This is a genomic window from Cellulomonas sp. P2_F12 (assembly GCF_056403775.1).
This window is the reverse complement of sequence record NZ_JBFUEV010000002.1, coordinates 172,597-228,891: the sequence shown is the minus strand read 5'-3', so window position 1 is coordinate 228,891 and position 56,295 is coordinate 172,597. Positions and strand designations below refer to the sequence as shown.

The 56,295-nt window shown below is 73.0% G+C and carries 52 protein-coding genes (1 of these 52 only partly in view); 29 read left to right on the top strand and 23 right to left on the bottom strand.

Annotation, left to right across the window (positions count from 1 at the left end; translation table 11 throughout):
* A protein-coding gene (locus tag AC1DWH_RS05895) for an MFS transporter (RefSeq protein WP_477092891.1) crosses the window boundary here: on the top strand, positions 1 to 1,132 show its 3' portion. 107 nt of this gene lie to the left of the window's left edge; the window shows 1,132 of its 1,239 coding nt (coding positions 108-1,239); its start codon lies off the left edge, out of view; the stop codon is at positions 1,130 to 1,132.
* A gap of 88 nt (positions 1,133 to 1,220) precedes the next feature.
* Here AC1DWH_RS05895 and AC1DWH_RS05890 read toward each other — a convergent pair whose 3' ends face one another.
* Positions 1,221 to 2,090, bottom strand: coding sequence for an ABC-2 transporter permease (locus AC1DWH_RS05890; protein WP_456844531.1), 870 nt, complete (start codon positions 2,088 to 2,090; stop codon positions 1,221 to 1,223).
* Complete coding sequence (locus AC1DWH_RS05885; RefSeq protein ID WP_477092890.1) at positions 2,087 to 3,076, bottom strand: ABC transporter ATP-binding protein; 990 nt, start codon at positions 3,074 to 3,076, stop codon at positions 2,087 to 2,089. The genes AC1DWH_RS05890 and AC1DWH_RS05885 overlap by 4 nt, the downstream gene beginning before the upstream one ends.
* 196 nt (positions 3,077 to 3,272) lie before the next feature.
* On the opposite strand from AC1DWH_RS05885, the gene AC1DWH_RS05880 reads away from it, so the two are divergent.
* The 3 genes from AC1DWH_RS05880 to AC1DWH_RS05870 all read left to right on the top strand — a co-directional run bounded on the left by AC1DWH_RS05880 (position 3,273) and on the right by AC1DWH_RS05870 (position 6,754).
* The gene (locus AC1DWH_RS05880) at positions 3,273 to 4,133 is read left to right on the top strand and encodes a Bax inhibitor-1/YccA family protein (RefSeq protein ID WP_456844533.1); all 861 of its coding nucleotides are present in this window, start codon (positions 3,273 to 3,275) and stop codon (positions 4,131 to 4,133) included.
* Positions 4,134 to 4,234: 101 nt separating this feature from the next.
* Positions 4,235 to 5,620 carry a cystathionine beta-synthase gene (locus AC1DWH_RS05875; protein ID WP_477092889.1) on the top strand — a complete coding sequence of 462 codons (1,386 nt, stop codon included), beginning with the start codon at positions 4,235 to 4,237 and terminating at the stop codon, positions 5,618 to 5,620.
* 111 nt (positions 5,621 to 5,731) lie between these two features.
* Entirely contained in the window at positions 5,732 to 6,754 is a 1,023-nt protein-coding gene (locus tag AC1DWH_RS05870) for an acetylxylan esterase (protein ID WP_477092888.1), read from the top strand.
* A gap of 9 nt (positions 6,755 to 6,763) precedes the next feature.
* Here the strand turns inward: AC1DWH_RS05870 and AC1DWH_RS05865 are convergent, their stop codons facing one another.
* The 3 genes from AC1DWH_RS05865 to AC1DWH_RS05855 all read right to left on the bottom strand — a co-directional run bounded on the left by AC1DWH_RS05865 (position 6,764) and on the right by AC1DWH_RS05855 (position 8,844).
* Complete coding sequence (locus AC1DWH_RS05865; protein ID WP_477092887.1) at positions 6,764 to 7,225, bottom strand: hypothetical protein; 462 nt, start codon at positions 7,223 to 7,225, stop codon at positions 6,764 to 6,766.
* Between the two features lie 169 nt (positions 7,226 to 7,394).
* On the bottom strand, positions 7,395 to 7,982 hold the full coding sequence (locus AC1DWH_RS05860) for a TetR/AcrR family transcriptional regulator (protein ID WP_477092886.1): 588 nt from the start codon (positions 7,980 to 7,982) through the stop codon (positions 7,395 to 7,397).
* The gene (locus AC1DWH_RS05855; RefSeq protein ID WP_477092885.1) at positions 7,975 to 8,844 is read right to left on the bottom strand and encodes an alpha/beta fold hydrolase; all 870 of its coding nucleotides are present in this window, start codon (positions 8,842 to 8,844) and stop codon (positions 7,975 to 7,977) included. The genes AC1DWH_RS05860 and AC1DWH_RS05855 overlap by 8 nt, the downstream gene beginning before the upstream one ends.
* Before the next feature lie 628 nt (positions 8,845 to 9,472).
* Here AC1DWH_RS05855 and AC1DWH_RS05850 point away from each other — a divergent pair.
* Genes AC1DWH_RS05850 through AC1DWH_RS05840 form a run of 3 tightly spaced genes read left to right on the top strand, consistent with a single transcriptional unit; the run spans position 9,473 to position 11,717 of the window.
* Positions 9,473 to 9,880, top strand: coding sequence for an FKBP-type peptidyl-prolyl cis-trans isomerase (locus tag AC1DWH_RS05850; protein WP_456846754.1), 408 nt, complete (start codon positions 9,473 to 9,475; stop codon positions 9,878 to 9,880).
* Between the two features lie 58 nt (positions 9,881 to 9,938).
* Positions 9,939 to 10,769 (top strand): MerR family transcriptional regulator, encoded by an 831-nt coding sequence (locus tag AC1DWH_RS05845; protein ID WP_477092884.1) that lies wholly within the window; start codon positions 9,939 to 9,941, stop codon positions 10,767 to 10,769.
* A gap of 33 nt (positions 10,770 to 10,802) precedes the next feature.
* Positions 10,803 to 11,717: a transglutaminase-like domain-containing protein gene (locus AC1DWH_RS05840; protein WP_477092883.1), complete on the top strand. Its 915-nt coding sequence runs from the start codon at positions 10,803 to 10,805 to the stop codon at positions 11,715 to 11,717.
* Positions 11,718 to 11,852: 135 nt separating this feature from the next.
* On the opposite strand, the gene AC1DWH_RS05835 is transcribed toward AC1DWH_RS05840, so the two are convergent.
* The 3 genes from AC1DWH_RS05835 to msrA form a co-directional block, all read right to left on the bottom strand.
* Entirely contained in the window at positions 11,853 to 13,097 is a 1,245-nt protein-coding gene (locus AC1DWH_RS05835) for a D-arabinono-1,4-lactone oxidase (protein WP_477092882.1), read from the bottom strand.
* A gap of 9 nt (positions 13,098 to 13,106) precedes the next feature.
* Positions 13,107 to 13,943, bottom strand: a complete 837-nt coding sequence (locus AC1DWH_RS05830) for a CPBP family glutamic-type intramembrane protease (protein WP_477092881.1) — start codon at positions 13,941 to 13,943, stop codon at positions 13,107 to 13,109.
* Between the two features lie 411 nt (positions 13,944 to 14,354).
* Entirely contained in the window at positions 14,355 to 15,023 is a 669-nt protein-coding gene (msrA, locus tag AC1DWH_RS05825) for a peptide-methionine (S)-S-oxide reductase MsrA (RefSeq protein WP_477092880.1), read from the bottom strand.
* Between the two features lie 229 nt (positions 15,024 to 15,252).
* Between msrA and AC1DWH_RS05820 the strand changes: the two genes are divergently transcribed.
* Genes AC1DWH_RS05820 through ilvA form a run of 3 tightly spaced genes read left to right on the top strand, consistent with a single transcriptional unit; the run spans position 15,253 to position 18,937 of the window.
* Positions 15,253 to 16,485, top strand: a complete 1,233-nt coding sequence (locus AC1DWH_RS05820; protein WP_477092879.1) for a cystathionine gamma-synthase — start codon at positions 15,253 to 15,255, stop codon at positions 16,483 to 16,485.
* Positions 16,482 to 17,738 carry an AI-2E family transporter gene (locus AC1DWH_RS05815; RefSeq protein ID WP_477092878.1) on the top strand — a complete coding sequence of 419 codons (1,257 nt, stop codon included), beginning with the start codon at positions 16,482 to 16,484 and terminating at the stop codon, positions 17,736 to 17,738. The genes AC1DWH_RS05820 and AC1DWH_RS05815 overlap by 4 nt, the downstream gene beginning before the upstream one ends.
* Positions 17,735 to 18,937 carry a threonine ammonia-lyase gene (gene ilvA, locus AC1DWH_RS05810; protein ID WP_477092877.1) on the top strand — a complete coding sequence of 401 codons (1,203 nt, stop codon included), beginning with the start codon at positions 17,735 to 17,737 and terminating at the stop codon, positions 18,935 to 18,937. Before AC1DWH_RS05815 ends, ilvA begins: the two co-directional genes overlap by 4 nt.
* A 52-nt stretch (positions 18,938 to 18,989) precedes the next feature.
* Here ilvA and greA read toward each other — a convergent pair whose 3' ends face one another.
* Complete coding sequence (gene greA / locus AC1DWH_RS05805) at positions 18,990 to 19,475, bottom strand: transcription elongation factor GreA (RefSeq protein WP_456847412.1); 486 nt, start codon at positions 19,473 to 19,475, stop codon at positions 18,990 to 18,992.
* 246 nt (positions 19,476 to 19,721) lie between these two features.
* Positions 19,722 to 20,147: a DUF4307 domain-containing protein gene (locus AC1DWH_RS05800; RefSeq protein ID WP_477092876.1), complete on the bottom strand. Its 426-nt coding sequence runs from the start codon at positions 20,145 to 20,147 to the stop codon at positions 19,722 to 19,724.
* Positions 20,148 to 20,256: 109 nt separating this feature from the next.
* Between AC1DWH_RS05800 and mca the strand changes: the two genes are divergently transcribed.
* The 3 genes from mca to AC1DWH_RS05785 are packed head-to-tail and all read left to right on the top strand — an operon-like array spanning position 20,257 to position 22,339.
* Complete coding sequence (gene mca, locus AC1DWH_RS05795; protein ID WP_456847410.1) at positions 20,257 to 21,129, top strand: mycothiol conjugate amidase Mca; 873 nt, start codon at positions 20,257 to 20,259, stop codon at positions 21,127 to 21,129.
* Positions 21,126 to 21,509 (top strand): hypothetical protein, encoded by a 384-nt coding sequence (locus AC1DWH_RS05790; protein WP_477092875.1) that lies wholly within the window; start codon positions 21,126 to 21,128, stop codon positions 21,507 to 21,509. The genes mca and AC1DWH_RS05790 overlap by 4 nt, the downstream gene beginning before the upstream one ends.
* Positions 21,506 to 22,339 carry a carbon-nitrogen hydrolase family protein gene (locus AC1DWH_RS05785; protein ID WP_477092874.1) on the top strand — a complete coding sequence of 278 codons (834 nt, stop codon included), beginning with the start codon at positions 21,506 to 21,508 and terminating at the stop codon, positions 22,337 to 22,339. The genes AC1DWH_RS05790 and AC1DWH_RS05785 overlap by 4 nt, the downstream gene beginning before the upstream one ends.
* A gap of 6 nt (positions 22,340 to 22,345) precedes the next feature.
* Here the strand turns inward: AC1DWH_RS05785 and trhA are convergent, their stop codons facing one another.
* Entirely contained in the window at positions 22,346 to 23,089 is a 744-nt protein-coding gene (gene trhA / locus AC1DWH_RS05780) for a PAQR family membrane homeostasis protein TrhA (protein ID WP_477092873.1), read from the bottom strand.
* A gap of 251 nt (positions 23,090 to 23,340) precedes the next feature.
* On the opposite strand from trhA, the gene AC1DWH_RS05775 reads away from it, so the two are divergent.
* From AC1DWH_RS05775 to AC1DWH_RS05765, 3 genes are all read left to right on the top strand, one after another.
* A complete protein-coding gene (locus AC1DWH_RS05775; protein WP_477092872.1) occupies positions 23,341 to 24,102 on the top strand; it encodes an isoprenyl transferase in 762 nt (253 codons plus the stop codon).
* A gap of 386 nt (positions 24,103 to 24,488) precedes the next feature.
* Positions 24,489 to 25,868: a PhoH family protein gene (locus AC1DWH_RS05770; protein WP_477092871.1), complete on the top strand. Its 1,380-nt coding sequence runs from the start codon at positions 24,489 to 24,491 to the stop codon at positions 25,866 to 25,868.
* Between the two features lie 221 nt (positions 25,869 to 26,089).
* Positions 26,090 to 26,335: a TM2 domain-containing protein gene (locus AC1DWH_RS05765; protein ID WP_477092870.1), complete on the top strand. Its 246-nt coding sequence runs from the start codon at positions 26,090 to 26,092 to the stop codon at positions 26,333 to 26,335.
* 74 nt (positions 26,336 to 26,409) lie between these two features.
* Here AC1DWH_RS05765 and AC1DWH_RS05760 read toward each other — a convergent pair whose 3' ends face one another.
* Positions 26,410 to 26,877: a MarR family winged helix-turn-helix transcriptional regulator gene (locus AC1DWH_RS05760; RefSeq protein WP_477092869.1), complete on the bottom strand. Its 468-nt coding sequence runs from the start codon at positions 26,875 to 26,877 to the stop codon at positions 26,410 to 26,412.
* A 57-nt stretch (positions 26,878 to 26,934) separates the two neighbouring features.
* Here AC1DWH_RS05760 and AC1DWH_RS05755 point away from each other — a divergent pair, with 57 nt between their 5' ends.
* Complete coding sequence (locus AC1DWH_RS05755) at positions 26,935 to 27,516, top strand: class I SAM-dependent methyltransferase (protein WP_477092868.1); 582 nt, start codon at positions 26,935 to 26,937, stop codon at positions 27,514 to 27,516.
* 6 nt (positions 27,517 to 27,522) lie between these two features.
* Here AC1DWH_RS05755 and AC1DWH_RS05750 read toward each other — a convergent pair whose 3' ends face one another.
* From AC1DWH_RS05750 to AC1DWH_RS05735, 4 genes are read right to left on the bottom strand one after another with little or no spacing between them, the layout of a single operon-like run.
* Positions 27,523 to 28,245, bottom strand: a complete 723-nt coding sequence (locus tag AC1DWH_RS05750; protein WP_477092867.1) for an ABC transporter ATP-binding protein — start codon at positions 28,243 to 28,245, stop codon at positions 27,523 to 27,525.
* A complete protein-coding gene (locus tag AC1DWH_RS05745; protein ID WP_477092866.1) occupies positions 28,242 to 29,306 on the bottom strand; it encodes an ABC transporter ATP-binding protein in 1,065 nt (354 codons plus the stop codon). The genes AC1DWH_RS05750 and AC1DWH_RS05745 overlap by 4 nt, the downstream gene beginning before the upstream one ends.
* Positions 29,307 to 29,344: 38 nt before the next feature.
* On the bottom strand, positions 29,345 to 32,137 hold the full coding sequence (locus AC1DWH_RS05740; RefSeq protein WP_477092865.1) for an FtsX-like permease family protein: 2,793 nt from the start codon (positions 32,135 to 32,137) through the stop codon (positions 29,345 to 29,347).
* Entirely contained in the window at positions 32,134 to 35,430 is a 3,297-nt protein-coding gene (locus AC1DWH_RS05735) for an FtsX-like permease family protein (protein ID WP_477092864.1), read from the bottom strand. The genes AC1DWH_RS05740 and AC1DWH_RS05735 overlap by 4 nt, the downstream gene beginning before the upstream one ends.
* 159 nt (positions 35,431 to 35,589) lie before the next feature.
* On the opposite strand from AC1DWH_RS05735, the gene AC1DWH_RS05730 reads away from it, so the two are divergent.
* Positions 35,590 to 36,255: a PadR family transcriptional regulator gene (locus tag AC1DWH_RS05730; RefSeq protein ID WP_477092863.1), complete on the top strand. Its 666-nt coding sequence runs from the start codon at positions 35,590 to 35,592 to the stop codon at positions 36,253 to 36,255.
* Positions 36,252 to 37,892, top strand: coding sequence for a DHA2 family efflux MFS transporter permease subunit (locus tag AC1DWH_RS05725; RefSeq protein WP_477092862.1), 1,641 nt, complete (start codon positions 36,252 to 36,254; stop codon positions 37,890 to 37,892). The genes AC1DWH_RS05730 and AC1DWH_RS05725 overlap by 4 nt, the downstream gene beginning before the upstream one ends.
* A 57-nt stretch (positions 37,893 to 37,949) precedes the next feature.
* Here the strand turns inward: AC1DWH_RS05725 and AC1DWH_RS05720 are convergent, their stop codons facing one another.
* A complete protein-coding gene (locus AC1DWH_RS05720) occupies positions 37,950 to 39,356 on the bottom strand; it encodes a class II fumarate hydratase (protein WP_477092861.1) in 1,407 nt (468 codons plus the stop codon).
* Positions 39,357 to 39,439: 83 nt separating this feature from the next.
* Here AC1DWH_RS05720 and AC1DWH_RS05715 point away from each other — a divergent pair, with 83 nt between their 5' ends.
* Entirely contained in the window at positions 39,440 to 39,757 is a 318-nt protein-coding gene (locus tag AC1DWH_RS05715) for a DUF2087 domain-containing protein (RefSeq protein ID WP_477092860.1), read from the top strand.
* Between the two features lie 2 nt (positions 39,758 to 39,759).
* Here AC1DWH_RS05715 and AC1DWH_RS05710 read toward each other — a convergent pair whose 3' ends face one another.
* Positions 39,760 to 40,395 carry a carbonic anhydrase gene (locus AC1DWH_RS05710; protein WP_477092859.1) on the bottom strand — a complete coding sequence of 212 codons (636 nt, stop codon included), beginning with the start codon at positions 40,393 to 40,395 and terminating at the stop codon, positions 39,760 to 39,762.
* A gap of 140 nt (positions 40,396 to 40,535) precedes the next feature.
* Between AC1DWH_RS05710 and AC1DWH_RS05705 the strand changes: the two genes are divergently transcribed.
* The 4 genes from AC1DWH_RS05705 to AC1DWH_RS05690 are packed head-to-tail and all read left to right on the top strand — an operon-like array spanning position 40,536 to position 44,947.
* A complete protein-coding gene (locus AC1DWH_RS05705; RefSeq protein WP_477092858.1) occupies positions 40,536 to 41,831 on the top strand; it encodes a sugar ABC transporter substrate-binding protein in 1,296 nt (431 codons plus the stop codon).
* Positions 41,828 to 42,805, top strand: a complete 978-nt coding sequence (locus tag AC1DWH_RS05700; RefSeq protein ID WP_477092857.1) for a carbohydrate ABC transporter permease — start codon at positions 41,828 to 41,830, stop codon at positions 42,803 to 42,805. Before AC1DWH_RS05705 ends, AC1DWH_RS05700 begins: the two co-directional genes overlap by 4 nt.
* The gene (locus AC1DWH_RS05695) at positions 42,805 to 43,653 is read left to right on the top strand and encodes a carbohydrate ABC transporter permease (protein WP_477092856.1); all 849 of its coding nucleotides are present in this window, start codon (positions 42,805 to 42,807) and stop codon (positions 43,651 to 43,653) included. Before AC1DWH_RS05700 ends, AC1DWH_RS05695 begins: the two co-directional genes overlap by 1 nt.
* Positions 43,654 to 43,690: 37 nt before the next feature.
* A complete protein-coding gene (locus AC1DWH_RS05690) occupies positions 43,691 to 44,947 on the top strand; it encodes an ABC transporter ATP-binding protein (RefSeq protein ID WP_477092855.1) in 1,257 nt (418 codons plus the stop codon).
* Positions 44,948 to 44,956: 9 nt separating this feature from the next.
* Here the strand turns inward: AC1DWH_RS05690 and AC1DWH_RS05685 are convergent, their stop codons facing one another.
* From AC1DWH_RS05685 to xseA, 3 genes are all read right to left on the bottom strand, one after another.
* Positions 44,957 to 45,889, bottom strand: coding sequence for a carbohydrate kinase family protein (locus tag AC1DWH_RS05685; protein WP_477092854.1), 933 nt, complete (start codon positions 45,887 to 45,889; stop codon positions 44,957 to 44,959).
* Complete coding sequence (locus tag AC1DWH_RS05680; RefSeq protein ID WP_477092853.1) at positions 45,889 to 46,170, bottom strand: exodeoxyribonuclease VII small subunit; 282 nt, start codon at positions 46,168 to 46,170, stop codon at positions 45,889 to 45,891. The genes AC1DWH_RS05685 and AC1DWH_RS05680 overlap by 1 nt, the downstream gene beginning before the upstream one ends.
* A 247-nt stretch (positions 46,171 to 46,417) precedes the next feature.
* Complete coding sequence (gene xseA, locus AC1DWH_RS05675; RefSeq protein ID WP_477092852.1) at positions 46,418 to 47,689, bottom strand: exodeoxyribonuclease VII large subunit; 1,272 nt, start codon at positions 47,687 to 47,689, stop codon at positions 46,418 to 46,420.
* A 148-nt stretch (positions 47,690 to 47,837) separates the two neighbouring features.
* Between xseA and AC1DWH_RS05670 the strand changes: the two genes are divergently transcribed.
* Positions 47,838 to 48,899, top strand: a complete 1,062-nt coding sequence (locus tag AC1DWH_RS05670) for a 4-hydroxy-3-methylbut-2-enyl diphosphate reductase (RefSeq protein WP_477092851.1) — start codon at positions 47,838 to 47,840, stop codon at positions 48,897 to 48,899.
* 1 nt (position 48,900) lies between these two features.
* On the opposite strand, the gene AC1DWH_RS05665 is transcribed toward AC1DWH_RS05670, so the two are convergent.
* Entirely contained in the window at positions 48,901 to 50,238 is a 1,338-nt protein-coding gene (locus AC1DWH_RS05665; protein ID WP_477092850.1) for a DNA recombination protein RmuC, read from the bottom strand.
* 78 nt (positions 50,239 to 50,316) lie between these two features.
* Here AC1DWH_RS05665 and AC1DWH_RS05660 point away from each other — a divergent pair, with 78 nt between their 5' ends.
* From AC1DWH_RS05660 to ychF, 4 genes are all read left to right on the top strand, one after another.
* Positions 50,317 to 51,096 (top strand): ABC transporter ATP-binding protein, encoded by a 780-nt coding sequence (locus tag AC1DWH_RS05660; protein ID WP_477092849.1) that lies wholly within the window; start codon positions 50,317 to 50,319, stop codon positions 51,094 to 51,096.
* Entirely contained in the window at positions 51,072 to 52,631 is a 1,560-nt protein-coding gene (locus tag AC1DWH_RS05655) for a hypothetical protein (RefSeq protein WP_477092848.1), read from the top strand. Before AC1DWH_RS05660 ends, AC1DWH_RS05655 begins: the two co-directional genes overlap by 25 nt.
* 275 nt (positions 52,632 to 52,906) lie before the next feature.
* Entirely contained in the window at positions 52,907 to 54,616 is a 1,710-nt protein-coding gene (locus AC1DWH_RS05650) for a hypothetical protein (protein WP_477092847.1), read from the top strand.
* Positions 54,617 to 54,754: 138 nt separating this feature from the next.
* Complete coding sequence (ychF, locus tag AC1DWH_RS05645) at positions 54,755 to 55,828, top strand: redox-regulated ATPase YchF (RefSeq protein WP_477092846.1); 1,074 nt, start codon at positions 54,755 to 54,757, stop codon at positions 55,826 to 55,828.
* An 84-nt stretch (positions 55,829 to 55,912) separates the two neighbouring features.
* Here the strand turns inward: ychF and AC1DWH_RS05640 are convergent, their stop codons facing one another.
* Positions 55,913 to 56,206: a DUF6924 domain-containing protein gene (locus AC1DWH_RS05640; RefSeq protein WP_477092845.1), complete on the bottom strand. Its 294-nt coding sequence runs from the start codon at positions 56,204 to 56,206 to the stop codon at positions 55,913 to 55,915.
* Positions 56,207 to 56,295: the final 89 nt, after the last annotated feature.

Genomic DNA, 56,295 nt, shown 5'->3' with positions numbered 1-56,295 from the left:
CATCGGCGCCGCCATCGGCGCGACCACGTGGCAGATCGAGCTGCTGTTCACCGCGTACATCGCTGTCATGGCGGTCGGCATGATCCCCGCCGTCATGGCCACCGGGAAGTTCGGTTACAAGAAGGTCCTGGCCACGGGCGTGAGCACGGTCGCCGTCGCCGCCATCCTCGCGTCCCTCTCCAACGGGATCGTGTCGCTGGCGCTCCTGCGCGGCCTGTGGGGCCTGGGCAACGCGATGTTCTTCGCCACCGCCATGGTGCTGCTGGTGTCGCTGGCCAACGACAAGAAGTGGGTTGTCGAGCTGTTCGAGACCTGCGTCGGGCTCGGGTTCGCCATCGGCCCCCTGATCGGTGGCCTGCTCGGGCAGATCAGCTGGCGCGTGCCGTTCTTCCTGTGCGGGCTGTTCATGATCGCGGCGCTGATCATCTCGCTCACGCGGCTCAAGGACCCCGAGGAGATGCCGGCGCCGCTGCGGCTCGGTCAGGTGTTCCACCCGTTCCGCCGGCCGGCGTTCGTCGCGCTCTGCGTGATCACCGCGACCTACAACTTCGTGTTCTTCATCGTGCTGGGCTTCACGCCGATCTTCCTGGGTCTCGACGTGGTGCCGCTCGGGCTCGTGTTCACCGCGTGGGGCGCCGGTCTCGCGTTCGGCATCCTGGTCGTGGGGCACCGCCTCGCGCACCGGTTCGGCGCGGTGCAGACCGTCGGGTTCGCGCTGATGGTCCTCATGCTCACCCTGATCGGCCTGGCCACCTCGCACAGCACCGCGCAGTCCGTGGTCGTGCTGATCATCGCGGGCGTCTGCATGGGTATCTGCAACGCCAACCTCACGGACCTCGCGCTGGCCACCGGCTCGCCCGACCGCCGCGTCACCACCGGGGCGTTCAACCTGGTCCGCTGGGGCTTCGCGGCTCCCGCGCCGGTCGTCGCCGGGCTGCTGGCCGAGCACGTCGGCATGAGCGCGCCGTTCTGGGTCGCGGTCGCCGTGCTCGCCGTCGGCATCCTGACGTTCCTGGTGTTCGGTCACATGCTCGCCCGCACCGTGGGGGAGCGGGTCCTCTGGTCGCGCTGGAACCGCGAGGCCGAGGCGCTCGAGGGCACGCCCGAGGAGGCGCTCGGCCAGGTCGTCTGACCCGTGCGGCGGGCGTGACGCAGAACGCCCGCAAGACGACGAAGGGGGCGGCCCGGGATCCGGACCGCCCCCTTCGGTGTGCCTGAGGTCAGGCGTCGCGCTTCTTGAGCAGCACCGCGGCGACCCCGAGGACGATCGCCACCCACAGCAGCAGCACGCCGTAGCCCTGCCACGCGGTCAGGTCGGCGCCGATGGGCGACGCCGCCGCGGCCGCCTCCAGCTGCGCATCCGTCTGCGTCAGCTGCTGGCCCGCGACCCCCGGGAGGAACGGGAACATGTACGTCAGCGGCTTCCACGGGATGGCACCGAAGATGATCGGTGCCACCAGCAGCAGGCCCAGGACGGTCGCCAGCGCGGCCGCCGAGTGCCGCATGAGCGCGCCCAGGGCGTAGGCGAACAGCGCGATCGTCGCCAGGTACACGGCGGTGCCGACGAGCGGCCGGATCAGGTCCGGGTCCGTCACGTCGATGCTCAGGTCCTTGCTGTCGAAGAACAGCCACTGCAGCGCGGCGGCGACCGCGACCGCGATCAGCGAGGCCGCGAACACCGCCACCACGAGCACGATCGCCTTGGACCAGAGCATCGGCAGCCGCTTGGGCACCGCGGTCAGGCTCGAGCGGATCATGCCGGTGGAGTACTCGCTGGTGATGGTGAGCGCACCGAGGACGGCGAGCGCCAGCTGGGCGAGCGTGACGGCGACGCTGAACGGGCCGAGGGCGTCGCTGGCCTGCGCGGCCGTCGGGCCGCCCTGGTCAGGGCTGGGCGCGTTGACGAAGGCCAGGCTGATCAGCACGACCAGGCCGACCGTGGCGACCAGGAAGATCGACAGGGTCCAGGTGGTCGAGCGGACCGACCAGAACTTGATCCACTCGCCGCGCAGCAGGTGGCCGAAGCCGAGCTTGTAGCTCTGCGGGGCCGTGGCGTGGCGGTGCGGCTCGGTGGCGACGGCGGCGCTCATCGGGCGTCCTCTCCGGTGGTGGTGGCGGGGGCGGCGGTCGCGGCGTGCGCTCCGTGCGGCGCGGACGTCTCGCCCGGCAGCGCGGCGGAGTGGTACTCGACCGAGTCCGAGGTCAGCGACATGTACGCCTCCTCCAGCGAGCCCGACACGGGCGTGAGCTCGTGGAGCACGAAGCCGTGCTTGGCCGCGATCTCGCCGACCTCGGCCGCCGTCGCGCCGTGGATCTCGAGGAGACCGTCGGGCGACGGGGTCACCGTCACGGCCGGCCCGGTGAGGCGGGCCGCGAGGTCGGGGGCCTGCGGGGACCGGACGCGGACGGTCGCCCGCGTGGCCTGGGCGATCACCGAGTCGACGGGACCGTCGGCGATGATCCTGCCCTTGCCGATGACGATCAGGTGGTCCGCGGTCACGGCCATCTCGCTCATCAGGTGCGACGAGAGGAAGACGGTCCGGCCTTCGGAGGCCGCCAGGTACTTGACCAGGTTGCGCACCCAGAGGACGCCCTCGGGGTCGAGGCCGTTCACGGGCTCGTCCAGGATCAGCGTCTGCGGGTCGCCGACCAGGGCGGCCGCGATGCCCAGCCGCTGCCCCATGCCGAGCGAGAAGCCGCCGACCCGCCGCTTGGCGACGGTGTCGAGGCCGGTCATCGAGATGACCTCGTTGACGCGCTTGTCGCCGATGCCGTGCGTGGCGGCGATGGCGCGGAGGTGGTTGCGGGCGCTGCGGCCCGTGTGGACCGCCTTGGCCTCGAGCAGCGCGCCCACCTGCGTGAGCGGCGAGTGGTGCTCGGCGTACCGCTTGCCGTTGACGGTCACGGTGCCGTGCGTGGGCTTGTCGAGCCCGACGATCATCCGCATCGTCGTCGACTTGCCTGCGCCGTTGGGTCCCAGGAAGCCGGTGACCCTTCCTGGCTGGACGGTGAACGAGATGCCGTCCACCGCCAGCTTGGTGCCGTATCTCTTCGTGAGTTCGTGGGCCTCGATCATCGGGTGTCCTCGTCGTCGGGTGTGGTGCCGTGTCGACCCTAGGGCGCTGCCGCAGGCCCAGGCATCGGACCACAGGCGGAGCGCCGAACCGGCCGAACGGCCGAGGTGCAGAATGTCGGGAACGAACGTGTCCCTGTCCACGTTCGCTACGGTGACAGCCTTGTCTGACAGCGCCCGATCCGTCCAGGAGGACGCCATGGCCAATCCCGTGTTCAACAACAGTCCGGTCTTCCAGGATCCCGTCCAGCGCCGGGGCCAGAAGGCGCCCACGTCGACGGTCTCCTACGGCACCGCCGGTGCGCAGACGGCCGACGCCGCGACGCTCGACACCCTCTACAACGCTCCGTCCGCGACCACACGCGACACCGGGCGGCTGACGTACGACGACGTCATCATCCGCACCGGCGGCCTGCTTGCGCTGCTGGTCGTCGTCGCCGCGGGGTCCTGGTACGTCACGCCGACCGCTCCGTGGATCCTCTGGGTCGGCATGATCGCGGGCCTGGTCCTCGGCCTGGTCAACGCGTTCCGCAAGGAGCCGAGCCCGCCGCTGATCATCCTGTACACGGCGGCGCAGGGGCTCTTCCTCGGCGGCATCAGCTACCTGTTCCAGAACTACGCGGTGGAGGGCACGTCGACGGGCACCGCGGCGCCGATCGTCACGCAGGCCGTCATCGCGACCCTGGCGACGTTCGCCGGCGCGCTCGTGCTGTTCCGCTCCGGCAAGATCCGGGTCACGCCGCGGTTCACGCGCTGGCTGCTGATCGGCCTGGTCGGTTACCTGATCTTCTCGGTGGCCAACCTCGTGGCGTCGTTCTTCCTGGCGAGCGACGGCTTCGGTCCGTTCCGCAACGGCATCTGGGGCGTGCTCGCCGGCCTGGTGGGCGTCGGGCTCGCCGCCGCCAGCCTGATCGTGGACTTCGACGCCATCAAGCGCGGCGTCGAGAAGGGCGCCCCGGCCAAGTTCGCGTGGTCGGCCGCCTTCGGCCTCATCGTCACGCTGGTCTGGCTGTACCTCGAGTTCCTGCGCCTGTTCGCGATCCTGCAGGGTCGCAACTGACGGGCTGAGCACGGCCTCTCGTCGGCCCGGATGCGATGATCGATGCGCATCCGGGCCGACGTGCGTCCGCCCGCCCCAACACCCCTGGGAGCAGCAGCACCGTGAAGTACGCGAAGCACATCTCGGAGCTCGTCGGCGGCACCCCGCTCGTCCAGCTCACGTCCGTGACCGCAGGCCTGACGGCGACGATCCTCGCCAAGGTCGAGTACATGAACCCCGGCGGCTCCGTGAAGGACCGCATCGCCCTGAAGATGATCGAGGCCGCGGAGGCGAGCGGCGAGCTGCAGCCCGGCGGCACGATCGTCGAGCCGACCAGCGGCAACACCGGCGTCGGCCTGGCCCTCGTGGCGCAGCGCAAGGGCTACCGCTGCGTGTTCGTCTGCCCCGACAAGGTCAGCCAGGACAAGCGCGACGTGCTGCGGGCCTACGGCGCCGAGGTCGTCGTGACCCCCACCGCCGTCGCGCCGGACCACCCCAACTCGTACTACTCGGTGTCGGACCGCCTGGCGCGCGAGACGCCCGGCGGCTGGAAGCCCAACCAGTACGCCAACCCGAACGGGCCGGCCAGCCACTACGAGTCGACCGGCCCGGAGATCTGGGCCGACACCGACGGGCGCGTCACGCACCTGGTCGCGGGGGTCGGCACCGGCGGCACGATCACCGGGACCGGGCGCTACCTGCACGACGTCTCCGACGGGCGGGTGGTCGTCATCGGCGCCGACCCCGCGGGCTCGGTGTACTCCGGCGGCGACGGGCGGCCCTACCTGGTCGAGGGCGTGGGCGAGGACTTCTGGCCGACGGCGTACGACCCGACCGTGCCCGACGAGATCATCGCCGTCTCCGACGCCGACTCGTTCTCGATGACCCGGCGGCTGGCCCGCGAGGAGGGGCTGCTGGTCGGCGGCTCGTGCGGCATGGCGGTTGAGGCGACGCTGCGGTACGCGCGGCGGCTGCAGGAGGACGACCCCGCGGCGGCGGCCGAGGCCGTCATCGTCGTGCTCCTGCCCGACAGCGGGCGCGGGTACCTGTCCAAGATCTTCAACGACTCGTGGATGCGGTCGTACGGGTTCCTGGCCGCCGACGAGGGCGCGACCGTGGCCGACGTGCTGCGCACCAAGACCGGCGCGCTGCCCGACCTGGTCCACACGCACCCGAACGAGACCGTGCGCGACGCCATCGAGATCCTGCACGAGTACGGCGTCTCGCAGATGCCCGTCGTGGGGGCCGAGCCGCCGGTGAAGATCGGCGAGGTGGCCGGCGCGGTGAGCGAGCGCGAGCTGCTCGACGCGGTGTTCTCGGGCGAGGCGGAGCTGTCCGACCGGGTGGACCGGCACATGTCGTCCGCGCTACCGCTCATCGGCTCCGGCGAGAGCGTCGAGTCGGCGCGGTCGGCGCTGCAGAAGGCCGACGCGCTCATGGTGGTCGACGACGGGTCGCCCGTCGGTGTCCTCACGCGTCACGACCTGCTGGGGTTCCTGGCGCGGTAGGTTCTGCCGGGAAACGCTGTCCGCCTGCTTGTCCTCTGTCCGTCTACTGTCCTGTGCTCTGTCCGTCCTCTGTCCGTCCTCTGTCCGTCCTCTGTCGTCCGAAGGAGCACGATGGCCCTGTTCGACCTGCCCCTGCCCGAGCTCGAGCGCTACCTGCCCGAGCTGGACGAGCCGGGGGACTTCGACGAGTTCTGGTCGTCGACCCTGGCCGACGCGCGGCGGTTCGAGCTCGGCCTCACGGTGGAGGCGGTGGACACCGGGCTCACCGCCATCGACGCGTTCGACGTGACGTTCGCGGGGTTCGGCGGGCACCCGATCAAGGCGTGGCTGACCCGGCCGGCCGGTGCCGTGGGCGACCTGCCGGCGGTCGTCGAGCTCCTCGGGTACGGCGGCGGGCGGGGGTTCGCGCACGAACGGCTCGCCTGGGCCGCCGCCGGGTACGTGCACCTGGTGATGGACACCCGCGGGCAGGGCTCGACCTGGGGGAACGGCGGGCACACGCCCGACCCGGCCGGGTCCGGTCCGGCGTCGCCGGGCGTGATGACGCGCGGGATCCTCGACCCCCACGACCACTACTACCGGCGCCTGATCACCGACGGTGTCCGCGCGGTCGACGCCGTCCGGGCGCTGCCGTGGGTCGACGCCTCCCGGGTGGCCGTGACCGGGATCAGTCAGGGCGGCGGGCTGGCGCTCGCGGTCGGCGGGCTGGCGGACGGGCTGGTCGCAGTCATGCCGGACGTCCCGTTTCTGTGCCACTACCCGCGGGCGCTCGAGATCACCGACGCGTTCCCGTACGGCGAGCTCGTGCAGTACCTCGCCGTGCACCGCGACGAGGAGGCCGTCGCCATGCGCACGATGTCGTACCTGGACGGCGTGCACTTCGCGCGGCGGGCGTCGGCGCCCGCGCTGTTCTCGGTCGCGCTGCGCGACCAGACGTGCCCGCCGTCGACCGTGTTCGCGGCGTACAACCACTACGCGGGACTGTCGTCGGCGTCGCCCGCGACGGAGATCGAGGTCTACGCGTACAACCAGCACGAGGGCGGCCAGGCGTTCCAGGTGGACCGCCAGCTGCACTGGCTGGGCGCGCTGCTCGCGGGGCGGCAGGCGCCGGCCGTGTCGGACCTGCACGCCTGAGCCTCCCGATCAGGGCGAGCCTGTCGTCCGCAAGGCCGACGAGCTCGCGTCGTCGCACGCTCCGGGGTCGGCGACCGACCCCGGTCGTGCCGCGCGGACGGCGGCGTCGGGTGCAGGGGGCTCGGCGGACGGTGTCGGCGGTGCCCGCCACAGCGGGGCGACGGGCGGGATGCGGCACCTCCACGAGGGGCGCGCCCGGTCCGCCTCGCACGGGGTCGACCTCCTACCCGGGGCCTGAGGGTCGCCGCAGCTGCGCGTCGCCACCTGCTGCTGCACGACGTCGTCGGGTACCCCGGGCCCGGCACCGGTCACCCACTCGGCCCCCGCCACCGCCGAGGCAACCATCGCCACGGAGATCGCACCGGCTGCGAGTCGGTGGTGGTGGTGCGCGCCCGGCCCTGGGTGCGGTCGCTCGTCGTCCGGGAGCAGCTCGAACTCCAGCAGCGTGGCGACGTGCGGGCGGCGGGTCACCGGGGGCTCCGGGAGCGAGTGTCGGGCCGGCCCGACCGGGCGCCGCATACCCAGGCCTCGCGGGCAGGGAGTGCCGTGCGAGTGGTCGCTCGTGCGTCCGGGGTCGTCATGGGGGCAGCTTCTCGGGCATCAAGGATAGCGCGGGGCCACGCGGTATGCCCCTGCCGGGTCAGCTCACGCCGAGGCGCTGCAGCCCTCCGACCAGCCCGTCGATCAGGAACGTGAAGCTGACGTCCACGTCGTCCGGCATGCCGAACCCGCCGTCCAGCTCGAGGACGATGAAGCCGTGCACGGCGGCACGGACCGCCCGGACGGCGTCGATCCGGCGCTCCTCGGGTACGCCCAGCGCGGCGACCCCGGCGGCGAGCTCGTCGACGACCCGGACGCTCGCCGCGCGGACGGCGTGCGCCTCGGGGTCATGGATCCACGCGGCGCCCTGGACGGCCCCGTAGCGCCCGGGGTGGCGTCGTGCGAGGTCCCGGATCGCCCGTGCCATGGCCGGGATCAGGTCGGCGCCGTCGTGCTCGGCGTGCGCCTCCCGCAGCGCGTCCCCGAACTCCTCGATGCACCGCAGTGCGACCTCCCGGCGCAGTGCGGGCAGCCCCGCGACGTGCTTGTAGAGGCTCGGGACCGCGACGCCCGCCCGGCCCGCGACCGCGGCCAGCGTGAGGGTGGCGAACCCGGTGGGACCGCCGTCGTCGACGACCGCGAGGGCCAGCTCGACGACGGCGTCGCGGTCCAGGCCGGCTCTAGGCATGCGAGCTCTCGCGGACCTGGAACCGGCCGCCGGCGTCGCGAGGGAGGCCCGCGAGGAACGTCAGTGTGCGGGGGACGACGACCTCGGGCGCCTGGTTCTGCGGGTAGTGGCCGACGTCCGGGATGACGGTGACGTCGGCGTCGATGGCGCCGCGGATCCACTCCGCCTCGGCCGCGGGGTCGGCGAAGTCGGGGTCGATCGCGCCGACGAACGCGACGGCCGGCGCGACGATCTCGGGGACCCGCGCCTCGACGGGCGCGTGCGTGAGCTGCACGGTGAGGTGCCGGAAGGAGCGCAGGTGGGCGGGGTCCTTCATCGCGGCGCGCAGGTCCGCGACGTGCTCGTCGAGCCACGGCGCCTTGGTGCCGCGGTTGAGGTAGCCGCGGTAGTACGACGCCCAGACGGAGGCGCCCCAGGGGCGGGCGAACAGGCCGCGCATGAGGCCGTGCATCGTGGCGACGACGACCGCCGGCATCGGCCGCTCGCGCAGGAACGGGCCGGTGAGGACGAGGCCGGCCACGAGGTCGGGTCGCTCGGCGGCGGCCCACCCGGCGGCGCCGGCGCCCATCGAGTTGCCGACGAGGACCGCCGGGCCGCCCAGGTGCTCGACCAGCGCGAGGGCGTCCTGGCCGGTCACGACGTCGCCGTGGGTGCTGAACGTGGTGTCCGAGTCGCCGTGGCCGCGCAGGTCCAGGACCGCGACGCGGTGGCCGGCGTCGGCGAGGGGGCCGGTGAGCTCGCGCCAGGTGCTGCGCAGGTCTCCCATGCCGGGGATGAGGACGACGAGCGGTCCGTCGGCGGGCCCGTCGACCGTGTAGGCGATCCGCCCCTCGGGGCGCTGCAGGTACTCGATGGTTGCCATGACCCAAAAGCTAATGCCATTAGCCAAAGCCGTCAACCCCAAGATCGGACCTGCACCGATCGACGGGGCGAGACGCGTGCTGGCGAGCACGAGCACGAGCGCGAGCGCGGCCGGCCGTCCCCGAACGCGGACCTCCGTCGCCGAGCGCGGTCCCCGCGCGACGGCGCTCGGCGACCGACCAGAGCGCTCGGGGACCGACCATGGCGCTCGGCGCCCGGCGAGAGCGCTCGGGGACCGACGACGGCGCTCGGCGACCGAAGACGGCGCTAGGCGACCGACAGCGGCGCTCGGCGACCGACGACGGCGTCCCGCAGACGACCGCGCGTTCGGTACCCGAGCGCGGGCGGGCGTCCCCGAACGCGGACCTCCGTCGCCGAGCGCGGTCGCCCGACGACGGCGCTCGGCGACCGACGACGGCGCTCGGCGCCCGGCGGGAGCGTTCGGGGACCGGCGATGGCGGTCGGGGACCGGCGACGGCGCTCGGGGACGAGGGGAGGCGCTCGGCGTGACGCGCACGCGGGGACGCGCGGGGCGCGCCGGTCGGCGGTGGGCGCCGGGGCCGGTTCGGCGGGTGTCGGTCCGGGTTGGCAAGATGGTCGCGCACTGTCATCCACTGAAGGAGTACGTCATGTCCGCAGCGCTGCCCGAGGCATCGGGATCCTTCGGCCAGAAGCCGACCCTCACGTTCCCGGACGCCCCTGCGTCGCAGGAGCTCGAGGTGGTTGTCCTCTCCCGCGGCGACGGCGCCCTGGTCGAGGCCGGCGACGACCTCGAGGTCCACTACCTCGGCCAGAGCTGGAACGGGCGGGTGTTCGACAACTCGTACGACCGCGGCTCCTCGATCAGCTTCCCGATCGGCGTCGGCGCCGTCATCGGCGGCTGGGACGAGGGCCTCGTCGGCCAGCAGGTGGGCTCCCGCGTGCTGCTGTCGATCCCGTCGCACCTGGGCTACGGCGACCGCGGCGCCCCGCAGGCCGGGATCAAGGGTGGGGACACGCTGGTCTTCGTCGTCGACATCGTCGGCACCAGCAACTGATCGTCCCGGTGACGGCCCCCTCTGCTCCGGCGGCGGGGGCCGTCGCTATCCTCGGGCCGTGGCCGCCGACGGCGAGGTGACGATCGGGGAGCTCGCGCGCCGGTCCGGGCTGTCGCTCAAGGCGCTGCGGCTCTATGACACCCGCGGGTTGCTCGAGCCCGTCCGCGTGGATCCTGGCAGCGGGTACCGGTACTACGACCTCGGCCAGCTGGAGCGGGCGCACACCATCGCGCTGCTCCGGCGGCTGGAGATGCCGCTCGGGACCATCGCCGACGTGCTCGCGACGACGAGCAGCGGGCAGGCTGCCGCGATCCGGTCCTGGTGGGACGGGCGGCAGCGGGACCTCACCGAGCGCGGCCCGGCACTGGACCTGGTGCTGCACGCGCTCGGGGAGCCGGCCGGGCACGCGCAGACGGGTCGGTTCGGGGTGGACGACGTCGTGGTGGAGCCGGTGGCCGCGCGGACGGTGGCGTCGGTCCGGCACCACGTCCTGCAGGAGGATCTGGTGGCGTCGTTCGCGTCGGACGTCCTGGAGATCCGCGCGTTCCTCGACGCCGCGGGTGCCGCGTACGGCACGGAGTTCTGGGTGCTGTTCCACGGGGCCGTGGGCTTCGACGGGGACGGACCCGTCGAGACGTGCGTGCCGTACGAGGGTGCGATCGCGCCCGCCGGTGCGGTCACGCTGCGGCAGGAGCCCGCGCAGACGCTGGCGTACGTCCCGGTCACCGCGGCCGACTGCCGGTACCCCGAGATCATCGGCGCCTACGTCGCGCTGGAGACGTGGTTCGTGTCGGGCGGCCGCGCGCAGGGCGGTCCTGAGCGCGAGATCTACCCCGTGCCGTGGTCCGACGAGGGTGTCGTCGCGCACGTGGCCCGACCGGTCGCTTGACCCTGCCCCTGGGGCAGGCTGCAGGCTGACCGCATGCCCGAGCTCGCCGACTACGCCACCCACAGCCGCTACTCCGACCCCGGTCCGCACGGCGCGCTGCTCGCCGCCGTGGCCCCCGAGCCGAGGGCGTTGCACCAGGCCGCGTGCAGCACGGTCATCCACTACCGGGCCGGCGCCGAGCAGCTGTCGCCGGGGCAGGACGCCGACATCGACCTGCGCTGGCTGTCCGCCGTGCTCGAGGAGGCGCAGCAACGGTCCCCCGGTCCCCTGAGCGCGCCCCGGGAGCCGGGCCGGCAGATCGCCGGGTGCTGCCGGGACCACACGCTGTTCGCCGTCGCGGTCCTGCGCGAGCACGGGATCCCTGCGCGCAGCCGGGTCGGGTTCTCCGGCTACTTCCGCCCCGGGTTCCACCACGACCACGTGGTCGGCGAGTACTGGGACGGGTCGCGCTGGGTCCGCTTCGACCCCGAGCTGAACATGGCCGAGAACTGGTTCGGGTTCGACTCGCACGACATGGCGACCGGGCTCGGAGCGCCGTTCGAGACCGCGGCCGAGGTGTGGCTGGCGCACCGACGAGACGGCCTTGACGTGTCGATGTACGGCGTCGACCCCTCGATGCCGGAGCTGTGCGGTCCCGAGTTCGTCCGCGGGTACGTGGTGACGGAGCTGGCCCATCGGCAGCGCGACGAGCTCCTGCTCTGGGACGTCTGGGGCGACACCCTGCCCGGGACGCCGACGCCTGCCGACGAGCTGGACGGGCTCGCCGACGAGGTCGCCGCGCTGCTCGTCGCCGCCGATGCCGGCGACGACGCGGCCGAGGCGGAGCTGGCGCAGCGGTACGCGAGCGACCCGCGGCTGCAGCCGGGTGCGGCCGTCGTGACCCTGTCGCCGACCGGGCGTGTCGGGGACGCGGACCTGGTCGCGAAGGTGAACCGCTGGCGGTCGTGACGCGCAACGTCCGAGGAAACGAGCGTCCTGGCACTCGGATGCTCGGACGTTGCGGAGCCCGGCCGGCCGGACGTCCGAGGAAGAGCGGGCTCGAGGGCGTACATCCTCGGACGTTGCGGGGTTGACGGACGGGCTCTACAGGACGTGGCGGTCCAGGTACGCGTTGCGGAAGACGCCGTCCGGGTCCGTGCGGGCCACGAGCGAGCGGAAGTCCTCCCAGCGCGGGTAGAGCCGGGCGAGGTCGCGGTCGGCGTCGATGAAGACCTTGCCCCAGTGCGGTCGGGCGTCGAACGTGGCCAGCGCGGCCTCGATCGTCGGCAGCAGGGCCTCGACCTCGGCCTGGCGCGGCAGCCAGGTGAAGTGCAGCCCCACGCGGTCGCCGCCCTGCGCGGTGGACAGCCAGAGGTCGTCGGCGGCGATCGTGCGCACCTCGGTGACCTGCAGCAACGGCGCGATGCGGTCGCTCAGCCCGCGCATCGCCTCGAGAGCGGCGACGGCGTGCGCGCGGGGGACCAGGAACTCGGACTGGATCTCGGCGCCGTTGCTGGGCGTGAAGTCCATGCGGAAGTGCGGCAGGCGGTCGTGCCACGGCCCGGGCTCGCCCAGCTGGACGGTGCAGTTGACGGGGTCGATGCCCGGCAGCGGGTGGCGCGGGCCGTCGGCGGGCGTCGTGCCGTAGAAGTCCGGGCGCAGGGCGTAGGCGTCGGTGACGCGGGTCTTGCGCCAGACCTGCTGGATGGTGTCGCCGGTCCAGTCGGTGAAGAGGCTCACGGAGTCGGCGCTGGAGGTGATCTCGTCCAGGTGCTCCAGAGCCTCGCGCCAGGGGAGCTCGAGGTGGACCTCCTGCGCGACGTCGTACGTCGGCTCGATGTCGAGGGTCACGCGGGTGGCGACCCCGAGGGCGCCGAGCGCGACGACCGAGCCGTCGAAGTCCTGGTCGCCGCGTCGGACGGTCCGGACCGTGCCGTCGGGACCGACGAGCTCGAGCGCGGCGACGGCCGCCGCGAGGTTCTGCGACCGGTCGCCCGAGCCGTGCGTGGCGGTGGCGACGGCGCCGGCGACCGAGATGTGCGGCAGGGACGCGAGGTTGTGCACGGCCCAGCCGGCCGGGTGCAGGTGCTGGGCGAGGGTGCCGTACCGGGTCCCGCCCGTGACCGTGACGGTCCGGGCCGCCTCGTCGATCTCCGGCGCCGCCTCCAGGCCGTCCAGCGTGACCAGCGCCGCGGGATCGTCGGCGATGTCGTTGAAGCAGTGCCGCGTGCCCAGGGCGCGGATCTTGCGCGCGCCCGCGACGGTCTCCTGCAGCTCCTCGACGGTGCGGGGGCGGTGGATCTCCGGCGCCCGGTAGGTGTAGTTGCCGGCCCAGTTCGTCAGCGTCACCAGGTCAACCTACGGCCCGCCGGTGACGAAGAAGTCGAACAGGCTCGGGTCGTGGGCGTGCACCAGCACCAGGAACACCACCAGGTCGAACGTCAGGTGGATCGCCACCACGTAGCTCAGCGACGACGTCCGCCGGAAGATCCAGCCCTGGATCAGCGCGAACGGGACGGTCAGCAGGGGCCCCCACGACCGGTAGCCCAGCTCCCACAGGAACGACACGAAGACCGACGCCTGCAGCACGTTGGCCAGCCAGAACGGGAAGTGCGCCCGCAGCAGCGCCAGCACGACGCAGATGAAGAACAGCTCGTCCCAGATGCCCACCGCGTTGACGCCGACGAACAGCCGCACGATGTCGTGCGTGCCGTCGAGGTCCGGCCAGTTCTGCCAGACGCCCGAGCGCAGGAAGTACGCGGGCAGGATCAGGTAGGCCGCGACCGCGACCGCGCCGAGGTACACCCACTGCCAGCGTTCCCAGCGACGACCGGTGCGGACCGGGAAGTGGATCTTGTCGTCCCTGAGCACGCGGGTCGAGATCAGGGTCGGCACGACGACGGCCAGTCCCAGCGCGACGGTGAACCGCGCCATGCCGGCGTTCGACAGGTCCGCCTTCAGCGAGATCGTGCTGATGATCACCTGCCCCAGCGCGACGAGGGCGAGGTCCGTGCCCAGGCGCTTGTCGACGACCAGCCCGAGGCCCACGCCCAGGACGAGCGGGACGTAGCCGAGCGGGCGGACGTGGACCGCGAACAGCAGGACGGCGGCGCCGCAGACGAGGGCGGCCGCGAGGATCCCGGCGGCCGTCGTCGCGGTGGTGCTGTCCGTCCGGCTGGGTGCCGCTCCGCTCATGTGACGACACCCTCGGTTCGGCGTGCCGGGAGCTGTGGGGTCACGTGGGGCAGTCTGTCGGCTCCGGCGGACCGCGTCGAGATGGACGTCTGTGCAGGTGGACCGCGGTCCAGCGCGGAGTGGACGGCCGTGGACGAGTGCCGCCGGGCGTCGATACGTTCGCCAGGGAACGGCAGGGGGAGCACCCCGGTCGTCCTGCCACGAACGACGCCGAAGGGCGGCCGGCAACGGTCACGGGGGACTCCGCAGCCGGCCCCGCGGCGGGTGGGTGACTGACAGCGGGGGCAGGTCGGTCACCCGCCCGCACTCTGCCCGGCGTACAGCCGTGGAGACGCAGAGCGCCCCGCCCGCCGGAGGACGGCGAGCGGGGCGGGGGGGCGTCGGCGGCCCGGTAGGCGAGCCGTCGACGGCTCAGGCGCCGGTCGGCCTCGGGCAGCTGACGCCCGTGCCACCGAGGCCGCAGTAGCCGTTCGGGTTCTTGTCGAGGTACTGCTGGTGGTAGCCCTCGGCGTAGTAGAACGCGCCGGCGTCGTCGGCGGACCGGATCTCCGTGGTGATCGGGCCGAAGCCGACCCGGGTCAGGCGCGGCTGGTACTCGTCACGGGTGGTGCGGGCGGCGAGCTCCTGCTCCGGCGTGGTCGTGTAGACGGCGGACCGGTACTGGGTGCCGACGTCGTTGCCCTGCCGGTAGCCCTGCGTCGGGTCGTGGGACTCCCAGAACGTCCGGAGCAGGTCCTCGGCGCTGACGACCGACGGGTCGTACGCGACCATGACCATCTCGGTGTGACCGGTCCGGCCGGTGCAGGTCTCCTCGTAGGACGGGAAGGGCGTGAACCCGCCCTGGTAGCCGACCGCCGTGGTCACGACGCCCGGGATCTTCCAGAAGGTGCGCTCAGCACCCCAGAAACACCCCATCGCGACGTAGAGGACCTCGGTCCCCTCGGGCCAGGGGCCCTGCAGCGGGGTGCCCAGCACGGTGTGGGTCGACGGGATGCTGTAGGCGTAGCGGTCGCGACCCGCGAGGGCGCGCTCCGGCTCGACCATCGTGGACTTGAGTGCGGATCCGAACAGCCAGCTCATGAGTCTGTTTCCTCTCCGGGAGCCCGGTTGGTCACCTGGGTCCTCCCGGCGATGTCAACGGCCTCCATCCTCCTCCTGTTCCCGATTCCGGGTGCGATTCGTGGGTAAGTCTTGACCGAACCAATACCAGACCAATGGCGCACCATCGCATGACCCGGAGCGCACCCGCGGCGCACCGAAACGCCGTCCGGTCAGGGCCGCAGCCCCCCGAGCGCCTAGCCTGGGAGGCGTGACGAACCACGCGCACCCCCACGACGACGACTGGGCCTCCGCCGGCTTCTCGACCCGCGCCATCCATGCAGGTCAAGAACCGGACCCCACCACCGGAGCGGTCGTCCCGCCCATCTACGCGACCTCGACGTACAAGCAGGACGGGGTGGGAGGGCTGCGCGGCGGGTACGAGTACTCGCGCTCGGCCAACCCGACCCGCACCGCGCTCGAGTCGGCGCTCGCGGCGGCCGAGGGGGGATCGGCGGGCTTCGCGTTCTCGTCGGGCCTCGCGGCCGAGGACACGCTGCTGCGCGCGACCCTGCGCCCGGGCGACCACGTCGTCATCCCGAACGACGCCTACGGCGGCACGTACCGCCTGATCGCCCGGGTCTTCGGGCCGTGGGGCATCGAGCACACCCCGGTCGACCTGTCCGACCCCGACGCGGTGCTCGCGGCGATCCAGCCGGGCCGGACCAAGGTCGTCTGGGTGGAGACCCCGACCAACCCGCTGCTCGGCATCGCGGACATCGCCGTGCTGGCGGCGCACGCGCGCGCCGCGGGGGCGCTCCTGGTCGTCGACAACACCTTCGCGACGCCTTACCTGCAGCAGCCGCTCGCGCTGGGCGCGGACGTCGTCGTGCACTCGACGACCAAGTACATCGGCGGCCACTCGGACGTCGTGGGCGGCGCGCTCGTCGTCGCGGACGGCGCGCAGCTCCCGGTCGGGCTCGACGGTCCGACGGGCACGACGAGCCTCGCGGACGCCGTGCGGTTCCACCAGAACGCGTCGGGTGCGGTCGCCGGGCCGTTCGACGCCTGGCTGACGCTGCGCGGGCTCAAGACCCTCGCGGTGCGCATGGACCGCCACACGAGCAACGCCCGGGCGATCGCGGACCTCCTCGTGGGGCACGACGCCGTGACCTCGGTGATCTACCCCGGGCTCGAGAGCCACCCGCAGCACGAGGTCGCCGCCCGCCAGATGAGCGGGTTCGGCGGGATGATCTCGTTCCGCACGGGCAGCGAGGCGTCCGCGCTGGCGTTCTGCGCGGCCACGCACGTGTTCACGCTCGCGGAGTCGCTGGGCGGCGTGGAGTCCCTGGTCGAGCACCCGCACAAGATGACCCACGGGTCGGTCGCGGGCACCGAGCTCGAGGTGCCGGACGACCTGGTGCGGCTGTCGGTCGGCATCGAGGACGTCGCGGACCTGATCGCCGACGTCGAGGCCGCGCTGGCCGCCGGGCGCGACGCGTGAGGGCGCCCGCGCCCGTCGAGGAGGCGCGGCCGGTCCCGGGCAGCTCCGTGCCGCCGTCGGTGCGCAACGCCGCCTCCTGGTCGTGGCGCCTGCTGCTCATCGGCGCCGGCCTGGCCGTGCTGCTCTGGCTGCTCAACGAGCTCAAGGTCGTCGTGGTCCCGATCGCGGTGGCGCTGCTGCTCACGGTGCTCCTCGCGCCGTTCGTCGGGTGGATCGAACGGCGCACGCCGCTGCCGCGGGTGGCGGCGGTGGCGGTCGCGCTGGCCGGCCTCGTGGTCATCGTCGGCGGGCTGCTGACGCTCGCCGGCAGGTCCATCGTCAAGGGCTTCGGCGAGCTGTGGGACCAGGCCGCGCAGGGCATCGACAAGCTGACCACATCCCTGGCGGAGGGCCCCCTCCAGCTGACCACCACCGACATCTCCGGCTGGCTGGACAAGATCCAGGGGTCGCTCAGCGGCGGCAGCTCCGAGCTGGTCTCCGGCGCGCTGCACGCGACGACGACCGTCGCGCACGTCGCGGCCGGCGCGCTGATCGCGCTGTTCTGCACGTTCTTCTTCCTGCTCGACGGCCGGGTGATCTGGGCGTGGGTGGTGGGGCTGCTCCCGCGCGGGTCCCGCGAGCACCTGCACCAGGCGGGCCGACGCGGGCTGGTGACGCTGGGCGCGTACACGCGCACGCAGATCCTGGTCGCGGCCGTCGACGCGATCGGCATCGGGCTGGGCGCGGCGATCCTGCAGGTCCCGCTCGCGCTGCCGCTGGCCGTGCTGGTGTTCCTGGGGTCGTTCATCCCGATCGTCGGCGCGGTGGTCACCGGGTCCGTCGCGATCCTGGTCGCGCTCGTCTCCAACGGGCCGGCGTCGGCGATCTGGATGCTCGTCGTCGTCATCGTCGTCCAGCAGCTCGAGGGGCACGTGCTGCAGCCGTTCCTCATGGGCCACGCGGTGTCCCTGCACCCGGTCGCCGTGCTGCTCTCGGTCGCGGCCGGCTCGTTCGTCGCGGGCATAGTCGGGGCACTGTTCGCGGTGCCGCTCGTCGCGACGCTGAACACCGTCATGCTCTACCTGCACGGGCACGACAAGTTCCCGCAGCTGGGCACCGACGACCACGTCCCCGTGCGCGGACGCGGGCACCCCGTGCTCGACCGCGCGATCGCGCAGGTGGCCGAGGCGACGTCGGAGCAGGTGGCGACGGAGGCCGAGGCCGGGTCGCACGCCGACGGCACCGCCACCGACGACGGGACGGGCGCCCGATGATCGGGCTCGCCGACGTCCGGGCGGCCGCCGTGCTGCTCGACGGCGTCGCCGACCGGACCCCGGTGCAGCTGAGCCGCGCGCTGTCGCAGGCCGTGGGGGCCGACGTGTGGCTCAAGTGCGAGAACCTGCAGCGCGCGGGCTCGTTCAAGCTCCGGGGCGCCTACGTCCGGATGGCGCGGCTGTCCCCGGAGGAGAAGGCGCGCGGGGTGGTGGCGGCCAGCGCCGGCAACCACGCGCAGGGCGTCGCGCTGGCGGCCCGCATCCTCGGCCTCACCGCGGTCGTCTTCATGCCGGCCGACGCCGCCCTGCCCAAGATCGCGGCCACCCGCGACTACGGCGCGCGGGTCGAGCTGGTGGGCGCGAGCGTGGACGACGCCCTCGTGCACGCCCGCGAGTTCGCCGAGCGGACCGGTGCGATCCTGATCCACCCGTTCGACCACGAGGACGTCGTCGCCGGTCAGGGCACCATCGCCCTCGAGATCGTCGAGCAGGTGCCCGACGTGGCGACCATCGTGGTGCCGATCGGCGGGGGCGGGCTGGCCGCCGGCGTGGTGGCGGCCGTCACCGAGCTGCGGCCGGACGTCCGGGTGATCGGCGTGCAGGCCGCGCGCGCCGCCGCCTACCCGGCCTCGCTCGCCGCCGGCCACCCGGTCGCCGCGCCCGAGCTGCGCACGATGGCCGACGGCATCGCCGTGGGGACGCCCGGCAACGTCCCGTTCTCGATCCTCGCCGCGCACGACATCGAGGTGCACACGGTCTCGGAGGAGGATCTCTCCCGGGCGCTGCTGCTCGTCGCCGAGCGGGCGAAGATGCTGGTCGAGCCGTCGGGCGCGGCCGCCGTCGCGGCGCTGATGGCCGGCGTCGGGCCCATCGAGGGACCTGTCGTTGCGATCCTCTCGGGCGGCAACATCGACCCGCTGGTGCTCATGCGGGTGGTCCGGCACGGGCTCGCCTCCGCCGGGCGGTTCCTGCAGCTGCAGGTCCGGATCGACGACACGCCCGGCGCCCTCGCCGACCTGCTGCGGGCCCTCGCCGACACGGGCGGGAACGTCATGCACGTCTCGCACGCGCGGACGGTCGGCGACCTGCAGCTCGACGAGGTCGCGATCGTCGTGCAGGTGGAGACCAAGGGCCCCGACCACTGCGCGTACGTGCTGCAGCAGCTCCGCGACGCCGGCTACCGGCTCGCCGACCGCTGACGCGAACGAGGCGCCACCCCACGCGGGGTGACGCCTCGTTCGTCGTACGGGGTCAGCCCGCGAAGGGCTTCGCGTCCGTGATCTCGACCGGGATCTCCCGCCCGTTGGGGGCGGTGTAGCTGGTCGAGTCGCCGATCTTGCAGCCGTTGATCGCGGCGCCGAGCGGCGACGTCGGGGAGAACACCTCGATGTCGGAGGTCCCGGCGATCTCGCGCGAGCCCAGCAGGAACACCATCTCGTCGCCGGCGACGACGGCGGTGACCACCATGCCGGGCTCGACGATGCCGTCGTCCTTCGGCGTGCCGATCTGCACGTTGCGCAGCTTCTCCTTGAGCTCGCGGATGCGGGCCTCCTGCTTCGCCTGCTCCTCGCGAGCGGCGTGGTAGCCGCCGTTCTCCTTGAGGTCGCCCTCGTCGCGTGCGGCGGCGATGCGGGCGGTGACCTCGGCGCGGCCCTCTCCTTCGAGGCGTGCGAGCTCAGCCGTGAGGCGGTCGTAGGCCTCCTGGGTCAACCATGTGGCCGCAGTCGTATCGGTCACGATCGCTCCTTTCCTTGCGTGGGTGCCGCACGTGCCGGTGTGTGCGCCGCGGGGTGGGCGCTCGGCAGTGCGGTCGGACGGACGCATCCAGGGACACGTCCGTGTATCGGGTACTGAAGGGGTCCTCCGCCGTTCCCTCTCGGTCGCGTCGACCGGTGGTGGTGCCGGACCGGGGCGGCGTCGAAACGACCAGGATAGCAAGGAGGGGCCGACAGAGCCGCAGAATCACCCGTCAGGGGGGTGCGCTCAGGGCGTCGAGGCGGGCTCCTCGACCAGGTCGCAGCGCTCGACCGTGCCGCTCACCGCGAGCTCCGTGGTCTGCACCGTGACGGTGACACGGCGGGTGCTGGTGTCGGCGGGACCGACGTCGACCTTGCGCACGCCCACCTCGCCGTACGACTCCGAGAGCGCGGTGACCGTGCAGGTCACGGTCGACTCCTTCGGCTTGGTCACCTCGAACGTCACGTCGATGGCCTGCGGCCCCTGGACGTGGAAGCCGACGTCCTTCCAGGAGACCGGCTGACCCGCCAGGTTGAGGCCGATCCAGATGACGATCCCGACGCCGACCACGGCGGCGGCGATCAGGCCGAGGCGACCGCGCCGCACGGACCGGGCCGTGGGCTCGGGGCCGTAGCGCCCGGCCGGTGGTCGGGTGGCGGGCGAGTCGGTCACGAAGCTCCTCGGTCGGTGGCGCGACAGGGTCGCGGCGTGCGCGATCATTGTCTCTCGTCCAACCACCCGCCCAGGCCGCCGAGGCCGGGCGACCGACGGGAGGCCCGAGGTGACCGGAGAGCGGCTGCGCCTGATGGCGGTGCACGCCCACCCCGACGACGAGTCGAGCAAGGGCGCCGCGACCACGGCGAAGTACGCGGCCGAGGGCGTCGACGTCCTCGTCGTCTCGTGCACCGGCGGCGAGCGCGGGGACGTGCTCAACACGCAGCACCCGCCGGTCGAGGGCGGCCTGGACGGCATGCGGGAGTACCGCCGCCATGAGATGGCGGCCGCCGCGGCTGCGCTCGGGGTGCAGCACCGCTGGCTCGGCTTCGTGGACTCCGGCCTGCCCGAGGGAGACCCGCTGCCGCCCCTGCCCGAGGGCTGCTTCGGCCTGGTCCCGCTGGAGGAGGCGTCGGCCCCGCTGGTGGAGCTGGTCCGGGAGTTCCGGCCGCACGTGATCACCACGTACGACCCGTCGGGCGGCTACCCGCACCCGGACCACATCATGTGCCACAAGGTGTCGGTCGAGGCGTTCGAGGCCGCCGGTGACCCCGAGCGCTACGTCGGCCGCGGCGAGCCGTGGACGCCCTCCAAGCTCTACTACAACCACGGGTTCTCGCTGGTGCGCATGCGCGCGGTGCACGACGCGCTCGTCGCCGCGGGCCGCGAGTCGCCGTTCGGCGACTGGATCGACTCCCGCCAGGCCCGCGAGATCCCCGAGCGGGAGATCACCACGCGCATCGAGTGCTCGGCGTACTTCGGCCAGCGCGACGACGCCCTGCGCGCCCACGCGACGCAGATCGACCCGGACGGCTTCTTCTTCGCGATCCCGCGCGAGCTCGAGATCGCGCAGTGGCCCACCGAGGAGTACGAGCTCGCGTCCTCGCGGGTGCCCGTGACGCTGCCCGAGGACGACCTGTTCGCCGGCCTGCGCGCATGATCGCCGCTCTGCTGCTGGCCGTCCCGACCCCGAGCCCGTCGCCGTCCGACGTGAACATCGACGGCAGCCCGGTGGGCTCGCCCGGCTTCCTCGGGTTCGTGTTCACCTTTCTGCTCGCGGTCGCCCTCGTGTTCCTGTTCCTCTCGCTCACCAAGCAGATGCGCATCGTCGACCGCCGCGCGAAGGCGCTGGGGCTCGACGACGACGACGAGGACCGGACCGAGGGCCCGCACCAGGATCTCGGGGTCGTCGACGCCGGCGCGGCCGGTCCCGACCTGGAGGTCGACGCGGACGTCGAGGTCGCCGGGTGGGACTTCACCGAGGACGACCTGTTGAACGGCGGTTCCCCGAGCACCGACGACCCCGGTCCGTCCCGGTGAGCACCGCGCCCGAGCCGCCGCAGCGTCCCTCCGTGCGGGTCACGGTCGCGCAGCTGGCGGTCAGCGCCGACCACGGCGCCAACCGCCAGGTGGTCGAGGACGCGTTCGACATCGCCGCCCGCACCCGGGCGGACCTGCTGGTGGTGCCCGAGTACGCCTCGGGCTTCGACCCGCGGGGCGTCGGTGTCGAGCACGCGGAGCCGCTGAACGGCCCGTTCGTCGGCATGCTGCGCGCGCGGGCGGCGGCGACGGGCGTGGCGGTGCTGGCGGGCGTGACGTTGCCGGCCGACGGCGACGACCCCCGCGCGGTGAACGCGGTCGTGGCGGTCGACGGCACCGGGACGCTGGTCGGGGTGTACCGCAAGGTGCACCTGTACGACGCGTTCGGGCAGCGGGAGTCCGACCGCCTGGCGCCGGGCCCGGTGGACGCCGCGCCGCTGGTGCTCGAGGTGGGCGGCCTGACGTTCGGCGTGCTGACCTGCTACGACCTGCGGTTCCCCGAGTCGGCCCGCCGGCTGGTCGACGCGGGGGCGCAGGTCCTCGTGGTGCCCGCCGCGTGGGCCGCCGGGGAGCTCAAGGCGATGCACTGGCGGACGCTGGCCATCGCCCGGGCCATCGAGAACACGGCCGCGGTGGTCGCGGTCGGGCAGGCGGGCAAGGGCGTCACCGGGCGCTCGATCGTCGTCGCGCCCGACGGCGTGGTCGGCCTGGAGATGGACGCGGAGCCGCAGGTGCGGACGGTCGACCTGGACGGCGCGGCGCTGCTGCGCGTGCGGGAGCAGAACCCGTCGCTGGCCAACCGCCGCTACACGGTGGTCCCGGTCGCCTGAGGACCGTCAGGCGGAGCGGTACGACGCCATCGACACCGCGATGTAGTGGCAGGTGTACCCGATCACGGTGAGCACGTGGAAGATCTCGTGGAACCCGAACCACCGGGGGCTGGGGTTGGGCCGCTTGAGGCCGTAGACCACCGCGCCCAGCGTGTACGCGAGCCCGCCCCCGGCGATGAGCAGCACGATCGCCAGCCCGCCGGAGCGGTAGAACGCCGGGAAGAACCACACGGCCACCCACCCGAGCGCGACGTACACCGGCACGTAGACCCAGCGCGGCGCACCGAGCCAGAAGATGCGCGCGAGCATCCCGACGAGCGCTCCCGACCACACGACGAGCAGCAGGGTGCGCGCGGTGTCGGCGGGCAGCAGCAGGACCGACAGCGGCGTGTAGGTGCCCGCGATGATGAGGAAGATGTTGGTGTGGTCGAGCCGTCGCAGGACGGCGGCCGTCGTCGGTGACCAGTGCCCGCGGTGGTAGAACGCGCTGGTGCTGAAGAGCATCACGGCGGTGACGCCGAAGACGGCGGTGGACCACTTGGCCTCGGGCGTGGGCGAGAGCACGACGAGCACGATCGACGCGACGAGCACGAAAGGCGCGACGCCCGCGTGGATCCAGCCCCGCAGGTGCGGCTTGACGGTGTCCGCCACGCGCTCCACCAGCCCCGACTGCTCCTCGGTCGCCGTGGGCGACGTGGCCGCGGGCTGCGCACCCGGGGTTCCCGGGGCGGGCACGGGGGAGGAGCTCATGGACCGGACTCGATTCGTCAGCGGAAACCTACGACACCGTAGGTTACGACACCGTAGGTAGAGGTGTCGACCGCGGCGCCGGGGTCTCGGGCGGTCGGCGTGGGGGTCGTCGGGAGCGCTGTCACGACGCTCCCGAACGTACCGCGCGCGGCGCGTGCAACCCAACGGGCGGCGGCGCCGGACACGCGTCCGCGGGGCCTGCGCGACGAGTACGGTGAGCGGGTTCCGGTCGCCCGATCCGAGGAGTGCGCGTGCGTCTGCCCCACCCGCTCTACGGGCTGTACGAACGCCGGCTGGCGGCGTCCCTCCCGAAGGACGGGCTCCCGCGCCACGTCGGGGTCATCCTCGACGGCAACCGCCGCTGGGCGCGCAGCGTGGGGGAGTCCACCCAGCACGGGCACCAGGCCGGCGCGGACAAGATCGCCGACCTGCTGCAGTGGAGCGAGGACATCGGCGTCGAGGTGGTGACGCTGTGGATGCTGTCCACCGACAACCTCGCCCGCGGGGCCGACGAGCTCGAGCAGCTGCTCGGGATCATCGAGGACGCGGTCGGCTCGCTCGCGGCGACGGGGCGCTGGCGGATCCAGGCCGTCGGCGCGCTCGAGCTGCTGCCGGACCACACGGTCAAGGCCCTGGTCTCCGCGGAGGAGGCGACCGCCGACGTGATCGGGCTGCACGTCAACGTCGCGGTCGGGTACGGCGGTCGGCGCGAGATCGCGGACGCGGTGAAGTCGTTCCTGCGCGAGCACGCCGACGCGGGGTCCAGCCTCGACGAGCTGGCGGAGGCGTTCGACGTCGAGCACATCGCCGAGCACCTCTACACCAAGGGTCAGCCGGATCCCGAGCTGGTCATCCGCACCTCCGGCGAGCAGCGGCTCGGGGGGTTCCTGCTCTGGCAGAGCGCGCACTCGGAGTTCTACTTCTGCGAGGCGTACTGGCCCGACTTCCGGCGCGTGGACTTCCTCCGGGCGGTCCGCGCGTACGCCGCCCGGGAGCGTCGCGGCGGTCGCTGAGGCCGATCGGGTTAATTGTGTCGGGGCCCGAGGGCGGTCCCCGGGCCCGTCCGAGGGCACCCTTGGTGCTCCCACCTGCGGCTCCGCCTCGCCGGGGCGCCGACGTCGGCCGGCGGGCCGCGTACCGCTCAGATGAACAGCGTGTAACCACTTCGCGTGTCGTGCCGGAGGCGCCGCGGGCCGGGCTTATGTTCCGGCGTAGAGGACGGCGACCGCCGTCCCCGGGAGGCCAGCCCATGGAGCATCTGCTCCGGGAGGTGGGCCGGATCCGGCCCTCGGCCGACCGCCCCCGTCCCGTCGCCGTTCGTCGGTGCGTGGTCCTGCTCTGGCAGGACGCCGGCGTCCGGTGCCCGTCGCGGCGCACGTAGCGCCGGAGGGAGCCTGCCGTGGTCAGCAACGCGCAGAACGACACCGAGCCCACGACGTCCGAGGTCGCGACCGAAGGTCGCCGGACGCACGTGCTGGACACCTCGGTCCTGCTGTCCGACCCGCGGGCGATCCTGCGCTTCGCCGAGCACGACGTGGTGCTGCCCGTCGTGGTCATCACGGAGCTCGAGGCGAAGCGTCACCACGCCGAGCTGGGCTACTTCGCCCGCGCCGCTCTGCGGATGCTGGACGACCTGCGCATCGAGCACGGCCGCCTCGACACCCCGATCCCCCTGGGCGAGGACGGCGGCACCCTGCGCGTCGAGCTCAACCACACCGACCCGACCGTCCTGCCGGCCGGCTTCCGGCTGGGCGACAACGACACCCGGATCCTCGCGGTCGCGGCCAACCTCGCCGCCGAGGGCCGGGACGTCACGGTCGTCTCCAAGGACCTGCCGATGCGCGTCAAGGCGTCCGCGGTGGGTCTGCGCGCCGAGGAGTACCGCGCCGAGCTGGCGGTGGACTCGGGCTGGACCGGGATGGACGCGCTCGACCTGGCCGAGCAGCAGATGGCGACCCTCTGGGAGCACGAGACGGTCGCGCTCGCGGACATCCCCTCCGGCTTCACGGCGGGCAGCCCGAACCCGAACGACCTGCTGTGCCACACCGGCGTCGTGCTGCACAGCCCCCGCGGCTCGGCCCTGGGCCGCGTCACCGCGGACAAGCACGTGCAGCTGGTCCGCGGAGACCAGGACGTCTTCGGCCTGCACGGTCGCAGCGCCGAGCAGCGCATCGCGATCGACCTGCTCCTCGACGAGGAGATCGGCATCGTCTCCCTCGGCGGCCGCGCCGGGACCGGCAAGTCGGCGCTCGCGCTGTGCGCGGGGCTCGAGGCCGTGCTCGAGCGCCGGCAGCACCGCAAGGTCATGGTGTTCCGGCCGCTGTACGCGGTCGGCGGCCAGGACCTGGGCTACCTGCCCGGCAGCGCCGACGAGAAGATGAACCCCTGGGCGCAGGCCGTCTTCGACACCCTCGGGGCGCTGGTCTCCAAGGAGGTCGTCGAGGAGATCATGGACCGCGACATCCTCGAGGTCCTGCCGCTCACCCACATCCGCGGGCGCTCGCTGCACGACGCGTTCGTGATCGTCGACGAGGCCCAGTCGCTCGAGCGCAACGTCCTGCTCACCGTGCTGTCGCGCATCGGGCAGAGCTCGCGCGTGGTCCTCACGCACGACGTCGCCCAGCGCGACAACCTGCGGGTCGGTCGGCACGACGGCGTCGCGGCCGTCATCGAGGCGCTCAAGGGCCACCCGCTGTTCGCGCACATCACGCTGACCCGTTCGGAGCGCTCGCCGGTCGCGGCGCTCGTGACGGAGCTGCTGGAGGGCATCGAGGTCTGAGGCCCGCGACGACGCCCGGGTCCGATGCGGACCCGGGCGTCCGCGCGTTCGGGGAAGCGTTGTCCGGTGTGCCCTGGACCGTCCCGGTGGCCGCGGGTGAAGTCCTGCTGGTGGGCCGCCGATCGGTCCGGAGCACGGCCCGGCGCTCACTACGCTTCCCCCCGATCCACACACGGCCCGACCCCTGAGTCGCGCCCGAACACGCGCCCAGGAGGCCACCCATGAGCATCAACGCCCCGTACGGCGTCCAGACCGTCAGCCCGAAGCTCCTGCTGCCCGCCAGCCTGCTGTGCTTCTTCCTCGGCACGCTCGGCATCCACCGCTTCTACGTCGGCAAGGTCGGCACCGGGATCGCGATGATCCTGACGCTCGGTGGCCTCGGCGTGTGGACCCTGGTGGACTTCATCATGCTGCTCGTCGGCGCGTTCAAGGACAAGAACGGCCTGCCGCTCAAGCAGTGGACCTGAGCACTCTGACGTCCCTCTGAGGCGTCTCGCGGCGACGCCCGGGTTCCCCGAGGGAGCCCGGGCGTCGTCGCGTCTCAGGGGTGGTGGGTCGCGTGGTTCGCGTCGAGGACTCGGACCAGGGCGCCCAGCCCCGTCGCCAGCGCCTGGCGTTCCTCCGGCGTCAGGTGCGCGAGCATCCGGCCGTGGTGCTCCCGCAGCTCCGCGCCCACGCGGTCGGCCACGTCGCGACCCTCGGCCGTGAGCTGCAGCCGGTAGTGGCGCCGGTCGTCGGGGTCCCGCTCGCGCGAGATCCAGCCGCGGCCCTCGAGGCCGCCGGCGAGCCTGCTCACGGTGCTCTTCTCCAGCCCCAGCCGGGCCGCGAGCTCCTGCTGGGAGAGCGCGCCCGCCTCGGCCAGCTCCCCGAGCGCGAACGTCTCGGACAGCGAGAGCCGCACGCCGGCGTGCTCGTGCTGGGTCTGCACGGCGTCCAGCAGGCCGCTCGTGCGGGCGAGCTGCTGGAAGAACCGGCGAAGATCGTCGTCCGGAAAGGTTGTGTCGTACAACTGCTGCGCCTACGCTCTCCCTAAGAGTTGTGAAGCACAACTGTATCGGAGAGCCTGATGACGACCGTGACGCACCGCGCCCGCGAGAGCATGTTCGGTCTCGTGCACCACCCCGCGCAGTACAGCCGGTTCGCCGGCCACCTCGCCGCGAGCCTGTACCGGCGGGTCGCCCACGACGTCGACGGCCTCGCGCTGCCGCCGGGCGCGCGGGTGCTCGACGTCGGCACGGGGCCGGGCGCGCTGCCGAGGCTGCTCGCCGGCGACCGTCCCGACCTGCAGATCGACGCGATCGACCTCTCCCCGGACATGATCGCGCAGGCCACCGGGTCGGCCCCGGCGTCCGTGACGTTCGCGGTCGCCGACGTCGCCCGGCTGCCGTGGCCGGACGCCACCTTCGACCTCGTGGTGTCGACCATCAGCCAGCACCACTGGGTCGACCCGACCGCCGGGATGGCCGAGGTGCGGCGGGTGCTCCGCCCGGGCGGACGGGCGTGGGTCTACGACTTCCGCTGGGCGCTCACGCGGGCGCAGCGGGCCGCCGAGCCGCTCGACGCCGACACCGCGGTGGCGCGTCAGAGCCCGCTGTCGGGCTCGGCGTGGTTCAGCCCGATCGGTCGCGTGGTGCTGCGGCCGGCCTGACCGCGCTCAGCCCTCGACCAGCCGCCCGTCCGCGAGGTTCAGCACCCGGTCGGCCAGCGAGACCATGAGCGGGTCGTGGGTCGAGACGATGGCCGTCATGCCCTCCGCCTCGACGACCGCCCGGATCAGGGCCATCACCGCCTTGCCCGTCTCGGTGTCCAGCTGGCCGGTCGGCTCGTCGGCGACCAACAGGCGGGGGGAGTTGGCCAGCGAGCGGGCGATGGCCACCCGCTGCTGCTGGCCGCCGGACATCTCGCCGGGCCGCTGCAGGGCGTGCGGGCCCAGGCCGACCAGGTCGAGCAGCAGCTGCACGCGCGCCTCACGGTCCTTGGTGGGCAGCTTGCGCAACCGCAGCGGCACGCCCACGTTCTCGGCCGCCGACAGCACGGGCACCAGCCCGAACGTCTGGAACACGAACGAGACCACGTCGCGCCGCAGCTCGACCAGGCCGCCCTCGTCGAGCGTCGACACCTCGCGCCCGTCGACGACCACGCGGCCCTCGTCCGGGCGGTCGAGGCCGCCGATCACGTTGAGCAGGGTCGTCTTGCCCGAGCCGGACCGGCCGACCAGCGCGACCAGCTCACCGGGCTGGATCGTGAACGAGACGTCGCGCAGGGCGTGCACGGCTCCCGTGCCGGAGCCGTAGGTCCGGCTCACGTGCTCGACGCGGACGACGGCCTCGGTCGCGCCGGGCGCCGTGGGTGCGGGGGCGGTGGTCGCGGTGCTCATCGGGAGGCCTCCGGGTCGGGCGTGAGCGGCTCGGCGGCCGAGTGTCGGCCGGACCGGCGGGGCGTCGCGTCGTCGTCCGCCGGTGGTGCCACGGGGGAGGGCGGGCCGCCGACCTCCCGCGCCGGCACCGGGCGGTCCGGCCACAGCGACACGTGCGACTCCTCCAGAGCGAGCCGCACGCGCCCGACCAGGTTCAACGCGTCCCGGTACTCCTGGGGCAGCTGCACCCGACCGGCGCGGTCGAGCACCGCGAGCTCCTCGGCCACCACGTGCTCGGTGCCGTCCTCACGCGTGTGCGTGCGGCGCACGGTCTCGGAGCTGGTGCGGCCGTCGCGGATGGCCACCGTGCGCTGCACGTGCTCGCTGACGCCGGGGTCGTGGGTGACCACGACGACCGTGGTGCCCAGCTCGCGGTTGACCGTCCGCAGCCCCTCGAGGACGTCGTGCGAGGTGGCGGAGTCGAGCTCGCCGGTGGGCTCGTCGGCGAACAGGACCTGCGGGGAGTTGGCCAGGGCCACGGCGATCGCGACCCGCTGCTGCTCGCCGCCGGACATCTGCCCCGGCCGGCGGTCGGCGCAGTAGCCGACGCCGAGCACGTCGAGCAGGTCGGCGGCCCGGCGGTCCCGCTCCTTGCGCCGGACCCCGGACAGGGCGAGCGGGAAGGCGACGTTCTCCGTGGCCGTGAGGTACGGCACGACGTTGCGGGCGGTCTGCTGCCAGACGAACCCGACCATCGAGCGCCGGTACTCCACCCGCTGCGCGCTCGACATCGCCATGAGGTCCCAGGGACCCACCCGCACCCGCCCGGCCGTCGGCACGTCGAGCCCGGACAGGACCGACAGCAGGGTCGACTTGCCGGACCCGGAGGCGCCGACGATCGCGACGAGCTCCCCGTCCTCGACCAGCAGGTCCAGGCCCTGCAGCGCCTGCACCTCGACCCCCTCGGACTGGTAGATGCGCACCAGCGAGTCGCAGACGATCAGCGCGTGCTCGCCGAACGCCCCCGTGCGCTGCCGGGCCCGCTCCTCGAGCGCGCCCAGCGCGGTCTCCGTGACAGTCACGTGTGCCTCCCTCGCGTCGTCCGTCCCTGCGTGAACCGTCATCGCTCGCCCACCCTCAGCACCTCTCCCAGCCGGTCACGCCGCCGCACGGCCGACTCGACCACCACGGCGACCGCGAGCGCGACCAGCACGACCGCCGCCGCGCCCACGATCGGGACCCAGGTGACCTGCAGGACCGTCGCCTCGGCCGCGCCGGTGACGAGGTCGAGCCCGAGGGCCCCGATGAGCATCCACGGCACCGCGATGCCGACCGCGGTCCCCGCGACCAGGGCGGCGACCGCCAGCGGGGCGAGCTCACCGAACGTCATGGCGCGCGCCGTGCGGCCGTCGAGCCCCAGGGTGCGCAGGGCCGAGAGCGTCCGGCCGCGCTCGCGCGACGTCGCCACCACGGTGAGCACCAGCGCGATGGCGGCGTAGCCCGCGAGCGCGATGCCGACCGCGACGAGCAGGTCGACCAGGCCGGCGGTCAGCGGCGACGACCGCCACGTGCTGAGCCAGGTGGTCCGCTCGGTGACCGTGATCCCGGGATCGTCGGCCAGCCCGGCCGCCCGTACCGCATCGACGGCGCCCGGGCCGGCCACCCAGGCGACGGAGGCGGGCAGTTCGATCCCGCTGACGGCCGCGTAGCGCGCACGGTCGACGATGACGATCGCGTCGGTGTCGGAGGGTGCGTCGCTCGCCGTCTCGACGACGGTCGGCGGGTGCTGGGCGGTGCCGACCACGTCCAGGTCGAGGAAGTTGGACTTGCCCATCACGGCCGGCTGGATCAGCTCGGCCGTCCGCTCGAGCGCCGGGGTGATGAGGGCAGGCACGTCGGAGCCCGAGGCGTCGCCGAGCCCGGCGAGGCCGGCGTCGACCGGTCGCCCGGCCGCGGTCAGGACGGCGGCGAGGTCGGCCGCGTCGACCAGGATCAGCTGCGCCTTGGTGCCGCTCTCGCGCCCGAACGTCCGGCTCCCGAGCGGGATGGCGCCGGCGACGGCGGTGACCCCGGGCTCGTCGCGCAGCGCGTCCAGCGTCTCGGTCGCGATGGTGCCGTCGAGCCGGACGGGTGCGCCGACGACGATGTCGGCCGCTGCGAGCTGACCGCGCTGCACGGTGACGGCGGTCGTCCCGCAGAAGACGACGAGCGCGACGGCGACGGTGAGCGTGAGCAGCGGGACGCGCGTGCCCGCGGTGCTGCTCGCCCGGGCCGTCGCGATGACGGGCACCAACCCGCGCCGGTGGGCGGCGAGCCCGGACAGGCCGCGCAGGACCGGCGGCAGCGCGCGGGAGGCCAGCAGGGTCGCGGCGCACGCGAGGAGCACGGGGGTCGAGGCCAGCAGGAGGTCGACGCCGCCGGTCGCGGTCTGCAGCAGGCCGCGCGCGTGGACGGACACCAGCGCCGCGGCGGCGACCGCGACGACGGCGAGCTCGGCGGTCAGCTGGCGCACCCGGCGGCGGCGCAGGACGCGCTCGCGGTCGGACCGGTTGGCCGGCAGCCGGCGCCCGGTCCAGGCCCCGCGGACCACCCGTCCGGCGGAGATCGGGGGCGCCAGCACGGCGACGACGGCGACCAGCGCCGCGACGGTCCACGACCCGCGGGCGTCGGGCTCGAGCAGCCACGCGCCCAGCGCGCCGACCGCGGTGGCCAGGACGACCAGCGGCACGCTCTCGACCAGGGCGCGCACGGCCACGGAGGCCACGGACGCCCCGCGAGCCCGCTCGGAGAGCAGGAACGTCTCCCGCCGCACCACGAGCAGGCGGGCCGCGAGCACGAGCGCGAGCGCGCCGACCACCGCGAGCCCGATCAGCAGCACCGAGGCCTGCGCGGTCCCGGCGACCAGCCTCGCGTCGGCGGCGCGGAGCACGGTGCCCAGCTCGGTCGTCACTGTCGGCGTCTGCCCGTCCGAGCCCGTGAGCGAGGCCGCGCCGCTGATCAGCTGCACGACCGCCCGCTCGACGTCGTGCGTGTCGGTGGCCAGCAGGTGGTCGGGTTCCGCGGGGAACCGGTAGATCGTCTTGATGGCTCCGCGCGGCATCCCCAGCAGCATGTCGGGCAGCGAGGCGTCGGACAGGAGCAGGCCGACCCGGCCGGCGGCGGCCGCGGCCACCGGCGTGGGGACCTCGTCCAGCAGGTCGGGGTGGCCGGACCACACGGGGGAGTCCGGGTCGAGCGGCTCGTACAGGCCGGTGACCAGCACATCGACGGCGCCGAGCCTCGGACCCTTGACCGCGAACCGGTCGCCCACGGTGATGCCGACCCTGTCGGCGGCCGCGGCGGACAGGCCGACCTCGACGACTCTCGGGTCCTCGCCGGTGGGCACCGCGTGGGGCTGGTCGGCCACCGTCGGTGCCGGGGACGCCCGCGGCTCGAGACCGGTGACCCACCGCACGACCTCGCGAGGCGAGCCGTACGCGACGTGCTCGAGGCGGGTGGCGAGCAGCCCCGAGGTGGTGTCGATCGTGACCGCGGGGCTCTGCACGGCCGTCACGGGCGCGCCGGTGACGTCCGCGACGGCCGCCGGCAGGGACTGCGCCATGGTGGTCGCGGCATTGGCGACGAGGGTCGCGGCGTCGTCCTGGCGGCCGTCCGCCGAGCCGGGCGCCGAGTTGACGGTGGCCACGACGTCCGCCGCGGGCCCGGCGTCCAGCACGGCCTGCTGGACGCCCTCGTCGGCCATCCGCAGCACCACCCGGGGGACCACGAGCGCGAGCAGCACCGTGACCGCGAGGAGCAGCGCGGACAACGTGAGCAGGCCCGCGTCCTGCCGGCTGCGTCGCCGCGCGACGAGGACACCGTCGGCGGTGGCCGCGCGCCAGCCCACGGCGGCGCGTCCCGAGAGCACGGTCATCGCTCGTCCCCCAACCGCAGCAGCTCGCCGGACGCCTTGCGCAGCAGCAGGTTCGTGGTCAGCGCCACGGCGGTTCCGACGAGCACGACCAGCAGCGTCACCAGCGCGAGCTCGGCGGTCCACGGCCAGTGCACGATCACCTGCGGGACGGGCCGACCGCCCGTCGCGGAGACGGTGACCAGCGGGGCGACGACGTGCGCGAGCAGAGCGCCGAGCGCGAGGCCCGCCGCGAGCCCGAGGGTGCCGAGGATGACGTGCTCGACCAGCACCGACCGCACGAGCGCGGGCCGGGACGTACCGAGCGCCTGCAGCCGCGCGAGCTCCAGCCGGCGGGTGCGCACCGCGACGGTCGCGCTCATCGCGAAGCCCGCCACCGCGAGCGCCAGCGCGGCGAACGTGACGATCCACAGCGCGGCCTGCACGCCGACGCGCAGCGGGCCCTCGATCGCCGTCGTGCGGACCTCGACCCGGCTGGTGGCCACGCCCAGCTCGTCGGCCACCACCTGGTCCACCACCGCGGACGCACCGTCGTCGGGGACCTGGAGCCACCACTCGTCGAGCAGCGGCTCGGTCCACGCCGACATCAGCGCCGAGCGCGTGAGCAGATCGCGGTCCACCAGCAGCCCCGCCCCCCGCGGCATCCCCGGCAGGTACGGGACCTCGCGCTCGATCACGACCGGGACGGGCGCGCCGCCCAGGTCGAGCTGCAGGTGGTCGCCCACCTTCGCCGCGAAGGCCACCAGCATGGTGTCCGTCGCGACGACCGGCACGACCCCGGGGTCCGGGAACGTCGTGGCGGCCATCCGGGCCTGCCCGAACAGCAGCGCGACCGAGTCGACCCGTGCGGTGAGGTGCAGGCCGTCGTCCTTCATCCCGGCCGCCACGAGCGGGCGTCGGCCGCGGTCGCTCGGGGGCGCGGCGCCGGTCCAGTCCGCGGTGCCGAGCGGGACGGGGGTCACGTCGTCGGCCGTGGCGCCGACCGCCCGCAGGTTGGTCACGGTCACGGCCAGTCCGGTCGTCTGCTGGCCGTTGCCCAGCTGCGCGGCGTCCGTGCTGTCCGCGAGGGCCTGCGCGATCACGGCGACCAGGCGCAACCCGGCGGCCGTCGCCGGCAGCGGGACGGTGACGTCGGTGGTGGCGCCCAGGAGCGGCACGACCGGCAGCACGAGCGGGGTCCGGGTCCCGTAGGAGTCCTCGACGACGAGCGTCAGCAGCAGCGTGCCGGACAGGGACGGCGTCGCGACGCTGTTCACGTCGAGCACCAGGGCGGTGGGCGAGCCCGGCAGCGGGATCGCGCCGTCCGGGGTGGTCGGCGACAGCGGCGCGGTGATCTCCCCCCAGGTGGGGGTGATCCGGCCGCGCAGCAGGTCGGCGCCCTGCGCGGTGTCGAGCGCGAGCACGTTGACCGACGCGCCGTTGGTCTCCTCGCCGTCCGTCGGCTGGCCGACGCGGACGCTGCGGAACGACACGGCGCTCGCGGCCTGCGCGCCGGACAGCCCGTCGACCGCGGTCGCCTGCGCGAGCGCCGGGCCGTTCGGCCGGCCGACGCGCACGTCCGTGCCCACCGCCAGGTCGACCTGGTCCGACTGCGAGGTGCGCCAGGTGCTCAGGAACGACTGGGAGAAGGAGCCCACGGCCAGCGCGAGCGTGAGCAGCAGCACGGCCCCGGCGGCCCGGGACGGGCGTCGGCCCACCTCCCACGCGGCCAGCGGCGCCACCAGCGAGCGGCCGCGCGCGGCGAGCCGTTCGCCGACCGCGGCGACCAGCGGGAGCGCCCGCAGCGCGAGCACGGCGCCGGCCAGGAGCAGCAGGGCGGGCGCGGCGACGAGGATCGGGTCGAGGCGGGCCCCGGCCACGACGGGGGAGCGGTAGGTCTGCAGCTGCCAGACGCCCAGCGCGGCCAGGGCGACCAGTGCGAGGTCGGCCCCGGACCGGGCGAGCCCGCCGCGCCGGTCCTGGCGCACCAGCTGCTGCTCGGCCTCCACCACGCTGCCCCGACGCCGCAGCAACGGGCCCAGCAGGACGGCGGCCAGCACGAACGACGAGACGATGCAGGTGACCCACAGGGACACGGGCCGACTGGGGTCGGTGTGCATCCCCGCCCGCTCGAGGGGCCCGAACGAGGTGATGAGCCCGTACAGCAGGCCGGCGAGCCACGGGGACACGAGCGTGGTGATCAGCGCGACGACCGCCGCCTCGAGCGACGCGAGCCCGAGCAGCTGGCGGCCGGACGCGCCACGGGACGCCATCAGGGTCTGCTCGGGCGCGCGCCGGTCGGCGAGCAGCCGGGCGGCGAGCAGCAGCACGGTCACGGCCAGCACGACGAGCATGAGCCCGACGATCACCAGGCTCACGCGGGTGACCGCGAGGTTGCCCGCGGCGACGTCGATGGTCGTGGCCAGGGAGGACTGGAACGTGCCGGAGGGGGCGGTGTCGTCGACGGCCGCGGTCAGGGAGGCCTGGGCGTCGTCGAGCCGGGTGCGCAGCTCGGCGACGGAGCCGGCGGGGGCGCCGACGAGGTCGGGGGAGGCGACGAGGTCCGCGGTCGCCAGCGAGGCCGGACCCTGGAGCGCCTCCGGCACCGCGACGAACGGGCCCCACGCGTCCGTGCTGACGAACCCGAAGCTGCCCGGCACGGGGTAGTTCGGGTCGTGCTCGGCGCCCTGCAGGAGGTCGCGGGTCCAGATGCTGCTCAGCCCGGTGAGCTCGTGGATGCCGGTGACGACGAACCGGGTCTGCTGGTAGGTCGCCGTGTTCTGCACGGCCAGCTCGCTGCCGACGGTCCAGCCGTAGGCGTCCGCGGCGACCTTCGGCACGGCGACCTCGACCCGGCCCTGGTCGTCGGCGGCGGCGGTCGGCCAGGCGCCGGCGAGCAGGTGGGCGTCGGAAGGCAGCTGCGGGTTCGCGGCCAGGTAGGACAGCGGCGGGACCCGTCCGCCCTGGCCGACCAGGCGGTACATCGGCGAGGTGAGCCACTGGGTGCGCGTGGCGGGGACCGGGCCCAGCAGCTCGTCGAGGAACGACTCGCCCGCGGCGATCGCGGGGGCCGGGTCGGACGTGTCGAGCGACAGGACCGCGTCGATGTCGGTGGTGCTCGCCGGGGCCCGGTCCAGCGCCGTGTCGAGGGCGCTGTGCCCGCTGGTGAACAGCAGGAGGGCGAACGTGCCGAGCAGCGAGGCGCCGACGAGCGCGACGGCCAGGACCGTCGCCAGGAGGGTCCGCTGGGCGGCGGCACGATGGCGCAGCACCCGCAGGCTCCAGCCCATGGCCACCTCCTCCGACGTCCTCGTCACGGGCGCGCACGATCGTCTTCTCGAGGCGCGCGGTCCGGTGATCGTAAAGGACCAGGCTGTGGGTGTGGGAGCGATTCCGCGGATCGGGATCGCCGGGTGGCGCCAGCCTCTTCCGAGAGGTATATTCCCTCCGGAATAGTTGACCTGGAGGTGTCACACATGGCCGAGCTGTCGGCGGTCGCGGTGCTCGTGCTCGGTCTGCTGCACGAGCAGCCGATGCACCCCTACCAGCTGCACCAGACCCTGGTGGAGCGCGGTGACGCCCGGATCGTGCGGGTCAACGCGGGCGCCGTCTACCACGGCGTCGAGCGCCTCGAGCGGGACGGGCTGGTCGCCGTCGTCGGCACCGACCGCTCCGGCAAGCGCCCCGAGCGCACCACCTACGGGATCACGGACGCCGGCCGCGCGGCCTTCGCCGAGCGGCTGATCTCCCTGCTCGGCGACGAGCACCCGGCCTACCCCCTGTTCACGGTCGGTCTGGCCGAGGCGAACGAGCTGCCGGCCGACGTCGTCGTCGAGCAGCTCACCCGCCGGCGCGACCGGAAGTCCGCGCACCTGGGCCGCCTGGAGGTGTCCTACGGGGCTCTCCGGGACCTGGGCCTGCCCCGCCGGTACCTCCTCGACGTCGAGCACGACGTCGCGGTGCTCCGGTCGGAGATCGCGTGGCTCGACGGGACGCTCGACGAGCTCCGCGCGGGCGCCCTCGACTGGGGCGCCGCGATGCCGCAGTCGTTCGTCGACGCGAAGCGCGCACTGCGCGCCGTCGATTCCGAGACACCTCACACGTCTAGCACTCACCAGCCCACATCGAAGGACATCCCATGAGCACCACCACCGAGCAGCCTCGCGCGCTCGTCGACCTCCACGGCCGCAGTCCGTGGAGCATCCTGCCCGCGCTGTGCCTCGGCTTCTTCATGATCATGGTGGACACCACGATCGTGAACATCGCGATCCCGTCGCTTGTCAAGGCCTTCGACGCCGACCTCACGGCCGTCGGCTGGGTCAACAGCGCCTACCTGCTGACGTTCGCCACGCTGCTGCTGGTCACGGGCCGGCTCGGTGACCGGTTCGGGCCGCGTCCCGTCTTCATCGTCGGCCTCGTCGTCTTCACGCTCACCTCGCTGCTCTGCGGCCTGGCCGGCTCGATCGCCCTGCTCATCGCCGCCCGCGCGATCCAGGGCATCGGTGCCGCGCTCATGACCCCGCAGACGATGTCGATGATCACCCGGGTGTTCCCGCCGCAGAAGCGCGGCTCGGCGATGGGCCTGTGGGGTGCCGTCGCCGGCATCGCCACGATCACCGGCCCGGTCCTCGGCGGCCTGCTGGTCCAGACCGTCGGCTGGGAGTGGATCTTCTACGTCAACATCCCGGTCGGCGTCGTCGCGCTGGTGCTCGCCGTCCGCACGCTCCCGACCCTGCCCACCGCCAACCGGTCGTTCGACGGCCTCGGCGTCCTGCTGTCGATCGTCGGCATGTTCCTCGTGGTGTTCGGCATCCAGGAGGGCGCGACCTACGACTGGGGCACCATCACGGGCCCGATCACGGTCTGGGGCGTCGTCGGCGCCGGCGTGCTGGTGCTGGTCGCGTTCGTGCTCTGGCAGCGCCACCGCGGCAGCGACGCGCTGCTGCCGCTGTCGCTCTTCCACCACCGCAACTTCTCGCTGGCCAACGTCTCCGGCTGGGCCGTGACCTTCGCGATGATCGGCATCTTCTTCCCGTTCACGCTCTACCTGCAGGAGGTCCTGGGCCTCAGCCCCCTGAACGCCGCGCTCGTCGGCCTGCCGGGGTCGCTGATCTCGGGCGTCGTCGCGCCGTTCGCCGGCCGGCTCTCGGACAAGATCGCCGGCAAGTGGGTCGTCGCCAGCGGGTTCGCCATCCTCGTCGTCGCGATCACGTGGCTCGCGCTCGCGGTCCAGCCCGACGCGCCCGTGTGGCACCTCGTGGTCCCGATGGTGTTCTTCGGTGTCGGCACCGGCGCCCTGTTCTCGCCGCTGGCCAACCTGGCCACCTCGGGTCTCGACGGACGCACCGCCGGCGCGGGCGCCGGCACGTTCAACACGACGCGCCAGATCGGTGGCGTCATGGGGTCCGCCGCCATCGTCGCGATGCTCACGTCGCGCCTCGCGGTCACCATCCCCGCGGCGGCGCAGGACGCGGCCGGCCAGCTGCCGGAGGAGTTCCGCAAGCCGTTCGTCGACGGGTTCGCCTCCGGCAGCTTCGCCAACGGGGCCGCCCCGCAGCTGCCGTCCTCGGTGCCGGCCGACGTGGCCGCGCAGATCCAGGACGTCGCGCTGCAGGCCGTGCACTCGGGCTTCGCGACCGCGGTCACGCAGACGATGCTGCTCACCGTCGCGGTCCTGGGCATCGGGCTCGTCGCCAGCCTGGCCATGAAGGGCGGCCGCCCGGCGCACCACGGGCCGGCGTCGGCTCCGGCGTCCGTGCCGGTCCCCGTCGAGGCCTGACCGGCACGACGAAGGCCCCGGTCCGCGGACCGGGGCCTTCGTCGACTCACCCCGGCGTCACGCCTGCGGCGGGCGCGTCATGCTCAGCACGTCGAGGGCCGTGTCCAGCTGCGCCTCGGTGACCTCGCCGCGCTCGACGAAGCCCAGGTCGACGACCGCCGCCCGGACCGTGATCCCGTGCTTGACGGCGTGCTTGGCGATCTTCGCGGCCGCCTCGTAGCCGATCACGCGGTTCAGCGGCGTGACGATCGACGGCGACGACTCGGCCAGCGCGCGCGCCCGCTCGACGTTGGCCACCAGCCCGCTCACCGTCTTGTCGGCGAGCAGCCGCGACGCGTTGGCCAGCAGCCGGACCGACTCCAGCACGCCCGCGGCGATCACCGGGATCTGCACGTTCAGCTCGAACGACCCGCTCGCCCCGGCCCAGGCGACCGTGGCGTCGTTGCCGACGACGCGCGCCGCCACCATGAGCACCGCCTCGGGGATCACCGGGTTGACCTTGCCGGGCATGATCGACGAGCCGGGCTGCAGGTCGGGGATCGCGATCTCGCCCAGGCCCGTGTTGGGGCCGGAGCCCATCCAGCGCAGGTCGTTGCAGATCTTGGTGAGGCTGACCGCGATCGTGCGCAGCGCGCCGGACAGCTCGACCAGCCCGTCGCGCGAGCTCTGCGCCTCGAAGTGGTCGCGCGCCTCGGTCAGCGGCAGACCCGTGTCCTCGCGGAGCAGCTCGATCACGCGCTGCGGGAAGCCGGCGGGCGTGTTGATCCCGGTGCCGACGGCCGTGCCGCCCAGGGGGACCTCGGCCGCGCGGGGGAGCGCGGACCGCAGGCGCTCGATGCCGTACCGGATCGCGGCACCGTACCCGCCGAACTCCTGGCCGAGCGTGACGGGCGTGGCGTCCATCAGGTGCGTGCGGCCCGACTTCACCACCGTCACCCACTCGACGGCCTTCGCCTCGAACGCCTCGGCCAGGTGCTCCAGCGCCGGGATCAGGTCGCGGACCACGCCGGCGGTCGCGGCGACGTGCACCGACGTCGGGAAGACGTCGTTCGACGACTGCGACGCGTTGACGTGGTCGTTCGGGTGCACGTCGCGCCCGAGGATCCGACCCGCCAGGGTGGCCAGCACCTCGTTGGTGTTCATGTTGGAGCTGGTGCCCGAGCCGGTCTGGTAGACGTCGATGGGGAAGTCCCCGTCGTGCGCGCCGGAGGCCACGTCATCAGCGGCGGCGACGATGGCGTCCGCGATGTCCTGGTCCAGCACGCCCAGCTCGGCGTTCGCGCGGGCGGCGGCCTTCTTGATGCGGGCGAGGGCCTCGATGTGGCTGCGCTCGAGGCGGTTGCCCGAGATCGGGAAGTTCTCGACGGCCCGCTGGGTCTGTGCGCGGTAGAGGGCGTCGACCGGGACGCGCACCTCGCCCATCGTGTCGTGCTCGATGCGGAACTCAGAAGTCATGCCCAACATCCTGCCGCACCCGCCGGGGTGACCCGACCCGGCGTGACGCAATCGGCGTGCGGTCGGCCTCGGCGGCCCGGCACCATGACGCCATGGACTCCCCGTGCCCCGCCGAGAGGTTCCTCGACCACGGACGGCTCGTCCGCACGCCCCGGCGCCACGGCGACCGGTCGCTCGTGCTCGAGCACCTGGCGTCGCGCGTGCTGGCGCCCGGTGAGCGGGGCTCGGAGGTCGAGCTCACGGAGCGTCTTGCCGCGTTCACCGACGATCCGGTCCGGCTGCGGCGCGACATGGTCGAGGCCGGTCTGGTGGGGCGGCGGGCGGACGGCTCGGCGTACTGGCGCGAGCGGAGCACCCCGCACGACGACGAGGACGGCGCGCGGCCCCGGCCCGCCGACCCCTGGCCCTGAGCTCAGTCGCCGAGCTCGCCCGCGGCCTCGGTCAGGTGCACGGTGCCGTCGGCCAGCGTGTACTCGAGGCCCACGACGGCGACCCGCCCCTCCTTGATCGCCTCGGCGAGCGACCGTGAGTAGCCCTGCAGCATCCGGACCGTGTGCTTGACGTGCTCGTGGCCGAGCACCGCGGGGTCGAGGGTGTCCAGCGCACCGAGCCCGCCGCCGGCCAGGTTGACGATGCTGGGGATGACCCGGTCGACGATGGCGCGCACGAACCCCGTGGGCAGCTCGCCCGTGGTCAGCGCCGTGGTCGCCGCCGCGACGGCTCCGCAGCTGTCGTGACCCAGCACGACGACCAGCGACGCACCCAGGACCTCGACGCCGTACTCGATCGAGCCGATGACCGTGGTGTCCAGCACATGGCCGGCCGTGCGGACCACGAACACGTCGCCGAGCCCCTGGTCGAAGATGATCTCGGCCGCCACCCGGGAGTCCGAGCACCCGAAGATCACCGCGAACGGGAACTGCGCGGCGCTCACCTCGGCGCGGTGGTCGACCCCCTGGGAGGGGTGCAGCATCTCGCCGCGGACGAAGCGTTCGTTCCCCTCGCGCAGCGCGGACCAGGCTTCGGCGGGAGTCGTGGGGCGGGGCACGGCGCCATCGTCGCAGGTCCCACGCCTGCTCTGCAGCCCGTGTTCAGCACTCGGGTGCACCGGTTCCACTGGCGCGCCGCCTCCGAACGGGTGTAGCCCTTGGGTGTGAGGCATCGACGCCTCGGGTCGGGGGGTGCGCCGTGCGACGTCGGACGCGAGGTCTTGCCATCGCGCTGGCGGTGGGGCTCGTCGCTCCGCTGGCTGCCTGCGCCGGGTCCGGGTCGGGGGCCCCGGTCCTCACCTGGTACATCAACCCGGACGCCGGCGGGCAGGCGGAGATCGCCAAGCAGTGCACCGAGGCCGCCGGTGGCGCCTACTCGATCGAGACATCGGTCCTGCCGCGCGACGCCAGCGCCCAGCGGGAGCAGCTGGCCCGTCGCCTGGCCGCCAAGGACTCGTCGATCGACATCATGAGCCTCGACCCGCCGTTCATCCCCGAGATGGCGGAGCCGGGCTTCCTTGCCCCGGTGCCCGACGACGTCGCGGCGAAGGTCACGCAGAACGTCGTCGCCGGCGCCCTGGCCGGTGCGACGTGGAAGGACAAGCTCGTCACCGTGCCCTTCTGGGCGAACACGCAGCTGCTCTGGTACCGCAAGTCCGTCGCCGCGGCGGCGGGCCTCGACCCGGCGAAGACGCCGGTGACGTGGGACCAGATCATGAAGGCGTCCAAGGACCAGGACAAGTACCTCGGAGTCCAGGGCACGAAGGCCGAGTCGCTCACCGTGTGGATCAACGCGCTCGTCGCGTCCGCCGGCGGCAAGATCCTCGAGAACCCGGAGGCCCCGGCAGACGAGATCACGCTCGGCCTGGAGACGCCCGCGGGGGAGGCCGCCGCGACGATCATGGGCACCATCGGCAAGGAGAACCTCGGCGGTCCGGCCCTCCCGACCGAGGACGAGAACGCCTCGCTCGCCATCTTCCAGGGCGACAAGGGCTCGTTCATGGTGAACTGGCCCTTCGTCTGGTCCGCCACGCAGTCAGGCGTCAAGGACGGGACCTTCCCCCAGTCCCTGCTCGACGACATCGGCTGGGCGCTGTACCCGCAGGTGACGGCGGACAAGCAGACGGCGCCCCCGTACGGCGGGATCAACCTGGGGATCGGTGCCTTCAGCAAGCACGTCGACCTCTCGTACCAGGCCGCGGAGTGCATCGTCACCCCCGAGCACCAGGCGCAGTACTTCGCGACGAACGGCAACCCGCCGTCCAACACGACGTCGTACGACGACCCCGCCGTCAAGGAAGCCTTCCCCATGGCGGACGTCATCCGGCAGTCCCTCGAGCTCGCCGTGCCCCGGCCGCAGACGCCGTACTACAACGAGGTGTCGACCGGCCTGCAGCAGACCTGGCACCCGCCGAGCTCGGTGACCCCGGAGGTCACGCCGAAGGAGTCGACCGACCTCATCACCGCCGTGCTGCGAGGGGAGCAGCTGCTATGAGCAGCCAGGTCCAGACGAAGACACCCGGTGGGCTCCCGCCGGACCTGCGCGACGCGGCAGCCAAGGCGGGCCGCAGCGACCGGTCGAGGTCCGAGGCCCGGCTCGGCTGGCTGCTGGCGGGTCCGGCCTTCGCCGTCATGCTGGCCGTCACGCTGTACCCGATCCTCCAGGCCTTCTACGACTCGCTGTTCCACTTCCGGCTCACCGCGCCGGACGACAAGCGCTGGGCCGGCCTGAGCAACTACGCCGTCGTGCTCACGGACCCGCTGTTCTGGCAGGCGCTGGGCGTCACGGTGTTCATCACGATCGTCACCGTGGTGATCGAGCTGATCCTCGGGTTCGCGCTCGCGCTCGTCATGCACCGCGCGATCACCCAGCTCCGCGGCCTGCTGCGCACGGCGATCCTGGTGCCGTACGGGATCATCACCGTGGTCTCGGCGTTCGCGTGGTTCTACGCGTTCGACATCAACTCGGGGTACATCAACCACTGGTTCTCGTGGGTGCCCGGGATCAGCACGGACCTCAACTGGTTCGCCCAGCAGGGCACCAGCCTCTTCGTCATCATCCTGTCGGAGATCTGGAAGACCACGCCGTTCATCTCCCTGCTCCTGCTGGCCGGCCTCTCGCAGGTGCCGACCGAGCTGGAGGAGGCGGCGGAGGTCGACGGCGCGACGTGGTGGCAGCGGCTGACGCGGGTGGTCCTGCCGAACATGAAGGGCGCGATCATGGTCGCGGTCCTGTTCCGGGCCCTCGACGCGTTCCGCATCTTCGACAACGTCTTCATCATGACCAACGGCGCCAACGGAACCGAGGTCCTCTCGCTGCTCGCCTACCGGACGTCGATCGGACGCCTCGAGATCGGGCTCGGGTCCGCGATCTCCGTGCTCCTCTTCCTGTGCGTGATCCTCATCTGCTGGGCCGCGGTCAAGCTGTTCAAGGTCGATCTTGCCGGCGGCGCGAGGGGGGCAGGCTGATGAAGCAGCTGTCGACAAGGGCCAAGATCGCCTGGGCCCTCATCACGATCTTCGTCATCACGTACGCCCTCTTCCCGATCGTCTCGATCTTCGCGACGTCGTTCAAGCTGCCCAGCCAGCTGAACCTCGGGCTGTTCTGGCCGAAGACCTGGACCACCGTGAACTACGAGGAGATCCTGGCGCCGGGCGGGTCCGCGCAGACACTGTTCCTGTCCTCGCTGCGCAACTCGATCGGCATCTGCCTGATCGCCACGGCCATCGCCGTCGTCCTCGCCACGCTCGCGGCCTACGCGATCGCCCGGCTCGACTTCCCCGGCAAGCGGCTGGTCCTGCTCACCGCGCTCGGCGTCTCGATCTTCCCGGTCATCTCGATCGTCACGCCGCTGTTCAACCTGTGGCGCGAGATCGGCCTCTACGACACGTGGCTCGGGCTGATCATCCCGTACCTCTCGCTCACGCTGCCCATCTCCATCTGGACCCTCGCGGCGTTCTTCCGCCAGATCCCGTGGGAGCTCGAGCAGGCCGCGCAGGTGGACGGGGCGACCACCTGGCAGGCCTTCCGCAAGGCGATCGTGCCGCTCGCCGCACCCGGCGTGTTCACCACCGCGCTGATCGCGTTCTTCATCGCCTGGAACGACTTCGTCTACGGCATCTCGCTCACGTCGACCGACCGCGCCCGTCCCGTCCCCGCCGCGCTGGCGTTCTTCACCGGCGCCTCGCAGTTCGAGGAGCCGACGGGGTCGATCTCCGCCGCGGCCATCATCGTGACCATCCCGGTGGTCATCCTCGTCCTGCTCTTCCAACGCCAGATCGTGTCCGGCCTGACCCAGGGCGCCGTCAAGGGCTGACGTCCACACGCGCAGTCCGTCCCACCAAGGAGATCCGATGGCCGCCATCACCCTCAAGGACATCGTCAAGCAGTACGGCGACGGCTTCCTCGCCGTGAAGGGCGTGAGCCTGGACATCGCCGACGGCGAGTTCGTGATCCTCGTCGGCCCCTCGGGCTGCGGGAAGTCGACGCTCCTGCGGATGATCGTCGGGCTCGAGGACATCACGGCGGGCGACCTCGAGATCGGGGGCAAGCGGGTCAACGAGAAGGCGCCGCGCGACCGGCACCTGGCGATGGTGTTCCAGAACTACGCCCTCTACCCGCACCTGACGGTCTACGAGAACATCGCGTTCCCTCTGCGCCTGCAGAAGGGGCAGTTCACCGACGCCGAGATCCGCGAGAAGGTCGAGTTCGCCGCCAAGACCCTCGAGCTCCAGGACCACCTGCAGCGCAAGCCCGCCAACCTGTCCGGCGGTCAGCGGCAGCGCGTCGCGATGGGCCGCGCGATCGTGCGCGAGGCCGAGGCGTTCCTCTTCGACGAGCCCCTGTCCAACCTCGACGCCAAGCTCCGCGGGCAGATGCGCACCGAGATCGCGCGCATGCAGCGCCGGCTCGGCACGACCACCGTCTACGTCACCCACGACCAGACCGAGGCCATGACCCTCGGCGACCGGGTGGCGGTCCTGCGCAAGGGCGAGCTCCAGCAGGTGGCCAGCCCGCGGGGACTGTACGAGCAGCCGGTGAACCTGTTCGTGGCCGGCTTCATCGGCTCGCCGCCCATGAACTTCCTGCCGGGCGAGATCAACGGCTCCACGATGAAGCTGCCGTTCGCCGACGTGCCGATCTCCGCGGACCTCGCCCCCAAGCTGGCGGGCAAGGAGATCGTCATCGTCGGCATCCGCCCCGAGCACTTCGAGGACGCCGCCCTCCTCGAGGACGCCCGAAAGGGCACCGGCGTCACCTTCAGCGCGCCCGTGGACGTCACCGAGTGGCTGGGCTCCGAGCTGTACGCCTACATCCCGTTCGACACGAACCCGCACGTCGCGGCCACGCTCGAGGAGCTCGACCGCGACCTGGACGGTGAGGGTCTGCGCACCCAGCTGATCGTCGCCCTCCCGTCGGAGACCAAGATCCGCGACGGCAAGGACGCGGACCTGTGGTTCGACCCGGCCCGGATGATGGTGTTCGACCCGGAGAGCGGCGAGAACCTGACCTGGGACGGCGAGGCCGCCGAGGCCCTCGACCGCGAGAACGAGGCGGACCGCAAGGCCTCCCTCGAGCGCGCCCAGGCCCGCGAGAAGGCGCGCGTCTGACGGACGGCGTCAGCCCAGCTCGGCCAGGCGCGGCGGGTTGGCGCCTGCCCGGGAGACGGTGATCGCCGCGATCCGGGCGCAGCGCTCCAGCACCCGCTGCACGGTCTCGGTGTCCACGTCGGCGAGCGCCTGCCGCCGGTCGGCCCCGAGCAGCCCGGCCGTCCAGAGCCCGTCGATCAGGCCGCCCATGAACGAGTCGCCCGCGCCGACGGTGTCCGCCACCTGCACCTTCGGCGCCGCGACCGAGAGCCGGGCACCCGCCGACGTGCTGGCGAAGGCCCCCTCGCCGCCGTGCGTCACGACGACCAGCGACGGCCCGGACCGGCTCCACTGCTCGGCGATCTCCGCGGGCGCCACCCCGGGGTGCAGCCACGCGAGGTCCTCGTCGCTGACCTTGACCACGTCCGCGAGCCGGACCAGGGCGTCCACCACGGGGAGCGCGTGCTGCGGTGACCCCATGAGCACGGGCCGCAGGTTGGGGTCGTAGGTGATGGTCGAGCCGGACCGACGACGGCCCAGGATCTTCTCGACCGCCGCGCCTCCCGGCTGCAGCACGGTCGCGATCGACCCGGTGTGCACGACGAGCGGCTCGCCGGGCTCCTCGTCCCACGTCTCCGGCAGGTCCCACTCGAGGTCGAACTCGTAGGAGGCGGCCCCGTCCTGGCCGATGTGCGCCGTCGCCAGCGGCGTCCGCGCGGCCGACCGGTTGCCCTCGAGCACGTGCACGCCGGACTCCCGCAGGTGTGCCCGGACCAGGTCGCCGTCGGCGTCCTGACCCAGCCAGGTGAGCAGGTCCACGGAGCGGCCGAGCCGGCCGAGGCCGAGCGCGACGTTGGCCGGGCTGCCGCCGGGGTGCTGCGCGCGCGTGCCGTCCGGCCGCGCGACGACGTCGATGAGCGCCTCGCCGACGACGAGGGCCCGCTCCGCTGACGTGGTGCTCATCAGGACTCCTCGTCCTCGGGGTCCGCGGCGGTGCCGGGGACGTCCCGCACCGCGCTCAACCGCTCCCGCGCGCCGTCCAGCCACTCCTGGCATCGGGCGGCGAGCGCCTCACCGCGCTCCCAGAGGGTCAGCGACTCCTCGAGGGTCGCGGCGCCGGCCTCCAGTCGCGCGACCACGGCGACGAGCTCGTCGCGCGCCTCCTCGTAGCCGAGGCCGGCGACGTCGGCGTGGGACGGCTGCGGCGTGGTGTCGGGGGACGGGGTCTGGGACGGCTTCGGCACGAGCACAGTCAACCAGGACTCGCCGACACCACCGGCGGCACGAGCGCTGGTCGAGACGCGTCAGGGTGCGCTACCGGCACCCTCGGCGACCAACGACCGGCGACCGAACGGGCGACCGCCGCCGTCGGGTACCCACGACCGAACCGACGACCGCGCCGTCGGCGACCGACGACCGAACCGGCGGCCAGCGCCCTCGGCGGCCGTCCGGTCCGTCACGATCCACGGGCGCGCGGCAGTCGGTCCTCGGTCAGCCCGTGACCTTCGCCGCGAGCTCGCCCAGGGCGACGCGGATGCGCAGCGGGTCGTCGGCCGCGACCTCGACGGGGTCACGCACCACGTGCCCGTCCGCGCGCCGCACGACGGCGTACCCGCGCTCGAGGGTGGCGGCGGGGGACAGGGCCCTGACCTGCGCGGCGAGCCCCGCTACCTCGGCCCGACCCTGCACCAGGGCGGTGTGCAGCGAGCGCCGGGCGTGGTCGCGCAGGACCGTCAACCGGCTCTCGTGCAGGTCGACCAGCGTGGTCGGGTTGAGCAGGACCGGCCGGCTGCGCCAGTGGTCGAGCCCGGTTTGCTCGCGGGTGAGCCGCGCCGTCAGTGCCGCCCGGGCTCGCAGCCGAGCCTGACTCAGGCGGGCGCGCTCCTCGCTCACGTCCGGCACGATCCGCTTCGCGGCGTCGGTCGGGGTCGAGGCGCGCAGGTCCGCGACCAGGTCCAGCAGCGGGCTGTCGAGGTGGTGGCCGATCGCGCTGACCAGCGGGGTGCGGCAGGCCGCCGCCACGCGGACCAGGGACTCGTTGCTGAACGGCAGGAGGTCCTCGAACGAGCCGCCGCCGCGCGCGACCACGATGACCTCGACGCTGGGGTCCCGGTCCAGCTCAGCGATCGCCGCGCTGACCTCGGGCACGGCTCGCGGTCCCTGCACCGTGACGCGCCGGATCTCGAACTGCACCGCCGACCAGCGGGCGCGGGCGTTGGACACCACGTCGTGCTCGGCGTCCCCCTGCTGCGCGACGATCAGCCCGACCACGGCCGGGAGGAACGGCAGCGCTCGCTTGCGCGACGGGTCGAACAGGCCCTCGGCCCCCAGCACGCCCTTGAGGTGCTCGATCCGGGCCAGCAGCTCGCCGAGTCCGACCAGCCGGACGTCGTCGGCCGAGAACGAGAGCGTGCCCTTCTTGGCGTGGTACTGCGGTCGCGCGTGCACGACCAGGTGCGCACCGTCTGCCAGTCGCTCCGCAAGCGGCCCGATCGCGGACGCCGGCGCTGTCACGGACAGCGACATGTCGAGGTCGGTGTCCCGCAGCGTGAGGAAGTAGAGGCTGTTCCACTTCTTGAGGTTGAGCACCTGGCCCTCGACCCAGACCGGCGGCATCTTCGCGATGTAGTCGGCGATCTTGGGTGCGAGGTGCCGGACGGGCCACGGGCGGTCGGGCGTGGTGTCCGCGGCGCGCAACGGCAGGGGGCCGGCCGCCGGCGGGCTGGTGATGGGACCGGTGCTCACGCGCCCAGCCTGCCTCATCCCGCCGACAACGGAGCCCGACCGAGCCCACCGGAGCCCGACCGACCGCGTGCCCGCCCCAGCAGTCTGTGGTGGGGCCGTGCGGGTCGGGTGCAGGTCACAACCCCACGGCAGGGTCGATCGGGCGCGCCGAACTAGACTCCTGACCGTGACTTCCTCGACGCCCGACGGCCCGGTCCCCGGCGACGCGACCCCGACCGTCGTCGGCAAGCGGGTCCTGCTCGCCGCCCCGCGTGGCTACTGCGCCGGCGTCGACCGCGCGGTGATCGCGGTCGAGAAGGCGCTCGAGCACTACGGCGCCCCGGTGTACGTCCGCAAGGAGATCGTGCACAACAAGTACGTCGTAGAAACCCTCGCGGCCCGCGGCGCGGTCTTCGTGGACGAGACCGACGAGGTCCCCGAGGGGGCCCGGGTCGTGTTCTCCGCGCACGGGGTCTCCCCGGCCGTCCACGCCGCGGCCGCCGCCCGGTCGCTGCAGACGATCGACGCGACGTGCCCGCTGGTCACCAAGGTGCACAAGGAGGCCGTGCGCTTCGCGTCCGAGGACTACGACATCCTTCTCATCGGTCACGACGGGCACGAGGAGGTCGAGGGCACGTACGGCGAGGCCCCCGACCACATCCAGGTGGTGAACTCCCCGGCCGCGGTCGCCGACGTCGTGGTCCGCGACCCCGACAAGCTCATCTGGATCTCGCAGACCACGCTGTCGGTCGACGAGACCATGGACACCGTCCGCCGCCTGCGCGAGCGGTTCCCCAACCTGCAGGACCCGCCCAGCGACGACATCTGCTACGCCACCCAGAACCGCCAGGTCGCGGTGAAGAAGCTGGCGCCGGAGTGCGACCTGGTGATCACGGTCGGCTCGGCGAACTCGTCGAACTCCGTGCGCCTGGTCGAGGTCGCCCTCGATGCCGGCGCGCGCAGCTCCCACCGGGTGGACAGCGCCTCCGAGATCGACCTCGCCTGGCTCGACGGGGTGACCACGGTGGGCGTGACGTCGGGCGCCTCGGTCCCCGAGATCCTGGTGCGCGACGTCCTCGAGCTGCTGGCCGAGCACGGCTTCGGCGACGTGCAGGAGGTGCGCACCGCGACGGAGGACCTCATGTTCTCGCTGCCCCGCGAGCTGCGCGCCGACCTGAAGGCCGCCGGCAAGGCTCCGGAGGTCCCGCGCCGCGACGGACGCCGATCCCTGGACGTCCAGCCCGCCTAGCTCAGGCGGTCTCGGCGTCCGTGGGTGCGACCACCCGCTCGGCGCGCAGGGCTCGCTCGTCGCGGTCCGCGCGGCCGTCGAACACGACGAACTGCTCCTCCGCCGACGCCACCAGCTCGGGCGCGCTCACCGCGGAGAGCTGCGGGTTGACCGGGTCGGGCATCGGCAGGTCCGCGTCCACCACGTGCAGGTCGGCGAACCGCCGGGCGCTGACCAGCACGCGCGTCTCCAGCGACGACACCGTCTGGTTGTAGGCGCCGGCCGCCGAGTCGATGGCCCGACCGAGCCGAGCCAGGTGCGATCCCATCGTCGCCAGCCTGCCGTGCAGCTCCTTGCCGAGCGTGAGGACCGCCTGCGCGTTGCTGGCCAGGGCGTCCTGGCGCCAGGCGTACGAGATGGTCCGCAGGAGCGCGAGCAGCGTGGTCGGCGTGGCGATGACGACGTTGCGCTCGAACGCGTACTCGATCAGCCCGGGGTCCTGCTCGGCGGCCGCGTGCAGGAAGGACTCGGCCGGCACGAACATCACGACGAACTCCGGGGCCGGCGCGAACTGGTCCCAGTAGCGCTTGGCCGACAGGTCGTCGACGTGCGCCCGGACGTGCCGCGCGTGCGCCGCGAGCCGCTCGGCGCGGACGCGCTCGTCGGTCGCCTGCGCCGCGTCGAGGAACCCGAGGAAGGCCACCTTGGCGTCGACCACCACGTTCTTGCCGCCGGCGAGCTTGATCACCATGTCCGGCCGCAGCAGCCCGTCGTCCGTGCGCACCTGGTCCTGCTCGACGAAGTCCACCTGCGCGAGCATCCCGGCCGCCTCGACCACGCGCTTGAGCTGCAGCTCGCCCCACTTGCCGCGCACCTGCGACGACCGCAGCGCGGTGACCAGCTGCGCGGTTTCGCCGCGGAGGTGCTCGGACGCCTGCTGCATGGCCCGCACCTGCTCGCCGAGCGCTGCCTGGCCGGCGGCACGCGCCTGCTCGGCGGTAGACAGCTCGGCCCGCACCTGGTCGAGCGTGCGCGAGAGGGGCTCCACCATCGCCCGCACGGCCTGCTCGCGCTGCGTCAGCTCACCCACCTGCGTCTGGTGGTCGGCCGCAAACCGCTGGTGGGCGAGCGCGAGGAACTGGTCGGTGCTCGTCGCGAGGGCGTCGGCGGCGAGGGCCTGGAACTGGTCCGCGAGCCGCGCGGAGTCGGACGTCCGGGCCGACAGCTCGGCCATGGCGCGCTCGGCCGACCGCTCCGCCGCGCGGACCTGTCCCTGCGCACGACCGGCCGCGAGCGCCCAGCCCGCGGCGAGCCCCGCCAGGGCCGCCAGCACCGCCACGACCACGAAGGTGATGTCCATGCCGAGACCCTCGCACGCGCCACTGACAGGGCCGCCGTCACCTGCCGTCATGTCCGGGCCCGCCCCTATGCTGGCCCGATGCTCGACCAGGTCACGCCCCCACCCGCACTCGAGCTCCGCGGCCTGTGGCGCCGGTTCGGGGACAAGATCGCCGTCTCCGGCATCGACTTGGTGGTGCCGGCCGGCTCGTTCTTCGGGCTCGTCGGCCCCAACGGCGCGGGCAAGACGACCACGTTGTCGATGGCGACGGGCCTGCTCCAGCCGGACTTCGGCACGGTCCTGGTGCACGGCCGGGACCTGTGGGCGGCGCCCATCGAGGTCAAGGCCCTGCTCGGGGTCCTGCCCGACGGAGTCCGCCTCTTCGACCGGCTGACGGGCGAGCAGCTGATCACCTACGCCGGCCTGCTGCAGGGGCTCGACCGCGAGACGGTCGCCGCGCGGGCCACCGACCTGCTGGCCGCCCTCGACCTCACCGCGGACGCGAAGAAGCTGGTCGTCGAGTACTCCGCGGGCATGACCAAGAAGGTCGCGCTGGCGTGCGCGTTGGTGCACGCGCCGCGGCTGCTGGTGCTCGACGAGCCGTTCGAGGCCGTGGACCCCGTGTCCGCGGCGAACATCCGGGACATCCTCGCGTCGTACGTGCGCTCCGGCGGCACGGTCATCGTGTCGTCGCACGTCATGGACCTGGTGCAGCGGATGTGCGACCACGTCGCCGTCATCGCGGCCGGACACGTGCTCGCGGCGGGCACCGTCGACGAGGTGCGCGGCGACGGCAGCCTGGAGGACCGCTTCGTCGACCTGGTCGGCGGCCGCGTCACCGGGGAGGGGCTCGCGTGGTTGCGCACCTCGTCCGGCTGAAGCTGACGCTGCTGCGCAACGGTCTGCGCCGCAGCGCGTGGCAGCTCGTGGGGCTCCTCGTCGCCGCGGTCTACGGCCTGCTGGCGATGTTCGTCGTCGTGGGCTCGATGGCCGTCCTGAGCGTCCAGGAGCCCGACATCCGCGGGCTGGTGACCGTCCTCGCCGGCTCGGTGCTGGTGCTCGGGTGGTGGGTGGTTCCCCTCGTCGCGTTCGGGCTGGACGCGACCATCGACCCGGCCCGCTTCGTCACGTTCGCCATCCCGCGGCGCTCGCTGCTCACCGGCCTGGCGCTCGCGGGGCTGCTCGGCATCCCCGGGGTCGTCACGGTCGTCGCCGTGCTGTCGATGGCGGGAGTCTGGTGGCGCACGCCCGCGGCGCTCGTGGCCGGCGTGGTCTGCGTCGTGCTCGCGCTCGCCACCTGCGTCGTCGGCTCCCGGGCCACCACGTCGGCGGGGTCGAGCCTCATGAGCGGGCGGCGGTTCCGCGAGGTCATGGCGGCCGTCGTCGTCCTGCCGATCATCGTCGTCGGCCCCGTGCTCGGACGCCTCGCGTCGGGGACGACGATCACGCAGGCGATGGTCCAGCGGGTCGCCGACGTCCTGTCCTGGACGCCGTTCGGGGCGGTGTGGGCGGTGCCGGGGGCAGTGGCGGAGGGCCGATGGGCGCTCGCGGCGGCCCGGTTCGCGATCGCCGTCCTCACGGTGGCCGTCGTGGCGGTGGTCTGGGACCGGTCGCTCGCGCACGCGCTGGTCAACCCGCCGCACCAGGCCGTCTCGGCGCGAGGGCACGGCCTCGGCTGGTTCGACCGGCTGCCCGCGACGCCCCTCGGTGCGGTCACGGCGCGCTGCCTGACCTACTGGGCGCGCGACCCGCGGTACGCGCTCGCGGCGGCGATCGTGCCGGTGCTCGCGGTCGTGTTCTACCTGGTGAACCCGGACGGCGGCCTGGTCCTGCTGATCGGCCCGATCGCCGGCTACCTCCTGGGCTGGGGCATCTCCGCGGACGTGGCCTACGACGGAACCGCGTTCTGGACGCACGTCGCCGCACCCCTCCACGGCGTGGCGGACCGGCTCGGCCGCGTCATCGCGGTCAGCGCCATCGCGGTGCCCGCCGTGCTCGTGCTCGCCGTCGGGTCCGCCCTGGTCACGCACAACGCCGTCCTGATCCCGGCGCTGCTCGGCCTCTCGTTCGGCGTGCTGCTGACCTCGCTCGGCGGCTCGAGCATCATCTCCGCGCTCGTCGTCTACCCGGTCCAGATGCCAGGCGAGAACCCGTTCCAGAGCCGGCAGGGCGCCTCGATGTCCGCGCTCGCGTCCCAGCTCGGCGGCTGGCTGGCCGTCGTGGCCCTGTGCCTGCCGGAGATCGTGCTGGCCGTCCTCGCCGTCCGGCAGGGATCGGCCGCCCTCGGCTGGGTCACGCTGGCCGTCGGCCTGGTGCTCGGTCCGGCGCTGCTGACCATCGGGGTCCGCGTCGGCGGTCGCACGCTCGACCGCACCGGCCCGGACCTGCTGCGGCGCATCGTCGCGTTCGCCTGACGGCAGGCGTGCCCGGCGGAGGTCACCTTCCGTCGGAATCATCCTGGTTCACCAGGAGATGTCCGGAATGCCGTGCGATAGTCGGTGGTAACGCCGGTTCGCGGGACGGCGGACGAGACGGATCGCGCAGGTTGTCTCGTCCTCGGCCCCCGCAACCTACCGATCCCCGTCGCGGCTGACGTCTGACGCAGCTCACGGGTGTCGCAGGTCTCCGTGTCGCTCGAGCATCGGGGCGACGGCAGGGGCCGAGCCGCCGGCGCAGGGGGAATGGCGCGATGAGGAAGCTCTGTGCGGCGCTGGTCGCCGCGTGCCTGGCAATGGTGGGCGTGATCGGTCTGGCAGGGACGGCGACAGCCACACCCTCGGCCGACGACCTGAGCCCGTACTGCACGTCGCAGGACGGCGCCGACGAGATGTGTGACCTCTGGGTCACGTGGCGAACCCCGAACTACGTCCCGGACAAACCGACCCTCGCCAAGGTCGGTCTCCCGCAGACACTGGTCGGTCTGGGCAAGCTCCACCCCGCGGACTGCGGCGTGACGTACCAGCAGGACCACTACCTCGGCCCGCGCGATGCCATCGCGGCCGTGCTTGCCGATGCTCTGCTGACCGGTTCGGTCCCGTACCCGGAGGACCAGCAGATCGTCACCGGCTGGTTGTTCGAGTCGTCGGGCGTGTGCCTCACGCCTGACGCCTCGGCGAGAGTGGTCGTCACGGGACCGACCTGCAGCGCAGACGGCGTCGTCGGCAGGCTCGACCTGGTCAACGCCACCGCGGGGCCGCTGGTCGCCGACGGTGGGACGCACTTCGAGATCACCTTCACCGCCACGTCGGGGCATATCTTCCCGGCCGGTCCTCGGGTCTCCGCAGACGGCAGGACCCTCGTCGTCCTGTTCGACCTGCTCCCACGGCTCCCGCGGGAGCAGTGCCCCGTCACCACCCCGGACGTGACGTTCCCGGAACCGACGCCGCCGACCTGCCAGACGGGCGCGGCCCTGCCGTCGTCCCCGGCCGACACCGACGCGTACACCTGGTCGTGGGACGGGAACACCCTGACGGCCACGGCGAGGAGCGGCTACACGTTCGCGTCGGGCGCGACGATGAGCAGGACGTACACGCTCGAGAGTGCGCTGCCCAGCCCGTCCGAGGAGTGCCCGGTCGTCGTCGTCCCGTCGGTGACGGTCACCGACGTCTGCGGGACGTCCGGCGACTCGGTGGTCCCGGGTTCGGAGGCGGGGATCACGTACGTCACCTCCACCGTGGGGTCGGACGTGACGGTGACGGCCACGACGGCCACGGGATACGTCTTCGGGGATCTCCCGGACGACTGGTCGACCACCGAGGGCGGCGCCGCCGTGTTCACGGTCACGTTGACCAGCACGCAGTGCTCGCCGCCACCTCCGCCGGTCCTGCGGGAGCCGACGCTCGACGGCACGGTGCTCAGCCCGGTCTGCTCGCTCGATGCCCCGTACCTGCAGGGCACCGTGGTGCTGGTGGACCCGGACGACCAGAGCACGGGTGACGTCGCGACGATCGCGCTCACGGACGGGACCAACACGTTCACCTACCCGGGCACGTTCCCGCTCGGTGCCTTCTCGGTGCTGTGGCCGGGGGCGGCCGTCGGGCTCGACGGGCACGGTGTCGCGTGGCCGGGGTACGTCACCAACCCGGACGGCACGTACACGGCCACGACCGGCAACTACGCGTGGACCCGCGGGCCGGACGTGCACGTGGTGGTCTCGGTGAACCCGTCGGTGACGGTGGCGGTCAGCTACCCGCCGTCGTCGCCGACGTGCCTCACCGCGGCGCCGGACTCGTCCGTGGTGCTCGCGTCGTCGCCGGTGGTCGTGGCCGCCCCGGGGGCCGCGGTGCTCGCTGCGACGGGCGCCGCCGACGTGCAGGTCGTCGGCTGGGCCGCGGTCCTCGCGGTCGTGCTCGGCAGCGGCCTGCTGGTCGTCGTCGGGTCCCGCAGGCGGCATCGCTAGGGCTGTCGGGCCATCCCGGTCGCACGCTCGCCGGAGCGTGCGGCCGGGATCGCGCTGGCCGGCGGAGGTCTCGCACGACGGCCCCGTCGGCTCGGCTCGGGAGAGGGCTGATGCCCGCGCGGCCTAGACTCCTTCGTCGTGGCACTCACAATCGGCATCGTCGGCCTGCCCAACGTCGGCAAGTCCACCCTCTTCAACGCGCTGACCCGCGCGCAGGTTCTCGCCGCGAACTACCCGTTCGCGACGATCGAGCCCAACGTCGGTGTCGTCCCGCTGCCCGACCCTCGGCTGTCGGTCCTGGCCGAGCTCTTCGGCTCGGAGCGCATCCTCCCGGCGACGGTGTCGTTCGTCGACATCGCCGGCATCGTCAAGGGCGCCAGCGAGGGAGAGGGACTGGGCAACAAGTTCCTGGCAAACATCCGCGAGGCCGACGCCATCTGCCAGGTCACCCGCGCGTTCGCCGACCCGGACGTCGTGCACGTCTCCGGCGAGGTGAACCCCAAGGACGACATCGAGATCATCGCCACCGAGCTGATCCTCGCGGACCTGCAGACTCTCGAGAAGGCAATCCCGCGCCTCGAGAAGGAGGTGCGGGCCAAGAAGGCGGACGCGGGACTGCTCGCGGCGGCACAGGAGGCCTTCGCGATCCTCGAGAAGGGTCAGGCGCTCTCCCAAGCCGGCAAGAAGATCGAGCACCTCGACGAGCTGCAGCTCATGACGAGCAAGCCGTTCATCTACGTCTTCAACACCGACGACGCCGGCCTGGCCGACACCGCGTTCCAGGACGAGCTCCGCGCGCTGGTCGCCCCCGCCGACGCCATCTTCCTCGACGCCAAGTTCGAGTCCGAGCTGGTCGAGCTGGAGCCCGACGAGGCGAAGGAGATGCTCGCCGACAACGGGCAGGAGGAGGCCGGCCTCGACCAGCTGGCCCGCGTCGGCTTCCACACCCTCGGCCTGCAGTCCTACCTGACCGCCGGCCCCAAGGAGTCGCGCGCCTGGACGATCCACCAGGGCTGGACGGCCCCGCAGGCCGCCGGCGTGATCCACACCGACTTCCAGAAGGGCTTCATCAAGGCCGAGGTCATCTCGTTCGACGACCTCGTGGCCGCCGGCTCCGTCGCCGCCGCCCGGGCCGCCGGCAAGGCCCGCATCGAGGGCAAGGACTACGTGATGGCCGACGGCGACGTGGTGGAGTTCAGATTTAACGTGTAGGCGCGGTGCGAGGTTGGCGAACCTCCTGGGTCGGTCCCCGGCGTTCGGCGTCATCTACCCTTCGTGACGACCTGGTGGCGCCGCTCAGCGAGAGGTATAGAAGACGCCGTCCTCGTCGACATTGCCCGCGAACGCGAAGAAGTCCATTGTTCGCGATCGCCAGGTCGTTCTCGATCGCCTGGACCGCGGGAGATTCGTATCGGAACCAGCGACCGCGTTCGGGGCCGAGCTCACGACGAACGTCTGGTCTGGCATCGTTCGCGCGTCGGCAACGAAGGCGTAGGACAGGTCGCCGCCGACGGGCAGCGTGGCGAGAGTCTGGGGATCGACACCAGACAGCGCAGTGTCGTCGAACGGCACGAGGTTCGCCTGGACCACGTCACCCTAAGGCTGGGGCTGCAGGCCCAGCGGCGTCCTCACCCGACAGAGACCGAACCGCAGAAGTCGGGCGGAGCGTCTGCTGCGTC

Bases quoted from the DNA above. Each gene is read 5' to 3' on its own strand.
- AC1DWH_RS05890 (WP_456844531.1), bottom strand. From the start codon at position 2,090: ATGAGCGCCGCCGTCGCCACCGAGCCGCACCGCCACGCCACGGCCCCG.
- AC1DWH_RS05885 (WP_477092890.1), bottom strand. From the start codon at position 3,076: ATGATCGAGGCCCACGAACTCACGAAGAGATACGGCACCAAGCTGGCG.
- AC1DWH_RS05880 (WP_456844533.1), top strand. From the start codon at position 3,273: ATGGCCAATCCCGTGTTCAACAACAGTCCGGTCTTCCAGGATCCCGTC.
- AC1DWH_RS05870 (WP_477092888.1), top strand. From the start codon at position 5,732: ATGGCCCTGTTCGACCTGCCCCTGCCCGAGCTCGAGCGCTACCTGCCC.
- AC1DWH_RS05860 (WP_477092886.1), bottom strand. From the start codon at position 7,982: ATGCCTAGAGCCGGCCTGGACCGCGACGCCGTCGTCGAGCTGGCCCTC.
- AC1DWH_RS05855 (WP_477092885.1), bottom strand. From the start codon at position 8,844: ATGGCAACCATCGAGTACCTGCAGCGCCCCGAGGGGCGGATCGCCTAC.
- AC1DWH_RS05850 (WP_456846754.1), top strand. From the start codon at position 9,473: ATGTCCGCAGCGCTGCCCGAGGCATCGGGATCCTTCGGCCAGAAGCCG.
- AC1DWH_RS05840 (WP_477092883.1), top strand. From the start codon at position 10,803: ATGCCCGAGCTCGCCGACTACGCCACCCACAGCCGCTACTCCGACCCC.
- AC1DWH_RS05830 (WP_477092881.1), bottom strand. From the start codon at position 13,943: ATGAGCGGAGCGGCACCCAGCCGGACGGACAGCACCACCGCGACGACG.
- msrA (WP_477092880.1), bottom strand. From the start codon at position 15,023: ATGAGCTGGCTGTTCGGATCCGCACTCAAGTCCACGATGGTCGAGCCG.
- ilvA (WP_477092877.1), top strand. From the start codon at position 17,735: ATGATCGGGCTCGCCGACGTCCGGGCGGCCGCCGTGCTGCTCGACGGC.
- AC1DWH_RS05790 (WP_477092875.1), top strand. From the start codon at position 21,126: ATGATCGCCGCTCTGCTGCTGGCCGTCCCGACCCCGAGCCCGTCGCCG.
- trhA (WP_477092873.1), bottom strand. From the start codon at position 23,089: ATGAGCTCCTCCCCCGTGCCCGCCCCGGGAACCCCGGGTGCGCAGCCC.
- AC1DWH_RS05765 (WP_477092870.1), top strand. From the start codon at position 26,090: ATGAGCATCAACGCCCCGTACGGCGTCCAGACCGTCAGCCCGAAGCTC.
- AC1DWH_RS05755 (WP_477092868.1), top strand. From the start codon at position 26,935: ATGACGACCGTGACGCACCGCGCCCGCGAGAGCATGTTCGGTCTCGTG.
- AC1DWH_RS05750 (WP_477092867.1), bottom strand. From the start codon at position 28,245: ATGAGCACCGCGACCACCGCCCCCGCACCCACGGCGCCCGGCGCGACC.
- AC1DWH_RS05740 (WP_477092865.1), bottom strand. From the start codon at position 32,137: ATGACCGTGCTCTCGGGACGCGCCGCCGTGGGCTGGCGCGCGGCCACC.
- AC1DWH_RS05730 (WP_477092863.1), top strand. From the start codon at position 35,590: ATGGCCGAGCTGTCGGCGGTCGCGGTGCTCGTGCTCGGTCTGCTGCAC.
- AC1DWH_RS05725 (WP_477092862.1), top strand. From the start codon at position 36,252: ATGAGCACCACCACCGAGCAGCCTCGCGCGCTCGTCGACCTCCACGGC.
- AC1DWH_RS05720 (WP_477092861.1), bottom strand. From the start codon at position 39,356: ATGTTGGGCATGACTTCTGAGTTCCGCATCGAGCACGACACGATGGGC.
- AC1DWH_RS05715 (WP_477092860.1), top strand. From the start codon at position 39,440: ATGGACTCCCCGTGCCCCGCCGAGAGGTTCCTCGACCACGGACGGCTC.
- AC1DWH_RS05700 (WP_477092857.1), top strand. From the start codon at position 41,828: ATGAGCAGCCAGGTCCAGACGAAGACACCCGGTGGGCTCCCGCCGGAC.
- AC1DWH_RS05695 (WP_477092856.1), top strand. From the start codon at position 42,805: ATGAAGCAGCTGTCGACAAGGGCCAAGATCGCCTGGGCCCTCATCACG.
- AC1DWH_RS05690 (WP_477092855.1), top strand. From the start codon at position 43,691: ATGGCCGCCATCACCCTCAAGGACATCGTCAAGCAGTACGGCGACGGC.
- AC1DWH_RS05685 (WP_477092854.1), bottom strand. From the start codon at position 45,889: ATGAGCACCACGTCAGCGGAGCGGGCCCTCGTCGTCGGCGAGGCGCTC.
- xseA (WP_477092852.1), bottom strand. From the start codon at position 47,689: ATGAGGCAGGCTGGGCGCGTGAGCACCGGTCCCATCACCAGCCCGCCG.
- AC1DWH_RS05665 (WP_477092850.1), bottom strand. From the start codon at position 50,238: ATGGACATCACCTTCGTGGTCGTGGCGGTGCTGGCGGCCCTGGCGGGG.
- AC1DWH_RS05660 (WP_477092849.1), top strand. From the start codon at position 50,317: ATGCTCGACCAGGTCACGCCCCCACCCGCACTCGAGCTCCGCGGCCTG.
- AC1DWH_RS05650 (WP_477092847.1), top strand. From the start codon at position 52,907: ATGAGGAAGCTCTGTGCGGCGCTGGTCGCCGCGTGCCTGGCAATGGTG.